Source organism: Streptomyces sp. NPDC054849 (genome assembly GCF_053610945.1).
The window spans coordinates 57,672-113,232 of the sequence record NZ_JBSGZI010000008.1 but is presented as its reverse complement, the minus strand read 5'-3'; the positions used below and the strand labels follow the sequence as shown (position 1 = coordinate 113,232).

Genomic DNA, 55,561 nt, shown 5'->3' with positions numbered 1-55,561 from the left:
TCTTCGAGCGGATCGGCAGCGGGCCGCTGATGCTGGTCGCCCCGTCGGGCGCCGGCAAGTCCTCCCTGCTGAACGCCGGTCTCGTACCGACTCTGCGGCGCGACGGCTTCCCGATGCCGGGCGCCGCCACGTGGCCGGTGGTGCGGTTCACCCCCACCGCTCATCCACTGGAGGAGCTGCTGGACTGCACCGGCAAGGTCCTGGGCGGCGATCTCGGCATCACCACTCGGGAGGTGCGGGACCGGCCGCACGCGCTGCTCGAAGCCGTTCACCGGCTGTCGGACCGTACCCCGGCGGGTGACCGGGACCGGCGGCCGCCGCCGCCCCTGCGTCCGGTGCTGCTCGTCGACCAGTTCGAGGAGTTGTTCACCCTCTGCTCCCACGAGGACGAGCGGCGCGCGTTCGTACGGGTGCTCTGCGCGCTGTCCTCCTCCCGCCCGGCGCCGGCCGGTCACGACCCCGCCGTCGTGGTGCTCGGCGTACGGGCCGACTTCTCCGGGAACTGTCTCGACCTTCCGGACCTGGCGCCGGTCTTCACAGGCGGGCTGTTCGTCCTGCCCCCGATGTCGCCTGCGGAGCTCCGGGAGTCGGTCACCCGCCCGGCGGAGCTCGCCGGCCTCGCCCTCGAACCGGGGCTGGTCCCTCTGCTGCTGCGCGATGTCGGCCTCAGCGACGATCCGCCCGACCGGATCCCCTCCGGTGCGCTGCCCCTGGTCTCCCACGCCCTGATGGCCACCTGGCGGCAGCGCGAGGGCTCCAGCCTGACCGTCGCCGGGTACGAGCGGACCGGCGGCATCCAGGGGGCGATCGCCCGTACGGCCGAGGAGGTGTTCGCACGCCTGTACCCGGCCGAGCAGAACACGCTCCGCCGCGTCCTGGTGCGCCTGGTCCACGTCGCCGACGGTACGGGGGCGACGCGGCGCCGGATGAGCCGGACCGCCCTGATGGAACAACTGGTCGACGCGGGCCCCGCCGCGGCCGCGCTCGACACCTTCGTACGGGCCCGCCTGATCACCATGGACAGCGACACCGTCGAGATCACCCACGAGGCCCTCCTGCACGCCTGGCCCCGGCTGCGCGGCTGGATCCGCGCCGACCGGGCCGGGCTCCTGATCCACCAGCAACTGGCCCACGCGGCCGCCGAATGGGAGCGCGAGGGCCGCGACCCCTCGGCGCTCTACCGCGGGACCCGGCTGGAGACCGCCCGCTCCTGGGCCGACGAACTCGACGGCAGGAGTCGGCTCGGCCCCCGCGAGGCCGCCTTCCTCCGGGAGAGCCAGGCCGCGCAGGACAGCCGGGAGCGGCAGGCCGGGCGCCAGGTGCGGGTGCGGCAGTGGATGCTGGCCACGCTCGTCGTCCTGCTGGTCCTCGCCGTGGGTGCCGGCGGCCTGGCGTACCAGCAGCGCGCGGGCGCCCTCGGCCAGGAGCGCGTCGCCCGTTCGCGGGCGCTCGCCCTGCAGTCCGCCGCGCTGGCCGCGGGCCAGCCGGAGGCGTCGATGCTGCTCGCCGAGGAGGCGTACCGGACCGCGGAGACGAGCGAGGCGCGGGGGGCGTTGCTGAGCACGCAGGCCCAGCCGTTCGTCGCCCGCCTGGGCGGGCACGGCGGGCCGGTCAACGCGGTGGCCTTCGGGCCGGGGAACGGCATGCTGGCCACGGCCAGTTCCGACGGGACGGTGACCCTGCGGCGGGTGGCCGACCGCCGGACGACGGCGACCTTCACCATGCCGGGCCGGGTCCGCGCGGTCGCCGTCAGCCCCGACGGGCGGACCCTTGCGGCCGCCTCCACGGACGGCCCGGCCCGGCTCTGGGACATCGCCGGCCACCGTACGAGAGCGGTCCTCCCGGCGAGTACGGCGGGCGCCCGGGCGGTGGTCTTCGCGCCGGACGGGCGAACGCTGGCGGTCGGTTGCCCCGACGGGACGATCCACCTGTGGGCGGCCGCCGGGGACCGGCGCGCCGTGGGCTCCCTCGCCGGCCACACCGGGCGGGTCAACGCCCTTGCGTACGCCGCGGACGGCCGGACGCTGGTCTCGGCCGGCGCCGACCGGACGGTACGGCTGTGGGATCCGGTGGACGGCCGTCCGCTGGCCACCCTCACCGGACACACGGACGAGGTGCTGGGGGCCGCGTTCGCCCCGGACGGCCGTACGGTCGCCACGGGCGGCGTCGACCGGACCGTCCGGCTGTGGGACGTGGCCGGCCGCCGGACGGCCGCCACGCTGACGGGGCACAGCGACGACGTCAACGGCGTCGCCTACACGCCGGACGGGACGACGGTCGTCAGCGCGGGCGGCGACGGTACGACCCGGCTGTGGGACGTGGCCGGCGGCCGGCTGACGGCGACGCTCGCCGGGCACACCGACTACGTGCTCGGGGTGGCCGTGGACAGCGGTGGCGCGGTGCTGGCCACGGCCGGCTTCGACCAGTCGGTGGTGCTGTGGGACCTCCGGGGGCCGGTGCTGACCTCACGGCCGTTCACGGAGATCTGGCACGCCGCCTACAGCCCGGACGGCACGCTGCTGGCCACCGCGGAGGCGGATCATGCGGTGCGGCTGTGGGACGTGGCGCGGCGCCGGGCCGTGGCCACGTTCCAGGGGCACAGCGAAACGGTGTTCTCGGTGGCCTTCGCCCCCGACGGGCGGACCCTGGCCTCGGCCGGCTCCGACGGCACGATCCGGCTGTGGGACACCTCCGCGCGCGCCGCGGCGGCCACACTGACCGGCCAGGGCGGGACCGTGTTCGCGGTGGCATTCGCCCCGGACGGGCGGACCCTGGCCTCGGCCGGCTCGGACGGCACCGTACGGCTGTGGGACGTGGCCGAGCGCCGTCCGCTCGCCGTGCTCACCGGACACACGGACTTCGCCAACGACGTGGCCTTCAGTCCGGACGGGCGCACCCTGGCGAGCGCCGGCGACGATCTGACGGTCCGTCTCTGGGACGTCGCCGGGCGCCGCTCGCTGGCCGCTCTCACCGGACACACGGGGGCGGTACGCGGGGTGGCCTTCAGCCCGGACGGGCGGACGCTGGCGAGCAGCGGCAACGACGGGACCGTACGGTTGTGGGACACGCACCGCCACCGTTTCGAGGCGGCGCTGGCCGGACACACCGGTTCCGCGCGGGGCATCGCCTTCTCCCCCGACGGCCGCACGCTCGCGAGCAGCGGCAACGACCGTACGGTGCGGCTGTGGGACGTGGCCGCGCGCCGAACGGTGGCGGCGCTGTCCGGGCATGCGAACGCGGTGTGGGGCGTCGCGTTCGCCCCCGACGGGCGGACGGTGGCCAGCAGCAGCACGGACGGCACGGTCCGGCTGTGGAACCTGGACGCCGGAGCACGTCTCGTGGAGATCGGCCGCCTGCGGGAGGGAGCCGGCCCTGAGAATCGGGACTGAACTCGCCGATCACATGGAGCGACTCCAGCAGGACACCGGGGCGCACGAGTTGAGGCAGTGACCGGCAATCCCCGGCCATAGTTTGTCCGAATTCCCTTTGCAGAAAAAGTTGCTGCGAACCCCCTGATCGATAGTACGGTTTACAGCGAACATGTGCCCTTGGCAACCATCGACCCGGACCTCGACCATCCGTTCTCCTGCCAAAGGCGCATGCCGTATCGCCGATTGTTCACCGACACCGCAAGGTGCACGGCCGAGGTCACAAACCTTGACGGGCGGGGGTGGGGCGGACGCGCGGAACATGCGCCTCGCGCCTCCCGTCGGCAACAACCAGGGGAGTGTTTTCCTTGACTCACCAGCGCAAGATCGTCATTGCAGCCATCGCCGTTTCCCTCGCCTGCGCCTCGGTCACGGCCGGCGCGTACGCGGACACCGCCGAGGACGCCGGCGCCCGGCCCTCGGCCGCCGGGGCCGGGATCACTGGAACCTGGTACAACCAGCTCGGCTCGACCTTCATCGTGACCGCGACGCCCGACGGCGGCCTCACGGGCACCTACGAGTCGGCCGTCGGCAACGCCGAGAGCCGCTACGTCCTGACCGGCCGCTACGACAGCGCCGCCGCCACCGACGGCAGCGGCACCGTCCTCGGCTGGACGGTGGCCTGGAAGAACAACCACCGCAATGCCCATTCCGCCACCACGTGGAGCGGCCAGTACACCGGCGGCTCCGACGCGCGGATCAACACCCAGTGGCTGCTGACCTCCGGCACCACCGAGACCAACGCCTGGAAGTCCACCCTCGTCGGCCATGACACCTTCACCAAGGTGAAGCCGTCGGCCGCCGCCGTGGATGCGGCCAGGAAGGCGGGCGTGGGCAGCGGCAGCCCGCTCGACGCCCCGCAGCCGTAGACGCATCCGGCTTCTTCCCCCGGCCGGTGAAATCAGCGTGATCCCGCACGCTCGATACCGCCGGCCGGGGAAGGCATTGCCCTGCGGAGGGCTTGAACAGGCGGAGTTGATTTTCAGTCAAACCCTTCTTGCCGCCCCACCATCTGGCTTGAACTCCACGACCCGTTCGTTATATTCGGACGGTTTGTCAACGCTTGATTCCGGCGGAGTTCTCGCAAGAGGACGAGGCGCCAAGGAGGATTCGAAATCCACGCCTGCCACCGTGCCGGGGCACGGCCCACCCGGGCCACATGACACGGAGAACCACAGCACCATGAACACGAACAGCACCATGAACACGCACAACACCATGCACACGGAGGGCGCAATGCCGCACGGATCATCTCTCATCGACGCACCGGCCCGGCACGCCGGAGACGCACACCCGGTCGGCCGCCGGGCCGTCCGTGCGGTGGGCGCGATCCCGCGGACGGACACCGGATGGACCTTCATCGCCACCTGAGACGGGGCCGCCCCGAAGGTTCGCCATGAGAAGGAGGCCGGCGGTCCGTCAGCTGTCGCGGACCGCGACGATGCCGTTGAAGACGCCGACGTACGCGGTGCCGTCGGGCCCGAGGGTGATCGGGGCCCAGTTGTTGTCGTAGAGCGGGCCGGTGCCGGTCAGCTGCCGCCAGCGGCGCTCACCGGTGTGGAAGTCAACGGCTGTCAGGTACCAGGCGTCGATCCCCCAGGAGTTGGGCTCCTTCTCGTAGAAGTACAGCAGCCCGTTCGCGGTGGAGAGCTTGGGAACAACGGAGGGCGCGCGGATGGCGCTCTCCCACACCGTGTCGCAGCCGCTGCCGTCGGCGCGCACGTCGATGCGGGCGACGCCGCCCACGACGGACCTGCCCAGCAGCAGGGTGGAGGGGTTCTCGTAGCCGTAGTTGTTCTCGACGACGATGCTGTTGCCCCAGGTGATCAGGGAGTTGTCCGTGGTCGAGGCGCCGGAGCCGAACACCGGCACCTTGCACACCAGCCGCTGGTCCGCGCGGACGTCCGGCCCCCGCTGGTAGACGAGGACGTTCATCCGGTCGTCGGCGTTGTCGGTGATGGCGACGTAGCCCTTGCCGAAGAGATCCGGTGTCGTGCCCGAACCCTGGTTGACGGAGCCCGGTTTGGCGGCGCTCCCGCGATCGTACGTCTGGCGCCACTGCACCTCGGGAGTGCCGTCGGCGCCGGCCCGGAAGCTGTACAGCGCGTGGTCGGAAACGATGGAGACGCCGTCCTCGGCGACCGAGAAGGAATTCTGGATCTCCTCGCCGGGCAGCCGGACGGAGCGGATCTGCGAGGTGGCCGGATCCACCGTGCCGACCCGGCCCTGGCGGGTGACCCACCAGATCCGGCCGCTCCAGTCGGGCATCACGGAGGTGACGGGATCACAGGTGCCGCTGGGCCGCAGATTGGTCCAGGTCACGCAGTCGTGGGGAACGTGGCCCGTGAGGTCCCAGTCGTCGTCGACCGTGAACGCCCAGCTGCCGTCCGGCTTCTGGGAGTGGGCGAGCCGCAGGATGTGCTGGCGGGAGTCGGCCAGCACGGCGCGGTCCTGATCGTCCAGGAAGAAGTAGGCGCCGCCCGAGGTGTCCTTGAAGATCTTCGCGAAGTCGAGCGAGGTGATCGCCTCGACGGTCGAAGAGCGCTGCGGGAGCTGGTACTCGGCGAGCGTGGCGAGCGTCCGAGGCTCCAGGAGCTTGACCTTGAAGCCCGAGAAGGTCCCGCACACCGTGACGAGCCGGCCACCCGCGTCGAAGGTGGCGGTGGCGCACTCGCCACCGAGGGCGGCGATCTTCCGGCTGGTCACCTGCGGGTTCTGGCCGAGCGGCCCGGACCAGGGGGAGGTGGCGCTGCCCGCCGCGTCGGAGTGCATGCCGCTGCGGCCGTTGGGCGCGAGCCGGGGGTGCTGGGGCGGCGCCTCACCCGGCAGGGGTGCGGCGGCCGCGGGGCTGCCCTCGTAGTGGCGGATCAGGCGGTGCCCGGGGGTCTTGGGTATCTCCTCGGCCTGGGCGGGCGAGCCGCCGTAGATCACCGTGAAGGCGGCGACGACAGGCATCACAGCGCAGTTCAGCGCTCTTCGGAACATCCGGGCTTCCTCCATGTCTCCTCGCCTCTGTTGACATTGCGTCTGACATCGCGCCGCCGCCGACGCTAGATCGCACCGCATGAGGAGTCCATGGACGGGCCGGATGATTCACGAAGGCGCAACAGTCGATCAAGGGTGGAGGCTGGACACCACGTTCGCGGTGGCCGTCAGGCCGTTGTGGATGGTCGCGGCCATGCTGCTGCTCGCGAGGTAGAAGCCGAGCAGCACGCAGACGACGGCGTGGGAGAACTTGAGTCCGCCGCTGCGCAGGAAGATCCAGGCGAGGATGAGGAGCAGGACGACCACGGAGAGGGAAATCACCATCGAAACCTCCTTACTCGCCGCCATGGTGGCGCAGGAGGCGGTGACTTCGGGCGAAACACGTGTCCGCCGTACGGGTGTTGACCGTCCGTGACGGGCGGTCAGTCCTTGACGACCGCGTTCCAGTGGGGGCCGAACGGTCGCGCCGGCGTCCGAGATCGCCGACCTCGTGGGGCGGGCGGCCCAGCAGGCCGGCGCCGAGCCCGACCCGCTGCGACGAGCCGGGGATGTGATCAGAGGAAGACGAACCGGGTCACCTGGCGGTCCGCCGTCCGCAGGGGTCTTGCCGCGCTCCCGCCTGCCGTGCCATATATGTCTAGACCTTTAGGGAAGCAGCCGAGGAAGGCACCCCCGTGCGACGCAGCGCCCCCACGCTCGCCCTCCGCCCGGCCGTCGCGGGCCTCACCGGCCTCATGCGCCTTGCAGGTCTCACGGGCCTTGCGGGCCTTGCGGGCCTCACGGCGTGCACCGCGCCGGACACCGAGCCCCCGCCCGCCCCGGCCGGACTCACCGCACGGGCCGGCAGCGCCACCACCGTGCACGTCATGTGGGACGCGGCGGCGGACCGGGACGGGGTGAGCGGCTACCAGGTCTTCGAAGCCGACCGCATGGTCCGCGAACTCCCGGCCGGGAAGACCATGGTGGACATCACCGGCCTGGCCCCGCAGACCGGCTACGCCTTCACGGTCCGCGCGAAGGACGCCGCCGGAAACGTCTCCGGCCCCGGCCCGGCCGCCCGGGTGACCACCCCGGCGGCGCGCGCAGAGGACCGGCTGGCCCCCACCGCCCCCGCCTCCACCACGGGTCGCGCGACCGGCCCCCGGGCCGCCTGGGTGTCCTGGACGCCGGCGACGGACGACACGGGCGTGACGGCGTACGACGTCTACCAGGGCGGCGTCCGGATCCACACCGCCGGCCCCGGTGAGAGCGGCACCGCACTGAGCGGATTGCGACCGGACACCGTCTACACCTTCACCGTCCGGGCCCGGGACGGGGCGGACAACTCCTCCTCCGACGGACCGGCGGTGGACGTGACGACCCCGCCCACGTCCGGCGACGGGCCGGGCACCGCCCCCGCCGAGTTCGCCGCGGCCGCCTCCCCGGGTACGGTCACGCTCAGCTGGACCGCTCCGGAAACCGGCCGGGAGACCGCCGAGTACGAGCTGTACGTCAACGGACGGCCCACGACCGTCATCCAGTTCGGCGCGGGTGCCGTGCCGAGCGGCCGGGTGGAGCACCGGCTCACGGTGGCCGAGCCGACCGGTACGGTGTGGGCCCTGAAACTGCGGGCCAGGCTTCCCGACGGCACCTGGGGATCCTTCTCCGCGGAGCGGCGGATCACCCTCGTATCGTGAAATTCAGGCACCGATCCGGCTGGAACGGCACGGCTGGATAAGAAGATCGCGCACAATACATCCGTGTTCGGTGAGTACGCGTTCCATGACAGTGAGGCAGACTCCGCGGACGGCGACCCGCCGCCGGGCTCCGGCCCCGCGCCGGGAAACCTGCCGGCCGAGCCGGCGAGCTTCGTCGGCCGCGAGCGGGAACTCCGGCTGCTCGGCGACCTGTTGCTCGATCGAAGGCTGATCACCCTCACCGGGGTGGGCGGCGTCGGCAAGTCGCGGCTCGCCCTGCGGGCCGTGGCAGACGCCCGCCAGGCACGTCCCGACGGCGTCTGGTGGGTGGAGCTGTCGCCGCTGCGCGATCCCGGCCTGCTCACCGCGACCGTGGCGCACGCCGTCGGCCTCGCCGACCACTCCCCGCGCCCCCTCGACGAGGAGTTGTGCGCGTGGATGGCCGACAAGGACCTCCTCCTGGTCCTGGACACCTGCGAGCACCTGGTGGCCGACTGCCGCCATCTGGTCGGTGAACTCCTTCAGTCCGCCCCCGGCTTGACCGTCCTGGTCACCTCGCGGGAGCCGCTCGGCTGCGCGGTCGAGCAGGTCGTCGACGTCCGTCCGCTGCCCTGTGAAGGACCCGACAGCGACGCCCTCGCCCTCTTCCGCGCCCGCGCCCTCGCCGCGACCCCGCAGGCGGCGGCCGTCTTCGCCGACCCCGGACGCACGGCGGTGGCGGCCGAGGTCTGCAGGCGCCTGGACGGCATCCCGCTCGCCCTCGAACTCGCGGCCGCCCGGCTGCGGTTGTGGACGCTTGAACAGATGGCCGAGCGGATGGGCGAGCGCTTCGCCCTGCTGTCGGACTCCCGGGCCGCCCTGCCGCGCCGGCACCAGACCATGCGGACCACGATCGGCTGGAGTCACGAGCTGTGCGAGCCGCTGGAGCGGCTGCTGTGGGCCCGGCTCTCGGTCTTCACGGGCGACTTCGACGTCGCGGCGGCCCGCGCCGTGTGCGCGGGCGGCCCCCTGTCCGCCGCGCGGGTGGAGCGGGTGCTCACGGGCCTGGCCGCCAAGTCGGTGGTGCTGCGCACCGAGGAACGCGGGACCGGCACCCGCTACCGCATGCTGGACACGATCCGCGAGTACGGACACGACTGGCTGGGCGAGCTCGGCGAGGTGCAGCTCGTCACCGACCGGCACGCCCACTGGTACGCGGCGCTCTCCGCGGCCGCCGACCGTGGCTGGCTGGGGCCGGGGCAGGTGGACTGGTACCGCAGGATCACCGCCGAGCACGCGCAGCTGCGTACCGCGCTGGAGCACCTGCTCGCCGCCGACCCGACGGCGGCGATGGAGATGGCCGGGGCGCTGTGGTTCTACTGGTTCGCCTGCGGGCACGGGCACGAGGGCCGGGCCTTCCTGGAACGGGCGCTGCGGGCCGCTCCGCGGACGGGGGCCGCGCACAACCAGGCGTTGTGGGCCCTCGGGCTCACGGCCCTGCTCCAGGGCGACATGGACGTGGCCCACCGGTACGCCGAGGAGTGCACGCGGGACGCGGCCCGGCTCGCGGACCCCGAACGGGAGTTGCGCGCGGCCTATCTGGAGGCGTCGTCGGTCCTGATGCCCGGCGACCCCCTGCGGGCCCTGACGCTGGCCGGTCCACGGGCCCGGGCCGGCCGCGGCGGGCGCACGAGCGGCCCCGGCTGGCTCCTGTGCAAGCTGGCCACCGCCTACGCCCTGTGCGACCTGCGACGTTTCGAGGAGGCGTCCGAGGAGGCGCGGTCCCTGCGGGAGGCCTGCGCGGAGCTGGGCGAGCGCTGGCTCCGGGCGTACGCGGACTACGTCCTGGCGGTGACCGCACTGGGCCTGGGCGACCACGGGGAGGCGGCCCGGCACGTACGGGCCATGCTCTCCGGGAAGCGGCTGCTCGGGGACCGCTTCGGCATCGCGCTGGGCCTCGACCTGCTGGCCGCCGCGGTGGCCGCACTGGGCGACGGGGAACTGGCGGCGCGGCTGCTGGGCACCGGGCACGCGTGGTGGCGCACGGTGGGGCGGCCGCAGATGGGCTCGCCGTCGCTGACGGCCCTGCGGGACCAGGGCGAGCGGCAGGCCCGGGCGGCGATCGGCGACGCCGCGTACGAGGCGGCGTTCCTGGGTGGCGCGGCTGCGTCCACCGGCTGAGTTCCAGCCGGTGGACCCGGTAACTCCTGGGCTCCCGTCAGTACGGGAGGGGTCTGCCCGACGGTGTGCGCAGATCCAGGTCTCGGGGGGCGGGCTTGGGGACGGGCTTGCGGATCAGCTGCTGGCGCATGCTGCCTCCTCGCTCAGACCAGGGCCGGGCGGCGGGGTTCCACCGTGCGGCTGTCGGGGAGCAGTTCACCGGTGTCGTCGAAGATCACCACGCCGTTGCAGAGCAGGCTCCAGCCCTGTTCGGGGTGGGAGGCCACAATCCGGGCGGCGTCGTGATCGGCGCTGTCGGCGGTAGGGCAGGGGGGCTGGTGGGAGCACATGGCGCACCTCCTCGCGATGTGGGGCGGGAAGGCCGGTGGTCACCCGGTCGAATCCGCGATCCACGGTGGCGGTGAGTATTACTGATCGCCGCCCCCGGACGGAACCCATATCCGCCGTCCAGTTCACGGTGTGTATGCCCGATTACGATGCGCTCATGCCCGCTATCCGGATCGTTCACCGTACGTCTCTGCCGGCGTCCGAGACGTGGCTTCGGCTCACGGACTGGGAGCGCCAGGGCGCACAGGTCCCCTTCACGCGGACGGTGATCGACACCGCGCCCCCGACACGTGTCGGAACGACCTTCACGGCGCGCACGGGCGTGAGCAGGATCACGTTCGACGACCCCATGGAGGTCGTGGTCTGGCGGCCCCCCTCGGAGGGGTGCTCGGCCGGGCTGGTCCGGCTGGAGAAGCGCGGCCGGTCGGTGAGGGGCTGGGCGGAGATCGAGGTCCGCCCCCTCGCCGGGGGCGGAGCGGAGGTCCACTGGCGTGAGGACCTGCGCCTGCGCGGCCTCCCCCGCGCCTTGGACCCCGTGGTCGCGGCGGCGGGCCGCTTGCTCTTCGGGCGGGCCGTCGCCCGGCTGCTGGCCCGCTGAGGACGCGGGCTAGGGTGCCGTGATCACCGCGCCGGTGATCACGATGCGACCGAGGAGATTCCCGTGGCCACTCCGCCACCGCCGCAGCAGGGCGCCGGCCCGTACGGCCCGGCCGTCCCCTGCGGACCGCAGCAGGCCGACGCGTCCGGCGGTCCTGTGTTCACCGGGCCGCAGCAGCCGTACGGCGCGTACGGCGCACACCCGCGCCCGGGCCCGTTCGCCTGCCGCCTGTGCGGAGCCTGGCCCGCCACGCCCGCGATCGTGCGCGGCCACCAGGGCCTGGTCGTGATGATGCGGTCCCTGAGCCGGACCGGACCGTTCTGCCGCGACTGCGGGCTCGCCACCTACCGTCGCATGTCGTCGGACACCCTGTGGCAGGGCTGGTGGGGTCCGCTGTCCCTGTTCATCACGCCTGTGACCCTGCTGACGAACCTCGGCCCGCGCGCGGCGTTCCGCAGGCTCGCTCCCCCGGCGGGCGGCTTCCGGCCGGCCCTCGACCCGGGCAAGCCGCTGTGGCGCCGGACCCCGGCCCTCCTCCTACTCACGCCTCTCGTGCTCCTGGCCCTCGCGGTCCCCATGATCTTCACGCTGGGCCTGCTGGCCGGTGGTGACGAGCCGACGAGACTGACCGTCGGCCAGTGCGTGCGCGACGTGGGCGACGGCGCCGGCCAGACGCTGCTCGTGGAGCCCTGCAATGCGCCGAGCGCGCAGTACCGGGTCACCCGGCAGCTCGAGCCCGGCACCACCTGCGCGGACGGCGAGCTGTACGCCTACCCCGAATACGGCCCGGGCGGAACGACCACGAGCTGTCTCGCCCCACTGCGCTGAGGTGTGGGGGTGCGGGACCCCTGCCCCGCACCCCCACAGTCCGCCCCGGCACCCCGCGCCCCTGCCGAGGCTCAGCGCTCAGCGCCCAGCGCCGAGCGCTCAGCGGATCGGCATACCGGAGATCGTGCGGGCGATCACCAGCCGCTGGATCTCGCTGGTCCCCTCGAAGATGGTGTAGATGGCACTGTCCCGGTGCATGCGCTCCACCGGGTACTCCCGGGTGAAGCCGTTGCCTCCGAGGATCTGGATCGCCTGGGCGGTGACCTTCTTGGCGACCTCACTCGCGAAGAGCTTCGACATCGAGCCCTCCGCCGACTCGAACGGCCGGTTGGCGACGGCCATCCAGGAGGCCCGCCAGACCAGCAGCCGGGCCGCGTCGATCTGCGTCCGCATGTCGGCGAGCTGGAAGGCCACGCCCTGGTTGTCGATGATCGGCCGGCCGAACTGAATACGGGTCTTGGCGTAGTCGAGGGCGACCTCGTATGCGGCGCGCGCGGTGCCCACCGCCATCGCGCCGACCGCCGGCCGGGAGGCCTCGAAGGTGGCCATGGCCGCGTTCTTCACGCGCTCGCCCCCGCCGCTGCGGGCCCGCTCACGGGCCCGCGCGAGGCGCTCGTCGAGCTTCTCCTTGCCGCCGAGCAGGCAGGAGCCCGGGATCCGTACGTCCTCCAGGACCACCTCGGCGGTGTGCGAGGCGCGGATGCCGTGCTTCTTGAACTTCTGGCCCTGCGACAGTCCGGGGGTGCCGGGCGGCACGATGAAGGACGCGTGCCCCTTCGTGCTCAGGTCCGGGTCGACGACGGCCACGACGATGTGCACGTTGGCGATGCCGCCGTTGGTCGCCCACGTCTTGGTGCCGTTGAGCACCCACTCGTCCTTGGCCTGGTCGTAGACCGCACGGGTGCGCATCGAGCCGACGTCCGAGCCGGCGTCCGGCTCGGAGGAGCAGAAGGCGGCGACCTTCACGTCGTCCGGGGTGCCGTACATCTGCGGGATCCAGGTGCCGATCTGCTCCTCGGTGCCGTTCGCGACGACGCCGATGGCCGCGAGTCCGGTGCCGACGATCGACAGGGCGATGCCGGCGTCGCCCCAGAAGAGCTCCTCCATCGCCATCGGGATGCCGAGGCCCGTAGGGTCGAAGAACTGCTGGGCGTAGAAGTCCAGCGAGTAGATGCCGACCTTGGCGGCCTCCTGGATGACGGGCCAGGGAGTCTCTTCGCGCTCGTCCCATTCCGCGGCGGCGGGGCGCATCACATCGGCGGCGAAGCCGTGGATCCAGTCCCGCACCTGCTTCTGGTCGTCGTTGAGCTCCATGGTGAACTCCGCCATGTCCCCTCCACCTGTTCTGTACGTGTTCCTGCAGAGGTTACTAGCGGTAACCTACGTCGGGGCCTCAGTCTGTTACCGGCGAGTAAGTACTGTCAAGCACCGGCGATACCGCGTGGGCACCCGGCCCGGTACCCGCCGAATCGATCGCGGGGGTGCGCCGGGTGTTACGTTGCGTGGGCGTCACGCACATCGCAAGGGCGGGGAGAGAAACACGTCATGGAGACCACTCAGCAGGCCGGCGAACCGGGAGCGGCCGAGCGCCGGCGGCGGGAGCTGCTCGAAGCCGCCGACCGGGTCGTGCTCAGGGACGGCCCGAAGGCCTCCATGAACGCCATCGCGGCGGAGGCCGGCATCACCAAGCCCATCCTCTACCGGCACTTCGGGGACAAGGCGGGCCTCTACCAGGCACTCGCCGTCCGGCACACCGACGCCCTGCTCGACTCGCTGCGCGCCGCGCTCGACGCCCCCGCCGAGCGCCGCCGACGCGTGGAGGCGACCCTCGACACCTATCTCGCCGCCATCGAAGCCCGCCCGCAGGTCTACCGCTTCCTCATGCACCCGGCCGAGGACTCCCCCAGTGTCGAGCGCGGCTTCGACGTGGGGCTGCACTCGGCCCCGCTGCTGCGCCGGCTCGGCGAGGAACTGGCCGAGGTGATCGGCGAGCGGGTGGACCTCGGGCCCGGCGGCGAGCGCCTCGCCCGGGTCTGGGGCCATGGCATCGTCGGCATGATGCACGCGGCCGGGGACTGGTGGCTGGGTGAGCGCCCGTGTGAACGCGCGGAACTGGTGGCCGCCCTCACGGACCTTCTCTGGGGCCGCCTCTCCACAGCAGGCAACCGCCTCAACGGCCCCGGCTTCTGACTGCCTTCGACGGCCTTGCCCCCCATGCCGGCGTGGACAACTCCACCCCACGCGGCCAACCCGGCCCCGCCAGGGCCAACCCCGGCCCCGCCGGCGGTTGAGGCGCGGGTCCGGGCAGAGCCCGGTGCCCGGCGGAGCCGGGTTTCCCGGGACACCGCCCCAGACCCCGGCGAGGCTTGAACGGCCCGGCCCCAGGGGATGTGCGGGCGAGGCTGCACCGGGCCGGCCAGGCAGAGGCCGGGGTGCCGGCGCGACCCGGGCGGCTACTCGGGCAGCGGCCTCGTGCCCCACGGGGCCTTGCGGATCGCCCGCCGCAGGCGCCGCGCCCGCAGCCCGGTCACGCGGTCCGCGTAAACGGTGCCGGCCAGGTGATCGCACTCGTGCTGCAGGCAACGCGCGAAGAACCCGGTACCGGAGATCCGCACAGCCGCACCGTCGGACGTGACGCCCTCGACCACCGCATGGTCGTGGCGGACCGTTCCCGCCTCCAGCCCGGGCAGCGAGAGACAGCCCTCCGGCCCGAGGAACTCGTCCCCGTCGGCCGTCACCAGGCGCGGGTTGACGATGTGCCCGACGTGACGGACGTCCTCGTCGTCGGGGCAGTCGTAGACGAACACCCGCTGTCCGACGCCGATCTGGTTCGCGGCGAGGCCGACGCCCTCCGCGGCGTACATCGTCGCGAACATGTCCTCGATGAGCCGGTCGAGGGCCGGCCCGAATTCGGTGACCTCCGCGCACGCCGAGTGGAGCACCGGATCACCGAGCAGGCTCATGGTGCGGACGAGGCCGGTGGTACCGGGAATGAGGCGCTGTCGCATGGCCGTAAGCCTACGACGGGCGACTATATGAGGAGATCCGCGGCGGCGCGGGGGGCGCCGCGGTCAAGGCTCCGGCCGGTACTGGATAGGCTGGGGCCGACCGACGCAAGGAGGACAAGGGACGATGGCAGGCAACACGGAGCCGCTTTCGCCGCGGGCCAAGCTGGCCGTGACGGCGGGCAAGGCCGCGGCGGCGGTGTCGCGGGCCGCGGGACGCGGAAGCGGATCGGTGATCGGTGGCAAGGTCGCACTCAGGCTCGACCCCGATCTTCTCGGCGCGCTGGCGCAACATCTCGACGTCGTCCTCGTCTCCGCGACGAACGGCAAGACCACGACGACCCGGCTGATCGCGGAGGCCCTGCGGGCCAGCGGTCCGGTCGTCTCCAACGCCCTCGGCGCCAACATGCCGGCCGGCATCACCTCGGCGCTGGCGGGCGGCTCGGACGCCAAGTACGGCGTCATCGAGGTCGACGAGAAGTACCTGGCCGGAGTGGCCCGGGACGTCACCCCCAAGGTGATCGCCCTGCTCAACCTCTCCCGCGACCAGCTGGACCGCGCCGCCGAGACCCGCATGCTCGCGGAGAAGTGGCGCGAGGGCCTCTCGGGCTCCAAGGCGGTCATCGTCGCCAACTGCGACGACCCGCTGATCGTGTGGTCCGCCTCCTCCTCGCAGAACGTGGTGTGGGTCGCGGCCGGCCAGGAGTGGAAGGACGACGCCTGGTCGTGCCCCTCCTGCGGCGGTGTCATGCAGCGCCCGGGCGACGACTGGTTCTGCGGCGAGTGCGGATTCCGGCGCCCCACCCCGACCTGGGTGCTCTCCGGCGACCACGTCCTGGACCCGCACGGCTCGGCCTGGCCGATCCACCTCCAGCTGCCCGGCCGCGCCAACAAGGCCAATGCCGCCACCTCGGCCGCCGTGGCTGCCGTCTTCGGCGTCCCGCCGCAGGTCGCGCTGGAGCGGATGTACCAGGTGCAGGCCGTCGCCGGCCGCTACGACGTGGTGAACTTCCAGGGCCGTGAGCTGCGGCTGCTGCTCGCGAAGAACCCGGCGGGCTGGCTCGAAACGTTTTCCCTGATCGACCCGCCGCCCACCCCGGTGATCCTCTCGGTGAACGCGCGCGGCGCCGACGGCACCGACACCTCCTGGCTGTGGGACGTGGACTACCCGCGTCTGGCGGGACACCCGATCTTCGTGATCGGTGACCGCAAGCTGGACCTCGCGGTCCGCCTGGAGGTCGCGGGCCTGGACTTCCGGGTGTGCGAGACCCTCGACGAGGCCGTGCAGCTGGCGCCGCCGGGACAGATCGAGCTGATCGCCAACTACACCGCCTTCCAGGACGTGCGCCGCCGCGTCGGCAACTAGTACCCATAGAGGACAAGAGCATGAGCGACAACAGCCTGCGTCTGGTGTGGGTCTACCCCGACCTGCTGAGCACGTACGGAGACCAGGGCAACGCCCTCGTGGTGGAGCGCCGGGCGCGTCAGCGCGGCCTGGACGTGCAGCGCGTGGACGTGCGCAGCGACCAGCCGATCCCGACCTCGGGCGACATCTACCTGATCGGCGGCGGTGAGGATCGGCCGCAGCGCCTGGCCGCGGAGCGCCTGCTGCGCGACGGCGGTCTGGAGCGCGCCGTCTCGAACGGGGCGATCGTCTTCTCCGTCTGCGCCGGGTACCAGATCCTCGGCAAGGAGTTCGTCAACGACCAGGGGCAGCGCCAGGAGGGCCTCGGCCTCCTGGACGTGGTCACCCTGCGCGGTGAGGGCGAGCGGTGCGTCGGCGACGTCCTGGCCGACATCGACCCGCGCCTGGGCCTGCCGCAGCTGACGGGCTTCGAGAACCACCAGGGCGTCACGCACCTCGGCCCGACGGCCAAGCCGTTCGCCCGGGTGACCATGGGCCGCGGCAACGGCACCGGCGACGGCACCGAAGGCGCCTACAACGACACGGTGTTCGGCACCTACATGCACGGTCCCGTGATGGCCCGCAACCCGCAGATCGCGGACCTGCTGCTGAAGCTGGCCCTCGACGTGAACGCGCTGCCGGCCATAGACGACCGGTGGTACGAGGCGCTGCGCGCGGAGCGCATCGCCGCCGCGACGCAGCCCGCGTAACACCTGACGGACCGCTCATCGGGGCGGCCCCGTCATCATGTGTTCGGCCCGGTTTTCCCTAGGGGGAACCGGGCCGACGTGCGTTCGCACCACCGGGTCGACCAGCATCTGGAGGATGGTTCAGCCCACCCTCGTTCCGCTTGTAGGGTGACGGGTAGTTCCCACCGGACGACGTGGTCCGGTCGCCGGCCCACGTTGCAAAGGTCTCTTCCTGCCATGCGCATAGGTGTGCTCACTTCCGGTGGCGACTGCCCCGGCCTCAATGCCGTCATCCGCTCCGTCGTGCACCGCGCCGTCGTCGACCACGGTGACGAGGTGATCGGCTTCCACGACGGCTGGAAGGGCCTCCTGGAGGCGGACTACCGCAAGCTCGACCTGGACGCCGTCGGCGGCATCCTCGCCCGCGGCGGCACGATCCTCGGCTCTTCCCGGGTCCAGCCCGCGCATCTGCGGGACGGGGTGGAGCGCGCCCGCGGCCACGTCGCGGACCTGGGCCTCGACGCGATCATCCCGATCGGCGGCGAGGGCACGCTGAAGGCGGCGAACCTGCTCTCGCAGGCCGGTCTGCCCATCGTCGGCGTCCCGAAGACCATCGACAACGACATCGCCTCCACCGACGTCACCTTCGGTTTCGACACGGCCGTCGGCGTGGCCACCGAGGCGCTGGACCGCCTGAAGACCACCGCGGAGTCCCACCAGCGCGTGATGGTCGTGGAGGTCATGGGCCGCCACACCGGCTGGATCGCCCTGCACTCGGGTATGGCGGCCGGCGCGCACGCGATCGTCGTCCCGGAGCGCCCCTTCGACATCGAGGAGCTGACGGCGATCGTCGGCGAGCGCTTCTCCGCGGGCAAGCGGTTCGCGATCGTCGTGGTCGCCGAGGGCGCCAAGCCGCGCCCGGGGTCGATGGACCTCGAGGAGGGCGGCGTCGACATGTACGGTCACGAGCGGTTCGCCGGCATCGGCAACCGGCTCGCCGTGGAGCTGGAGCACCGCTTGGGCAAGGAGGCCCGTCCGGTGATCCTGGGCCACGTCCAGCGCGGCGGCACTCCCACCGCGTACGACCGGGTCCTGGCCACCCGCTTCGGCTGGCACGCCGTGGAGGCGGCGCACCGCGGCGAGTTCGGCATGCTGACGGCGTTGCGCGGCACGGACATCGAGATGGTGCCGCTCGCCGAGGCGACCTCGACCCTCAAGACGGTTCCGGCCGCGCGGTACGACGAGGCCCAGACCGTTCTCTGACGCCCCTTCCGTACGCCCCTTTTGTCATGGGCCGCCCCCGCGCGCACGAGCGTGCGGGGGCGGCACTACTGTGGTGGGGCACCACGGTCAAGGGAGTGAACAGATGGATCACAGCGGGCACGGCATGGACATGAACATGGACCTGCCGCCGTTCACTCTCGGGCGCGGGCTGGAGTTCTCCTTCGACGGCTTCTTCCTGACCGCCTCGCTGGTGGGGCTCGCGCTGTACGGGTGGGGCGTGCTGCGGCTGCGCCGGCGCGGGGACTCCTGGTCGCCGGGCCGGACCATCGCGTTCACCGCGGGCGTGCTGACGGTGATCCTGGTGATGTGCACCAAGCTGAACGACTACGGCATGGTCATGTTCAGCGTGCACATGGTCCAGCACATGGTGATCAGCATGGTCACCCCGATCCTGGTGCTGCTGGGCGCTCCGGTGACGCTGGCGCTGCGCGCGCTGCCGCCCGCCGCCCGTGGCCACAAGGGGCCGCGCGAGCTGCTGCTGATGCTGCTGCACAGCCGGTACATGAAGGTGGTCACCCACCCCGCCTTCACCATCCCGATGTTCATCGCGAGCCTCTACGCGCTGTACTTCACGCCGCTCTTCGACTTCCTGATGGAGAGCCGGACGGGGCACGTCGCGATGATGGTCCACTTCCTCGCCGTCGGCCTGATCTTCTTCTGGCCGATCATGGGCATCGACCCGGGGCCGCACCGTCCGGGCTACGTGATGCGGATGCTGGAGCTCTTCGCGGGCATGCCCTTCCACGCGTTCTTCGGCATCGCCCTGATGATGGCGAGCGAACCGATGATCAAGACGTACGCGAACCCGCCGACCTCCCTGGGCGTCGACGCGCTGCTCGACCAGCAGTGGGGCGGCGGCATCGCCTGGGCCTTCAGCGAGATCCCCTCGGTGCTGGTCCTGATCGCCCTGGTCTACCAGTGGTACCACTCCGACCGGCGGGCCGCGAAGCGGTCCGACCGGGCCGAGGACCGCAACGGTGACCGGGAGCTGGAGGCGTACAACGCGTATCTCGCCTCGCTCCAAGCGCGTGGCCAGTAGCGGAACACCGCCTTCGCGCGTCACCATGGGGCATGACCGGATCCGTTAAGGCGATGGCTGTCATGACCTTCGCCGCCCTGGTGGCCGTCGCCGCGTATTCCGTGGCCCTCGGCAGCAACGGCTGGCTGTGGTTCGGCTGGGTGGTGCTGGGGCTGCTGACCGCCGGGATGGCCGCTTCGCGCAGCGTGTGAGGAAGGTTCCCGCCGCCCCCTGCCGGCCCGGGACTCACCGTCCGTAAAATGTCGGTGACAACGGGATATCGACAGGAGCGGCCTGGTGTTCTACCACTTGCTCAAGCACGTGTTGCTCGGACCCCTGCTACGGCTGCTCTTCAGGCCTCGTATCGAGGGACTGGAGAACATCCCGGCAGAGGGTGCCGCGATCGTCGCGGGCAATCACCTGTCGTTCTCCGACCACTTCCTGATGCCGGCGATCCTCAAGCGGCGGATCACCTTCCTCGCGAAGGCCGAGTACTTCACCGGCCCGGGGATCAAGGGCCGGCTCACCGCCGCCTTCTTCCGCAGCGCCGGTCAGATCCCCGTGGACCGCTCCGGCAAGAAGGCCGGGCAGGCGGCGCTGCGCGAGGGACTGGCGGTGCTGGCCAAGGACGAGCTGCTGGGCATCTACCCGGAGGGGACGCGCTCCCACGACGGCCGGCTCTACAAGGGCAAGGTGGGCGTGGCCGCGATGGCCCTGGGCGCCGGGGTGCCCGTCGTGCCGTGCGCGATGGTCGGCACCTTCGAGATCCAGCCGCCCGGACAGAAGATCCCGAACATCCGGCGGGTGACCATCCGCTTCGGCCGGCCGCTGGACTTCTCCCGTTACGCCGGGATGGAGGGCGAGCGGGCCGTCCTGCGGGCGGTCACCGACGAGATCATGTACGCGATCCTCGAACTGTCCGGCCAGGAGTACGTCGACCGGTACGCGTCCGAGGTCAAGGCCGAGGAAGAGGAGGAACGGAAGAAGGCCCGGCGCAGGTCGCGCTGAGCCTCCTCCCGTGCCGGCGGTCCGGATCCGGGTCGTGCCTTTCGTATCGCGCGGGCTCGACCGACAAGATCCGAAAGACGCCCTAGCGGACGGCCGGCAGCTCCTCATGTGCCGGCCAGCCGGCGCCGGAGCCGTGGTCGAGCGAGAGCGCGGCGACCGGGGCCGGGGCGACGGGGGCGGCGTGCGGGGCGCACGTCACGTCCTGGGCGTCGACCCTGCCGGTCAGCAGGTAGGTGTCCACCCGCGTGTTGATGCAGGGGTTGACCAGGCCGGTGACACCGTGCGAGCCGGCGTTCTGCTCGGTGATCAGGCGTGAGCCGGCCAGGCGACGGTGCAGCTCGACCGCGCCCTTGTACGGCGTGGCCGCGTCCCGCTCGGACTGGACGATCAGGACCGGCGGCAGCCCGTGCTTGGCACGGACGTCGATCGGAGTGTGCTGCTTCGACCTCCAGGTCGCGCAGGGCAGGTTCATCCACGCGTTCGACCAGGTCAGGAACGGATACTTCTCGTGGAGGCGGGTGTTGTCCCGGTCCCACGTGGACCAGCTGGTGGGCCACTTGGCATCCGCGCACTCGACGGCGGTGTAGACGGCGTTGCCGTTCTCCGAGGCCGCGTTGCCCTTCACGTCGGTCATGTCCGGGGCGATGGCGTCGACGAGCGCCTGCTCGTCACCCGCGGCGTAGGCGGCCCAGGTCCGGGCGACGGGCACCCAGGAGGAGTCGTAGTACGGGGCTCCCTGGAAGAAGCCGATGAGCTCGGCCGGGCCGACGACCCCGCCGATCGGGTGGGCCTTGGCCTTGCCGCGCAGCTCCTGCCACTTGGCCTCGACCTTGGCGCGGGTGTCGCCGAGGTGGAAGACCCCGTCGTTCTCGGCGACCCAGTCCTGCCAGTCGTTCCACCGCATCTGGAAGGCGACGTCCTGGCCGAGGTTGGCCTCGTACCAGATGTTGTCCTGCGACGGGTCCACCACGCTGTCGACGACCATGCGGCGCACATGGGTCGGGAAGAGGGTCGCGTAGACCCCGCCGAGGTAGGTGCCGTAGGAGACGCCGAGGAAGTTCAGCCTCGCCTCGCCGAGGGCGGCGCGGATCACGTCGAGGTCGCGCGCGGAGTTCGGCGTGGTCATGTGCGGCAGCATTTCGCCGCTGCGCTCCTTGCACCCGTCCGCGTACTCGGCGGCGAGCTTGCGCTGGGCGCGCTTGTCGGCCTCGTCGTCGGGGACCGGGTCGGCCTTGGGAGCCTTGACGAACTCCTGCGGGTCGATGCAGGAGATGGGCGCGGAATGGCCGACACCGCGGGGGTCGAAGCCCACGAAGTCGTAGGCCTTGGAGGCGTTGACCCACAGCGGGCTCTTGGTGGTGACCCGGCGCGGGAAGCGCATGCCGGAACCGCCGGGGCCGCCCGGGTTGTAGACGAGCGCGCCCTGGCGCTCCTGCGGGGTCCCCGTGTTGCCGATCCGGTCGACGGCGATGTCGATGGTCTTGCCGTACGGCTTCGCGTAGTCGAGCGGGACCTTCACCCAGCCGCACTGGATGGGCTTCTCCAGGCCCCAGTCCTCGGGGCAGTCCTTCCAGGCGATGCCGGTACGGGCGGCGCGGGCGGCGGCGAGCTGCACGCCCAGCACCTCCGGCATCCTGAAGCCGGGGTCGGACGGGGCCGCCGCGGCCGGCGGGGCCAGCAGCAGGCTCGCCGCCAGCGTGCCGGTGATGAGTGTGGCGGCGCTCCCCAGCGCCGCGTTGCGTATCACGTGGTTGTTCCCCCTGCGTCAGATGCCGCCGTGGGCGGCCGGGTTGGTCGGGTTCGGTCGTCGGCGTGCAGGGGGATCTTGTCGTCTGAGCCGGACCCGGCGACAGAGCGGGAGCGACTTCTTTGCCAACCCGATAACCGGAAAGCCGTGTACCGCTGAGCGGTGTCCTGCGCTCTCTCCCTTTCCCCGGTTCATCGGTGGTAGGTACGGCGGGCCGCATCGAGCAGCTCGCGCAGCCGCAGGGCGTCCGGGGCCAGGACCGTCACGAGGACGGCCGGACCGGCCAGCGGCGTCACCGCTGCGAACTCCCCCAGCACCGCCGCCGGGGGCGGGTGCTCGGCGAAGACGGGGTCCACGACGAGCAGCTGGCCGAGCGCCCGGTGGCCGGCCAGGCCCGCCGGGCCGTCCCAGCCGCCGGGCGCACCGGGTCCGCAGGCGAGCTCCTGATCCAGGAGGGGACGGCCGCCACAGGTGACGGTGAGGCGGCTGCGCAGCAGGCCCGGGTCCTCTCCCCAACGTCCCAGCACCTGTTCCTCGCGCAGCAATAGGCGCGCCGTGGGAGCCGCGTGGACGCGTGTGCGCACCCGAAGATCGCTGCCGCGCACCGAGACCAGGGGCTCGGGAAGCCACCGCACCGAGGCCGCGTCCTCCAGGGTCAGGTCCACGTCGTACCGCGCGGGTGCCCCTCCCCGGCCGGGCAGCGCCAGGGTGGCCGCCGCCGAGGCCACGGCGAGGCTCGCCCCGGGCCCGGCGGTGGCCTCGACGGTGAGGTGGTCCCCGCCCAGCGGGGCGCTCATCGCACCGACCAGCATGACCCCGGCCTCGGCCGCCGGCCCGCGGGTGCGGCGCAGCGCGAGCGGCCCCTCCCCGGCGAGCAGCGGCAGGGCGGTCCCGCCCCGGCCGTCGGCCACGGCCCGGATGCGGGCGGTGGCCCGCAGGCCAGCCGGGGGCGCCGGGGGCGCCGCCGCGGCTTCGGTCGTGGCCGCGCCGGTCACCGTACGGACCAGGCGGTGATCCGTTCGCGCACCCAGGCGGCCACGGGGGCCACCCCGTCGGGGCCGCGCAGCGACTGGAAGGCGACGGGGAGTTCGCCGCGCTGCTCGGCGGCGTCGCGGGCCATCCGGTCGAGGTCGGAGCCGACGTGAGGGGCGAGGTCGGTCTTGTTGACGACGAGGAGGTCGGCGGTGGTGACGCCGGGGCCGCCCTTGCGGGGGATGTCGTCCCCGCCGGCCACGTCGATGACGAAGATCTGCGCGTCGACGAGTCCGCGGGAGAAGGTCGCGGTGAGGTTGTCCCCGCCGGACTCGACGAGGATCAGGTCGAGCGGGCCGCTCTCCCGGAAGGCCTCCTCCAGTTCCTCGACGGCCTCCAGGTTGGCGGAGATGTCGTCGCGGATGGCGGTGTGCGGGCAGGCGCCGGTTTCGACGGCGGTGATCCGCTCGGGCGGCAGGACGGCCTCGCGGAGCAGGAACTCGGCGTCCTCGCGCGTGTAGATGTCGTTGGTGACGACGGCCATGGAGAGCTCGGCGCGCAGGGCCCGGCACAGGGCGGCGACGGTGGCGGTCTTGCCCGAGCCGACGGGACCGCCGAGTCCGATGCGCAGGGCGCGCCGGGTGCCGTCGGGGCGTACGGGCGCGGCGCTGTGGGTGTGCCGGTGGGGGTAGGTCACGGCGTGGTCGAGGTGCATACGAGGTCTCCCTTGGGGGCGTTCAGGAGCGGAGGTTCGGGAAGCAGGGGCGGGAAGGAGGTTCGGGAGGGTTCAGGGGTGAGCGGGAGAGGGTCAGGGCCGAGCGGGAGAGGGTCAGGGCCGAGCGGGAGAGGGTCAGGAGGCGAACAGGCGTACCGGCCAGTCGGCATGCACCTGGGCCGAGATGTCCAGCAGCGGCGAGGAGGCCGCGGGAAGCGCCTGCGTGCCCTCGGATCGGGCGCGCCGTGCGGCCCGCTCCGCCTCGGCGGCGACGGCGTCGAGCTCGGGTGCGAGCCGGGCCAGGACCCCGCTCGCCTGGAAGGGGTCCAGGCCGAGCAGCCGCACGGTCGCGGTGGCGGGCCCGCCGACGCTCTCGTACGCCGCCACGTGGGCGGCGTCGAGCGGCCCGAGCCCGGCCGCCCGGGCGGTGATGCCGAGCACCACGGGCTGGTGGGCCCCGCGCGGGAACGCCGAGGCCAGCGCCTCCAGTTCCGCGTCGGGCCAGGTGGCCCGGGCGGCGCGCAGCAGCTGCCGTCCCAGTCGCCGGGCCGCGGTGCGCAGCGCCGGCGACGGGGTGCGGGCGTCGGCGGCCGCGTCGAGCTCGTCCGGGTCGAGCCCGAGGGCGGCGGCCGCGGCGAGCGCGGCGGCGGTGAGGCCGGACGTGTGCAGCCGGCCCCGGCAGAAGTCCTCCAGGGTGGCGGCGTCGTGGATCCGGCCCGCCTTGCAGGCGGCCTCGGCCCCGCCCGAGTGGGCGTGGCCCCCGGCGGGGAAGCGGCCGTCGGCGAGGACGAGCAGCGCGGCGCGGCTCATCGGGAGTCCCCTCTCGTCGCGATGCGCGCCATCAGAAGAGGAAGTACCGCTGGGCCATGGGCAGTTCCGTCGCGGGGGCCGGTTCCACGACCTCCCCGTCGATGCTGACCGTGAAGGTGTCGGCGTCGACCTCGACCCTCGGCATGGCGTCGTTGTTGCGCATGTCCGCCTTGGTCACCTTGCGGGTGCTCTCGATGGCCACGAACTTCTTGCCCAGTCCGAGCCGTTCGGGCAGTCCGTCGTCGAGCGCGGCCTGTGCGGTGAAGTTCAGCGAGTTGAGGCCGGGCGCGCGGCCGTGGCTGCCGAACATCGGCCGTGGCAGGACCGGCTGCGGGGTGGGGATGGAGGCGTTGGCGTCGCCCATCTGCGCGTAGGCGATCTGGCCGCCCTTGATGACGAGCTCGGGCTTGACCCCGAAGAAGGCGGGCTTCCACAGCACCAGGTCGGCGAGTTTGCCGGTCTCGACCGAGCCGATCTCGCGGGCGAGCCCCTGCGCCACCGCGGGGTTGATCGTGTACTTGGCGACGTAGCGGCGGGCCCGGTGGTTGTCGGCGGGTCCGTCGCCGGGCAGGGGGCCGCGCCGCTTCTTCATCACGTGGGCGGTCTGCCAGGTGCGCAGCACGACCTCGCCGACCCGGCCCATGGCCTGGGAGTCGGAGGAGATGATGGAGATGGCCCCGAGGTCGTGCAGGACGTCCTCGGCGGCGATGGTCGAGGGCCTGATCCGGGATTCGGCGAAGGCGAGGTCCTCGGGGACGGCCGGGTTGAGGTGGTGGCAGACCATCAGCATGTCGAGGTGCTCCTCGACGGTGTTGACGGTGTGCGGCCGGGTCGGGTTGGTGGAGCTGGGCAGGATGTTGGGCTCGGAGACGACGGTGATGATGTCGGGCGCGTGCCCGCCGCCGGCGCCTTCGGTGTGGTACGAGTGGATGGTCCGCCCGCCGATGGCGGCGAGGGTGTCGGCGACGAAGCCGGCCTCGTTGAGGGTGTCGGTGTGGATGGCGACCTGGGCGCCGGTCTCCTCGCAGACGCTCAGGCAGGCGTCGATGACGGCAGGGGTGGAGCCCCAGTCCTCGTGGATCTTGAACCCGAGGGCTCCGCCGCGCAGTTGGGAGTGCATGCCCTCGCGGGACATGGTGTTGCCCTTGCCGAGCAGGCCGATGTTGACCGGGGAGGCCTCCAGCGCCGCGAACATCCGGGCCAGGTGCCAGGGCCCGGGCGTGACGGTGGTGGCCTTGGTGCCTTCGGCCGGTCCGGTGCCGCCGCCGACCAGGGTGGTGATCCCGGAGGCGAGCGCCTCCTCGATGATCGTCGGGGAGATGAAGTGCACGTGGGCGTCGATGGCGCCGGCGGTGACGATCTTCCCGTTGCCCGCGATGATCTCGGTTTCGGGGCCGATGACCAGCGCGGGGTCGACCCCGTCCATGGTGTCGGGGTTGCCGGCCTTGCCGATGCCGCAGATCCGGCCGTCGCGGATGCCGAGGTCGGCCTTGACGATGCCCCAGTGGTCGAGGACGACGACCCCGGTGATCACGGTGTCCGGAGCGCCTTCGGCCCGGGTGGTGCGGGCCTGCCCCATGGACTCGCGGATCACCTTGCCGCCGCCGAAGACGGCCTCGTCGCCGGCCCGGCCGGGGCCGCCGCTGAGGTCCTGCTCGATCTCGACGAAGAGGTCGGTGTCGGCGAGCCGGATCCGGTCGCCGGCCGTCGGCCCGAAGAGGTCGGCGTACACCGGGCGGGAGATCTCAGCCATCGAGCGGCCCTCCGGTCTCCCCGCGCAGCCCGGGTACGGTGCGCAGTCCCCCCAGCGGCACGAGTTCCACCGCGACCGGGATGCCCGGCTCGAAGCGGACGGCCGTGCCGGCGGCGATGTTGAGGCGGAGCCCGCGGGCGGCGCAACGGTCGAAGTCGAGGCCGGGGTTGGCCTCGGCGAAGTGGTAGTGGGAGCCGACCTGGACGGGACGGTCGGCGGCGTTGAGCACGGTGAGGCGGGTGACGGGACGGCCCTCGTTGAGGAGTACCGGGCCGTCCCCGTAGGCGATCTCGCCGGGGATCATGGGAGTGGCACGCCCTTTCGGATTCAGACGATCGGGTCGTGGACGGTGACGAGTTTGGTGCCGTCGGGGAAGGTCGCCTCGACCTGGACGTCGTGGATCATCTCGGGGATCCCCTCCATGACCTCGTCGCGACCGAGGACGGTGCGGCCGGAGGCCATCAGCTCGGCCACGGTCCGGCCGTCGCGGGCGCCTTCGAGGATGTGCGACGTGATCAGCGCGACCGCTTCCGGATGGTTGAGGCGGACCCCGCGCGCCCTTCGCCTCCCGGCCACGTCCGCGGCCACGTGGATGAGCAGTCGCTCCTGCTCGTGCGGTGTCAGTTGCACTCGTATCACCAAGCTTCCGGGACAAGATCAACAACGTGCGGGGTGACCCTACCGTCCGTCAGCACTCCGTTGACCTGCACACATCCGAACCAAGCATGTCTTGCCCCACACAGGGAAAGGCTTTCCGTCCCGACCACCGCCGCTTTACCGGATCATGGGTGATCATTGGCGGTCGCACGTGGCCGCCACGCTAGGCGTCGTGGTTTTCCATCGCGTTAACCCAGGTTTCCGGCGGGTACCCGGTTCAACTCCGCCGGCTCCTGGGCGCGATGCCGTATACGGATCCGCACACGGATCCCCCACCGAGGAGAGTCATGTTCGTCAACCCCGTCCGGCACATCACCTTCGACGCCCTCGACCCCTACAGGATCGCCGAGTTCTGGTCCGCGGTGACCGGCTTCCCGATCCACCCCGACGACGTGGAGGGGGACGACGAGATCCTTCTGGAGCCGGGCCGGCCCGGTGTGCCCGGCCTCCTGTTCATCCGGGTTCCGGACGCCAAGTCCGTGAAGAACCGCGTCCACTTGGACATCCAGCCGCCCGCCGGCACCCGGGACGAGACCGTCGAGCGCCTGATCGGGCTCGGCGCGAAGATCGTGGACGACCGCCGCGCGGAGGACGGCGTCATGGGCTGGGTCGTGCTCGCCGACCCGGAGGGCAACGAGCTGTGCATCGAGCGCAGCGCCGTGGAACGCGGCCTGGTCTGAGTCCCGGGGTCAGCAGCCGGTGACGCTCCCGGCCGGAGCCCCCACCGCACAGGGCAGCGCGATCCACACCGTCTTGCCGCCGTCCTCGGTCGGGGTGACCGAGAGCCGGCCGCCCGCCTCCGCGGTGAGCCAGCGGATGATGACCATGCCCCGGCCGTTGTCCTGCTGGACGGCGGCCGGGAGGCGCCTGGGCCAGCGCGGGTAGCTGTCGGTCACCCCGACGCGCAGCCACTCCTGGCGCTCCAGCCGGATGTCGACGGTGAAGGTGGGCGACTGGCCGAAAGTGTGCTGTACGGCGTTGGTGGCGAGCTCCGAGACGATCAGCCGGACGCTGTCGGCGGTCTCGGCGTCATCGGGGAGTCCCCATTCGCCCAGCACCTCCGCCACGTAGCGTCGGGCGGCGACGACCGAGGCGGGATCGCTCGGCAGAGTGACGGATGCTTCCTGGTGGTCTGCCATGGCGACGGTCCCTTTCCCACCGGGGCGAAACGTCCCGGATCTGTGCTGGACGCCAGAGTGCCACCCATCGTGCCGCCGCATCTGCCGTTCCCCCAAGATATGCATATATCTGTCGCTCGATGCGGTGAACTCTGCTACGGAAGAGCGTATTTGGACGGCAGACTGGTGCGAGCTGTGCCGGTGGAAGGAGGCGGGTGTGCAGCACGGTCCCGCGGTGCGTCGGCGCAAGCTCGGCGAGGAACTGCGTGCCCTGCGTGACCGGTCCGGACTCACCAGTGGTGAGGCGGCCCGGATCATGGGATGGCACCAGTCGAAAATCAGCCGCATCGAGACAGGCCGCAGTGGCGTGAAACCGGAGGACATCCGGCTGCTCCTCGACGTCTACGGGGAGATCGTCAGCCCGGAGCAGCGCGCGCTGCTGGAGGCGCTGTCGGCCTCGGCGGCCGGCCCCGGAGCGGGCGGCGACACCGGGCGGGGCCGCCAGTGGTGGCACGACTACCGGGGGCTGCTGCCGCAGGAGTACCGGGACTTCATCAGTCTGGAGGCGGGCGCCCGGTCGGCCCGCACCGTGGAGCTGTCCGTGGTGCCGGGGCTGCTGCAGACCTCCGAGTACGCGCGGGCCGTGACCCGGGCCGCACTGGGCGGGCTGCCCGAGCCGAAGGTGGACGCGCTGGTCGAGGTACGGCTGGCACGGCAGTCGGTGCTGCGGGCCGATCCGCCGCTGGAGCTCAGCGCGGTCCTGGACGAGGCGGTGCTGCGCCGGCAGATCGGCGGGCCCGGGGTGATGGCGGAGCAGTTGCGGCACCTCGCGCAGGTGGCGCGGCTGCCCCAAGTGCGCCTGCAGGTCCTTCCGTTCAGTGTGGGGGGACATCTCGGCCTCACGGGGCCGTTCGTCATTTTCTCATTTCCGAACATCGCCGATCTGGATGTGGTGGTCCTCGACCATTTGACGAGTAGCCTCTATCTGGAGCGGAAGGAAGACCTTGAGGCGTACGGCGCCGCGTTCCGCACCATCCAGGCGCACGCCCTCCCGCCCCAGGACTCGTCGGATCTCATCAGCTCACTCGCTGACGACGCGTAAGGAGGCACCCCCGTGTCCGCAACCCCCTTATCCACCGGCGAACTTCTGACCAGCGCGCGGTGGCGGCGGAGCAGCCGCAGCACCGGAATGAACAACTGCGTGGAAGCCGCCGTCCTCGGCGGCGGCCTGCTGGCCGTCCGCGACTCCAAACGGACGGACGGCCCGGCCGTGCTCTTCACCGGGTCCGCCTGGGACGGCTTCCTCGCCTCGGTACGGGCGGACGCGCGCGCGTGACCCCGCCTACCGGTCCGTGGCTCCCGCGGGCGCGGTGGCAAGGATCGTCCCGACCGCCCGATCGATCTCCTCCCCCGTGAGATCGGCCCGGGCGGTCAGCCGCAGCCGGGAGATGCCGTCCGGCACCGACGGCGGACGGAAGCACCCCACGGACAGACCTGCCTCGCGGCAGTCGGCGGCCCAGCGCAGTGCCGCCGAAGCCGACGGGGCCCGCACCGACACCACGGCCGCGTCCGGCCGGGCCGCGGTCAGGCCGGACGCGGTGAGCCGCCCGTACAGCTGGGCGGCCACCTCGCGGGCGCGGTCCGCGCGCTCCGGTTCCCGCCGGAGCAGGCGCAGGCTCGCCAGCGCCGCGCCCGCGGCGGCCGGGGCCAGCCCTGTGTCGAAGATGAAGGTGCGCGCCGTGTTGACCAGGTGTCTGATCACCTTGGCCGGGCCGAGCACGGCTCCGCCCTGACTTCCCAGGGACTTCGAGAGGGTCAGCGTGGCGACCACGTACGGCGCGCCCGCCAGCCCGGCCGCGGCCGTCGCCCCGCGGCCGCCCTCGCCCAGGACGCCCAGCCCGTGGGCGTCGTCCACGAGCAGGACCGCGCCTTCGTCCCGGCAGACCGCGGCGTAGCCGGCGAGGGGGGCGGCATCCCCGTCCACCGAGAACACCGAGTCGCTGACCAGCAGCGCCCGGCCCTCGTGCGCGGCCAGCGCCTTGCGCGCGGCCTCCGGGTCGGAGTGCGGGACCACGGCGGTCTCGGCGCGCGAGAGCCGGCAGCCGTCGACGATCGAGGCGTGGTTCCCCGCGTCGGAGACGACCAGCGTGCCCCAGTCGCCGAGCGCCGTGACGGCGGCGAGGTTGGCCGCGTACCCGGAGGACAGGACGAGCGCGGCCTCGAAACCGCAGAAGGCGGCGAGCTCTCGTTCGAGCTCGGCGTGCAGCTCGGTCGTGCCCGTGACGAGACGGGAACCGGTGGCTCCGGCGCCCCAGCACTCGGCCGCCTCCCGTGCCCCGCGGATGGTCTCGGGGTGCCGGGACAGACCGAGGTAGTCGTTGCTCGCCAGGTCCAGCAGCGGCGACACCGGCGGGCGCGGGCGCAGCGTACGGACCAGTCCCGCCTGCTCCCGTGCGCGCTCCGCGGCATCGATCCAGGCGAAGACATCCACGGGGGCGGGGGTGTGCTGGGGCATGGGCGTGTCCTCGTGTTTTGTCGGCAGTCCACAGACCTGCCCGACCCTAGCCGCCGTGACTTGTGCGCCAGGTGTGGTGATACACACACACCCATCCGGCCATGTTGTGCGATCTCTCCTTGGCCGGGAGTGGTCGTGTGGGACAGGATCGGGTCCATGGACCTGCTGAACACCCTGGTGGACAAGGGGCTGCGGCGCGAGCTGCCGACCCGCGAAGAGGCGCTCGCCGTACTGGCGACTTCTGACGACGAACTGCTCGACGTGGTGGCCGCGGCCGGCAAGGTGCGCCGCCAGTGGTTCGGGCGTCGCGTCAAGCTGAACTACCTGGTCAACCTGAAGTCGGGGCTGTGCCCCGAGGACTGCTCGTACTGCTCCCAGCGCCTGGGGTCGAAGGCCGAGATCCTCAAGTACACCTGGCTGAAGCCGGAGGAGGCCTCCCAGGCCGCCGCCGCCGGTGTCGCGGGCGGCGCGAAGCGGGTCTGCCTGGTCGCGAGCGGCCGCGGGCCGACGGACCGGGACGTGGACCGGGTCGGCAAGACGATCGCGGCGATCAAGGAGCAGAACGAGGGCATCGAGGTCTGCGCGTGCCTCGGCCTGCTCTCCGACGGCCAGGCGGAGCGGCTGCGGGACGCGGGCGCGGACGCCTACAACCACAACCTCAACACCTCCGAGGCGACGTACGGGCAGATCACCAAGACCCACACCTACGCGGACCGCGTCGACACGGTGGAGAAGGCGCACGCCGCCGGCCTGTCCGCGTGTTCCGGTCTGATCGCCGGCATGGGCGAGAGCGACGAGGACCTCGTCGACGTCGTCTTCTCCCTGCGCGAGCTGGACGCGGACTCGGTCCCGGTCAACTTCCTGATCCCCTTCGAGGGCACCCCGCTGGCCAAGGAGTGGAACCTCACCCCGCAGCGCTGCCTGCGGATCCTGGCGATGGCACGCTTCGTCTGCCCCGACGTCGAGGTCCGGCTCGCGGGCGGGCGCGAGGTGCACCTGCGCTCGCTGCAGCCGCTGGCCCTGCACGTGGTCAACTCGATCTTCCTGGGCGACTACCTCACCAGTGAGGGCCAGGCCGGACAGGCGGACCTCGACATGATCGCGGACGCCGGATTCGAGGTGGAGGGCGCCGGCACGACGACCCTTCCCGCGCACCGCTCCGACGTGGCGGCCGCAGCTCCCTCCGGAGGCTGCGGTTCGAACGGCGGCGCTTCCCTCTGCGGTTCGGGCCCCTCCGCCGCCGACGACGCCCCGGCCGCCGCAGGCTGCGGCTCGGCGTGCGGCGGCTGCTCCGGGCACGGGCACGCGGAAGCAGCGACCGTCGCGGCCCAGGCCGTGCCCGGCGAGGTCCGGTCGGACCTGGTGGCGGTACGCCGTCGCGGCGCGGGAACGGACATCGCGCCCAATGCCTGACCGGCGACCGCCCCTGTCGTCCGGCGCCGAACTGCTCGCGCTGGACCGGCAGCACGTCTGGCACCCGTACGGTCCGATGCCCGGGCGGCAGGAGCCGCTGGTCATCTCCTCCGCCTCGGGGGTGCGGCTGCGGCTCGCCGACCCGTCCCAGGGCGAGGGCGGCCACGAGGAGCTGGTCGACGGCATGTCCTCCTGGTGGTCGGCGATCCACGGGTACAACCACCCGGTGCTCAACGAGGCCGCGACCGCCCAGTTGGGCCTGATGTCGCACGTGATGTTCGGCGGGCTCACCCATGAGCCCGCCGTCCGGCTCGCCGCGAAACTCGTCGAGATCACCCCGCCGGGGCTGGAACACGTCTTCCTCTGCGACTCGGGCTCGGTGTCCGTCGAGGTCGCCGTCAAGATGTGCCTGCAGTACTGGCGTTCGGTGGGACGGACCGGCAAGACCCGGCTGCTGACCTGGCGCGGCGGCTACCACGGGGACACCTGGCAGCCGATGGCCGTCTGCGACCCCGAGGGCGGCATGCACGAGCTGTGGCAGGGTCACCTGCCGCGGCAGGTCTTCGCGGACGCGCCGCCCGGTGGTTTCGACGCGCCCGTGGACCCGGCGTACGCCGACCACCTGCGGTCTCTGATCGCCGCGCACGCGGACGAGCTGGCCGCCGTCATCGTGGAGCCGGTGGTACAGGGTGCGGGCGGCATGCGCTTCCACAACCCGGCTTATCTCCGGGTCCTGCGCGACCTGTGCGACGAGTACGGCGTCCTTCTCATCCTGGACGAGATCGCCACGGGCTTCGGCCGTACGGGTGCGCTCTTCGCGGCCGGCCACGCGGGGATCACCCCGGACGTGATGTGCCTGGGCAAGTCGCTGACCGGCGGTTACCTCACGCTGGCGGCGACGCTGTGCACGGAGCGGGTGGCGGACGGGATCTCCCGGGGCGAGGTCCCGGTGCTCGCCCACGGGCCGACCTTCATGGGCAACCCACTGGCCACGGCCGTGGCGCTGGCCTCCGTCGAGCTGCTGCTCGGCCAGGACTGGGCGGCCGAGGTCAAACGGATCGAGGCGGGGCTGCGCGAAGGCCTGGCGGCCGCGGCCGCGATCCCGGGCGTGCGGGACGTACGCGTGCTCGGCGCGATCGGCGTGGTCCAGCTGGACCACGACGTCGACGTGGTGGCCGCCACCCGTGCGGCGGTGCGCGAGGGCGTGTGGCTGCGCCCGTTCCGCGACCTGATCTATGTGATGCCGCCGTTCGTCACCGGCGATGCAGACGTGACCCGTATCTGCCGTGCGGTGTGTGCGGCGGCGCAGGAAGGCTGACATGTCCGTGTTGATGGTGTCCGGGACGGGCACGGAGATCGGCAAGACGGTCGTCACGTCGGCGATCGCGGCCGCCGCGGTGACGGCCGGCCGCTCGGTGGCGGTACTCAAGCCCGCCCAGACGGGTGTCGGCCCGCAGGAGCGGGGGGACGCCGCGGAAGCGGTCCGCCTGGCCGGATCCTCCGTCACGGCGGTGGAACTGGCCCGCTATCCGGAGCCCTTGGCCCCGGACACGGCGGCCCGCCGCGCGGGGCTGCCCACGCTCGCCCCGGCGGACATCGCGGAGGCCGCCCGGCGGTTGTCCGAGGACCACGACCTGGTACTGGTGGAGGGCGCGGGCGGCCTGCTCGTCCGCTTCGACGAGGCGGGCCACACCCTGGCCGACGCGGCCCGCCTCCTGAACGCCCCGACCCTGGTCGTCGCCCCGGCGGGCCTCGGCACCCTCAACTCCACCACCCTCACGGCGGAGGCCCTGCGGGCACGGGACCTGACGTCGCTGGGCGTGGTGATCGGCAGCTGGCCGGGGACCCCGGACCTGGCGGCCCGCTGCAACCTGGCGGACCTCACGAAGTCCTCGGGCCTCCCCCTCGTGGGCGCGGTCCCCGAAGGCTCCGGCGCCCTCCCCCCGGACCTGTTCCGCACCGCCGCCCCCTCCTGGCTGGCCCCGTCCCTGTCGGGCACCTGGTCGGTGGACTCCTTCCAAGCCACCTGGGCCCCACCGGCCTTCGCCCTGCAGAGCTGAGCTCGGCCACCGTGAACCGAAGACGGCGGAAGAAGCTGTCGAGGCAACGGGTCGACGCCGCGGTGTTCGGACGTACCGCCCGTGTCAGGGCGCTGCTGCGCGCCGGCGCCCACCCCGATGGGGCCGACTCCGAAGGCACCACTCCTCTGTACGCGGCATCCGTCCAGGGGTCCCTGGGCGCCGTCCGCTGCCTCCTGGCGGCCGGCGCCTCCCCAGACAGGGAAAGCGGACACGGCGCTGAGGGCACGCCGCTGTGCGCGGCGGCCGACTGGGGCACATCGAAACGGTGCGCGCGCTCCTCGCCCACGGCGCGGACCCGAATCTGCCCGAGGATCGGGGCACGGGCCTCACCCCCCTCGCCTGGGCGTTGAGAGGCCCCCACCCGGAGACGGCCGAAGCCCTCCTGACCGCAGGAGCCCTCCCCCACCTCTGCTGCCCCGCCGGCGCTTGAGACGCGGGGCCCGGCCCGGAGCCCCCGACCTCCCTTCGGTGCCGCCCCGTCCGGGCTGCAGGCCTGTCCGGCCCCCGCACCCGCTCAGCCTCGCCGCACCCGCTCAACCCCATCGCACCCACCCGCCCTCCGCGGCCCCGCCGGCGCTTGAGGCGCGGGGCCCGGTGCGAAGCCCCGGTATTGCACCCCCGCCGCGGGCCGCGCGGCCCTGCCACAGGGATGACACGCCAGGCACAGGGCACGCTGAGGTACGGGAACGTCCGCCCCCCGGGAGGTCCGTCATGCCACTGCGCCGCCGCCCCACCGCCCCGCCCCGCGACGCCGTCCACCACCCCGTCTTCGCCCGCTTCTACGCCCGCGCAGGCACCGCCGCCGAGACCCGCGCCGGCATCGCCCCCCTCCGCCGCGAGCTGCTGCACGGCATCTCCGGCCGCGTCATCGAGATCGGCGCCGGCAACGGCCTGAACTTCCCGCACTACCCCCGCGCCGTCTCCGAAGTGGTCGCCGTCGAACCGGAGCGCACCCTCCGCCGCCTCGCGGCCTCCGCAGCCCTCCGCTGCGACGTCCCCGTCGACGTCGTACCCGGCGCCGCCGAGGCCCTGCCCGTCAAGAGCGAGGCCTTCGACGCGGCCGTCGCCTCGCTGGTGCTGTGCACCGTACGGGACCTGCCCCGCTCCCTCGCCGAACTGCACCGCGTGCTCCGGCCCGACGCCGAGCTGCGCTTCTTCGAACACGGCCGCGCGCCAGGCCCCCGTATGGCCGCCGTCCAGCGCACCCTGGACCGGACCGTCTGGCCGCACCTCTTCGGCGGCTGTCACACCGCCCGCGACCCGCTCGCCGCCATCGAGGCCGCCGGTTTCCGGATCGTCTCGCAGCGCCGCCTGCGGATTCCGGAGCGCGGCCCGGCCCTCCCCACTTCCTACTGCGTCATCGGGTCGGCCCGCCGCGTGGCGTGACCCGGCGCATCCCCTGCTGCTGGGGCCGTCACCCACCGCATCCCACACCTGATGCGCCCGTTGGTTGCGGTCCAGCACCCCCGCGTCCCCGCGTCCCCGCGCCGCCCGCCGAGCGCCGAGCGCCGAGCGCCGAGCGCCACGCAACCGCCCTCGGCGGCGGCCGGCGGCGTGGCACCCATCCCCTTACGCCAAAGGAATGATCCGCTCTCTTTGCCCGTCCTTTACCCTGGGTGCACAGTGCCCTCTCGAGTGAAAGGTGTGAGCCTCCGCCCATGGGCGAGCCCCCCGGTCGACGACATACCCGTGCGCGACATCGCGCGGTCACCCTCCTCCTGGCCGATCATGGGACGGAGGTGATCGACCGATGACCGAAGTGCTCCTCCTCGTCGTGGCACTGCTGCTCTGCGTTGCCTGCGGGGCCTTCGTCGCGGCCGAGTTCTCACTGACGACCGTCGAGCGCAGCGAACTCGAGCGAGCCGTCGAGCGGGGCGAGCGCGGCGCCGACAGCGCCCTGGCCGCCGTCCGCACCCTGACGTTCCAGCTCTCCGGCGCCCAGCTCGGCATCACCGTGACCGGCCTGGTCATCGGCATGATCTCCAAGCCGTCGATCGCCGCCCTGCTCCAGGGACCGTTCCAGGCCATGGGTCTGTCCGCCGAGACCGCCTCCTCCGCCGCCCTGGTGCTCGGCACCGCGGTGTCGACCGTCGTCCTGATGGTCGTCGGCGAGCTGGTGCCCAAGAACTGGGCCATCTCCTCCCCGCTGCCGATCGCCAAGCGGGTGGCGACCATGCAGCGGGTCTTCAGCCGGGCCTTCAAGCCCCTGATCAGCCACCTCAACACCACCGCGAACCACCTGGTGCGCCGCTTCGGCATGGAGCCGACCGAGGAGCTGGCCTCGGCGCGCACCCCGCAGGAGCTGGTCGCCCTGGCGCGGCACTCCGCGAAGGCCGGCGCCCTGGAGAAGGACACCGCCGAGCTGTTCGTGCGGACCCTGAACCTGGCCGACCTGACCGCGGAGAACGTCATGACCCCGCGTGTCCAGGTCACCGCCCTCGACGTGCAGACCACCGCCGAGGACGTGGCGAACGCGACGCTGGCCACCGGCCTGTCCCGTTTCCCCGTCTACCGGGGGAGCCTCGACACCATCGTCGGCACCGTCCACATCAAGGACGTGCTGGCGCTGCCCGCCGAGGAGCGCCGCCGCCGGCCCGTGTCGCAGCTGCTGCGCGAGCCGCTCCTCGTACCGGAGTCGCTGACCGTGGACCGGCTGCTGGACCGGCTGTCCGGTAAGCAGACGATGGCCGTGATCATCGACGAGTACGGCGGCACGGCCGGTGTGGCCACGCTGGAGGACATCGTCGAGGAGGTCGTCGGCGAGGTCCGCGACGAGCACGACCCACACGAGACCCCGGACCTGGCCCCGGCCGGTACGGACGCCTCTGGACGGCTGCTCTACTCCGCCGACGGCGCGGCGCGCACCGACCAGCTGCGGCGGATCGGCCTGCGGGTGCCGGACGGGCCGTACGAGACCCTGGCCGGCCTGATAGCGACCGAGCTGGGCCGCATCCCGTCCGTGGGCGACAGCATGGAGCTGGACGGCTGGAGGCTGGACGTGATGGACGCCGTCGGGCGACGGGCCGCGCGGGTGCTGCTGCACGCCCCGGCCGAGCCCGCCGACGGAACGGAGAGGGCCCGATGACCGCGATCCAGCTGCTGATCGGCCTGTTGACCCTGATCGTCAACGCCTTCTTCGTCGGCGCGGAGTTCGCGCTGATCTCGGTCCGGCGCAGCCAGATCGAGCCGTACGCCGAGCAGGGCGACCGGCGGGCCCGCGCCGTCCTGTGGGGGCTTGAGCACGTGTCGGCGCTGATGGCGGCGGCCCAGCTGGGCATCACGCTGTGCACCCTGGTGCTGGGCATCGTGGCCGAGCCGGCCATCGCCCATCTGCTGACCCCGCTGCTCGACCTGGTCGGGGTACCGCACGGGGTGACGCACGCGATCTCCTTCGTGGTGGCGCTGGCGCTGGCGACCTACCTGCACATGCTCTTCGGCGAAATGCTGCCGAAGAACGTGGCGCTGTCCGAGCCGGTGAGCACCGCGCTGCTGCTGGGGCCTCCGCTGGTGACCCTCACGCGGGCCCTCCGCCCGGTGATCTTCGCGATCAACGCGTTCGCCAACGCCCTGCTGCGCCTGCTGCGTGTGGAGGTGAAGGACGAGGTCTCGGCGACCTTCTCGGACGACGAGCTGGCGCGCATGGTCAAGGACTCCAGTGACGCGGGGCTGCTCGACGACCGGGCGAGCGAGCGCCTGCACGACGCCCTGGAACTCGGCCGACGGCCCGTGACCGATGTGGTGCTGCCGGCAGACCGGGTGGTCCCCGCCCGCGAGGGCATCACCCCGGCCGGGCTGGAGCGGCTGTCGGCGGAGTCCGGGTACTCACGCTTCCCGATGGTCGACGCGCAGCACAGGATCCTCGGCTACCTGCACGTGAAGGACGCCCTGGACGCGGCCGGGGAGGCCCGTGACGAGCCGTTCCCGCCGACGTCGCTGCGGCCGATCGCGCAGGTGCGGGCGGAGACCCCGCTGGACGACGTGCTGACCGCCATGCGGCGCAGCCGTACGCACCTGGCGGCGGTCCTCGGCAAGGACGGCGCCATGACGGGGCTGGTGACGATGGAGGACGTACTGCGGGAGCTGTTCGGCCGGCCGACCTCCGCGTGATCCGTCCGACGTGGGGTCCCCGGCCCCGGTCCTGCGGCGCCGGGGTACCGCGCGGTAACATCACTCCGCCATGGAGATGAATGCCTCTTACACCAGTTTCGTCGCGGTCGGCGACTCCTTCACCGAGGGCATGTCCGACCTGCTCCCCGACGGCTCCTACCGCGGCTGGGCCGATCTGCTCGCCGCCCGCCTCGCGGCGCGCGAGCCGGGCTTCCGCTACGCGAACCTCGCGGTCCGCGGGAAGCTGATCCGGCAGATCGCCGAGGACCAGGCGCCTGTGGCGGCGGCGATGGGCGCCGACGTGGTGACCCTGGTGGGCGGGCTGAACGACACCCTGCGCCCCAAGGTGGACATGGGCCGGGTCCGGGACCATCTGGAGTCGGCGGTGGAACTCCTCGCACCCTCCTGCAAGCGCCTCGTCCTGATGCGCTCCCCCGGACGCAACGGGCCGGTCATGGAACGCTTCCGGCCTCGCATGGAGGAGCTCTTCCTCACCATCGGGGAGCTCGCCGCCCGGCACGGCGCTGTGGTGGTGGACCTGTACGGCGCCCCCGCCCTCGCGGACCCGCGGATGTGGGACGTGGACCGGCTCCACCTGACGGCCGAGGGCCACCGCCGGGTGGCGGAGGCCGTCTGGCAGGCCCTCGGGCTGCCCGCCGAGCAGGACTGGCGCACGGCACTGCCCGACGCCGCGCCCCCCGGCTGGACCGTGCGCCGCGCCCAGGACCTGAGCTTCGCCCGGCAGCACCTGATCCCCTGGATCGGCCGCCGCCTGACGGGCCGCTCCTCCGGAGACGGCCGCCCGGCCAAGCGCCCGGAGCTGCTGCCCTACGGGGACGCGCCGGTCTCGTAGCAAGCCACAATCCCGAGTGGTGGCCCTACCTGCGTAAACACACAGCGGCGGCCCAAGTAGAATCCCTCTACGTGACTGCCAAGCCCCGCATCCCCAATGTCCTGGCCGGCCGCTACGCCTCTGCGGAGCTCGCCGTCCTGTGGTCCCCCGAGTACAAGGTGACGCTGGAGCGGCGGCTGTGGCTCGCCGTGCTGCGCGCCCAGAAGGACCTCGGTATCGAGGTCCCGGACGCGGCCCTCGCCGACTACGAGCGCGTCCTGGAGACCGTCGACCTCGCCTCCATCGCCGAGCGCGAGAAGGTCACCCGGCACGACGTGAAGGCCCGCATCGAGGAGTTCAACGCCCTCGCCGGTCACGAGCACGTCCACAAGGGCATGACCTCCCGTGACCTCACCGAGAACGTCGAGCAGCTGCAGATCCGGCTTTCGCTGGAGCTGGCCCGGGACCGCACGGTCGCCGTCCTCGCCCGCCTCGGCAAGCTGGCCGGCGAGCACGCCGAGCTGGTCATGGCCGGCCGCTCCCACAACGTCGCCGCGCAGGCGACCACCCTGGGCAAGCGGTTCGCGACGGCAGCCGACGAACTGCTGGTGGCCTTCGACCGCCTGGAGGACCTGCTCGGCCGCTACCCGCTGCGCGGGATCAAGGGCCCGGTCGGCACCGCTCAGGACATGCTCGACCTGCTCGGCGGCGACGCCGCCAAGCTCGCCGACCTGGAGCAGCGGATCGCCGCGCACCTCGGCTTCGCCCAGGCCTTCACCTCGGTCGGCCAGGTCTATCCGCGCTCGCTCGACTACGACGTGGTCACCGCGCTGGTGCAGCTGGCCGCCGCCCCCTCGTCGATCGCGAAGACGATCCGCCTGATGGCCGGCCACGAGCTGGTCACCGAGGGCTTCAAGCCCGGCCAGGTCGGCTCCTCCGCGATGCCGCACAAGATGAACACCCGCTCCTGCGAGCGCGTGAACGGCCTGATGGTCATCCTGCGCGGCTACGCCTCGATGACCGGTGAGCTGGCCGGGGACCAGTGGAACGAGGGCGACGTCTCCTGCTCCGTGGTCCGTCGCGTGGCCCTGCCGGACGCGTTCTTCGCCTTCGACGGCCTGCTGGAGACCTTCCTGACGGTCCTCGACGAGTTCGGCGCCTTCCCGGCCGTCGTCGCCCGCGAGCTGGACCGCTACCTTCCCTTCCTCGCCACCACCAAGGTCCTGATGGGCGCGGTGCGGGCCGGAGTCGGCCGCGAGGCCGCCCACGAGGTCATCAAGGAGCACGCGGTGGCCGCCGCCCTGGCCATGCGCGAGCAGGGCGCCGAGCGCAACGAACTGCTGGACAAGCTGGCCGCCGACGAGCGGATGCCGCTGGACCGGGCCCGGCTCGACGCCCTGATGGCCGACAAGCTGTCCTTCACCGGCGCCGCGGGTGACCAGGTCGCGGCGGTGGTCTCGCGCATCGAGGCGATCGCCAAGCAGCACCCGGAGGCCGCCGGGTACGCGCCGGGGTCGATCCTCTGACCCCCGACGAGCTGAACGCCGCCCGCGACCGCGTCCTCCCGGACGTGGTCGCGGGCGGTCTGCGTGTGCTCTTCTGCGGCATCAATCCCGGTCTCCTCTCCGCGGCGACCGGCCACCACTTCGCCCGCCCCGGCAACCGGTTCTGGCCCGTCCTGCATCTGTCGGGCTTCACCCCGCGCCGACTGGCCCCCGCGGAGCAGGAGGAGCTGCTGACGTACCGTCTCGGCATCACCAACGTCGTGCCCCGCGCCACGGCCCGCGCCGACGAGCTGAGCGCCGAGGAGTTCCGCGAGGGCGGCCGCCTCCTGACGGCCAAGGTGGAACTTCTGCGCCCCCAGTGGCTGGCGGTGGTCGGAGTCACGGCGTACCGCACCGCCTTCGGTGAACGCAGAGCCCAGATCGGCCCCCAGGAGCGCACCATCGGCTCCACCCGCATCTGGGCCCTCCCCAACCCCAGCGGCCTCAACGCCCACTGGACCGCCGAATCCATGGCCCAGGAATACGCCCGCCTCCGCACGGCCGCCGAGTCCCCCGAGCCCGGGGCCCCTGGAGACGGAATCCCGCACAGCTGGGGAAGCGGGCCAAGGCGGCCGGGGCTTTGATCCGCACGGGGCGGCCGGGGCGCTTCTCAGGTCCGGGGGACGACCCAGGCGTCCTGTCGGCAAGCATGTCGTGCGTTGTGGGTGATCCGCCGGAGCGGCGACAGCGCGCACCCGGCCATCACGTACCCCGCGACGATCGACAGGAATCCGAGGGCCACCACGGCGAGCAGGGTGGACGGCATCAGCGAGTCCTGGGGCTGCTGCCGCTGGCCGGTTACGCAGGAGCTCGGCCCGCGCTCGGCCGACCGCGGCTCGAGACCGGGCCCCGGCTCCGCACAGCCGGCGGGCGTCAGCCCAGCCGAGGCTTCCGGCCTCAGTTCGACGACCGGCTCGTTGCCCCTGCTCACGGCCTGCACCGCGAGCAAGGAGACAACGGCGAGCAGCGCCGTCCCGGCCAGCATGAACACCCCGCCGTAGAGGCAGGTGAGCCGCAACCGCGTCACGGAACGCCGCCGCGGCGAAGGCCGCTCGTGGAGGAGCAACCCGACGGCCGCCCCCGCACCACGGCCGGATTGCGCGGCCGCCGACGTGACGCGCTTCGCGCGCTCACCGTCGTCGCCGCCTGGGACGCGGATCGGCACCAACACTTCCTCCCTCGAGACGACAGCCCCCCACTCTCCCCCGACCACCCCTAAGCGGCGCGTCAACACAGATCACCGACCCCGTGCAGGGGGCCGCCGCCGGCCTCGTGTGCGGCTGGATTCTCGAGCCTCCGGCCTCCGGCCTCCTGCTCGGCTTCGTGCCGACCGTGCTGCCCCTCCTCGCGCGGCCCCAGACCCCCAGGTGCGCCCAGAATCTGATCCGAGAGCGCTCGGCGTGATCCGAAGGACGGGCTCAGGGCGGGTCGATGACCGTGACCCCTGCCATCAGCAGGTAGGGGTCCCCCTCGTCGTTCCACTGCGCCACATAGGCCACCAGCCAGTGGTCGCCGGCCCGCCACAGGTGCACGTGGTCGGTGCTGCCGCTCAGCTCGTCCCACGGTGCTGGTATGTCCTCCCCGGCGATTCCGCGGACCCGCAGCGTTCCCAGGCTGAAGATCTGCGGGTCCCCCCACCGGTCGGTCACGGCCTGGGTGAACGCCCCGTACTCGGCGCTGATCTGGTCGGCCGCATCGATGCGGCCCGAACCGTCGTCATCCCAGAAGTCCCGCGTCCGGGCCAGCCGGACCAGATGAAAACCCGGACCGCTGCTGCTGCCGACGGTCCGGACCGGCTCGGACGGGAATTCCTTCGTCCGGAGCCGGTCGATCGTGTCGAGGTGCTCTGCCGTGGTCATACCGTCAGTATCCCGAGGAGCACTGACAACTGGCCTGCCGTCATGCGTCCCGGCGGCGCACCGTCAGCCAGCCGCCGAACACTGCGGCCCCCGCCCACAGCGCCATCACTCCCAGGCCGGTCCACGGACCGAGACCGCCCTGCGTCTGCGCGTGCAGCACCACCTGCCCGGCGCGGTCCGGAAGGTACTGGGCCACTCCTCCGGCAGCCTCGCCGACGATGAAGGAGACCATCAGGACGAAGGGTATGAGCAGACTGAGCACGGCCGTTCCGCTCCGCAGCACGGCGCACAGTCCAGCCGCGAACAGGGCCATCAGCGTGAGGTAGAGCCCGCTGCCGACGATGGCCCGGTAAGTGCCCGGGTCACCGAGCTCAAGGGCGAACGGGCCCATGAACGCCTGTCCCGCGAAGAAGGTGACCAGGCCGGTGATCTGCCCCATCAGCAGGGCGAGTCCGCCCACCGTCGCGATCTTCGACAGGTAGAACCGGGTGCGGTTCGGCACCGCGGCCAGCGAGGTCCGCAGAGCGCCGTTGTGGAATTCGGAGGACAGCGCACCGGCACCGAAGACCATGGCGGCGATCTGACCGAAGTTGAGTCCGTAGTAGGCCGCGAAGAGCGGATCGTCACCCATGCTGCCGGCCTCGGCCTGGCCTATCGCCGCAGCCGTCAGCGCCTGGATGCCCGCGGTGGCGACAAGGATGGCTATGAGCGCCCCGAAGGTGCCCCGCAGGGAACGGATCTTGATCCACTCCGAATGCAGGACGGGGACGGTGGGCAGAGCGGCGTGCATGGCGGCCTCCTGTAGGTCGAAGAAGTCAGTGGGTTGCGGTGAACTGCGCGTGTTCGGCGGTGAGATCGAGGTAGGCCTTTTCCAGGGAGGCGCGTTCGTCGGAGAGTTCCAGCAGGGGGACGCCCTCATGGGCGGCCAGGCCGCCGAGCCGCTCGGCCCGTATGCCCTCGACGGTCCACCGCCCGTCGTCGGCGCTCACCAACTCGAAGCCTTCCCGGGCCAGGGCGGCCCTCAGCCGGACGGGGTCGGAGGTGCGCAGGCTCACCCTCCGGGCGCTGCGGGCGTCGATGAACTCCTCCATCGACGTGTCGGCCAGCAGCCTGCCGTTGCCGAGCACGACGAGGTGGTCGGCGAGCGCCGAGGTCTCCGTCATCAGGTGGCTGGAGACCAGCACCGTGCGGCCCTCGGCGGCGAGTCCGCGCATCAGCTCGCGGATCCAGATGATGCCCTCGGGGTCGAGGCCGTTGGTCGGCTCGTCCAGCAGGAGCACGCCGGGATCGCCCAGCAGTGCGGCGGCTATGCCGAGACGCTGGCGCATGCCGAGCGAGAAGGACTTGATGCGCCGCCTGGCCACGGAGGCTATGCCGGCCTGCTCCAGGACCTCGTCGACCCGGCGCACCGGAATGCGGCCCGAGGCGGCGAGGAGGCAGAGGTGGTCCCGGGCGGTGCGCCCGCCGTGAGCCGACTGGGCGTCCAGCAGGGCGCCGACCCGGTGCAGTGGGTCCCGGAGGTCCAGATAGCGCACGCCGCCGATGGTGGCCGTGCCGGAGGTGGGCCGGTCCAGGCCGAGCAGGAGGCGCATGGTGGTGGATTTCCCGGCGCCGTTGGGGCCCAGGAATCCGGTGACCCGCCCGGGTAGGACATCGAAGGTGAGGCCGTCCACCGCACGGTGGGTGCCGTACTGCTTGGTGAGTTCTCGGATCTCGATGCTGTTCATGGCTCAAGACTCGCCGCCGGCCCCACCCCTCTCCCTCCCCCATGCGAGGGTGCCGTCTCCCCCACGTGGGGGAGACGGCCCCGAGCCGCCTGATGCCACGATGAGTGCATGTACCGACTGCTCCGCGCCCCGCTCCAACCAGTGACCTATTCACGCTGGTTGCACCTCTGTGTGCCCATCCTGCTGCTGGCGCTCTGGATGTTCATAGAGCCCGAGGCGATGTGGGTTCCGCTGCTCATCGTCATACCGGTGGGCCTGGTGCCCTGGGTGCGGCTGGCCGAGGGGCTGCAGGCGCGGTTCCTGCTCACCCCGCACGACTGGGACCGCGCGGAGAGCACCATCAGCGCGGTCCCCTCCGCAGGATGGAGCGACCGGTGGCGGACCCTGCTGTGGCTCGAGGTGCGGCTCGTCTTCACCGGGGCCGCCTGGGTCCCGACCGTGTGGCTCCCGACCATGACGGTCGAACTGGTCGCGATCGCGCTCGGGCATCCGCTGGAAGGCGATCCCATGCTGCCCTTCGTGCCCCCGCGATGGGCCGCCACGCTGCTCGTGCCGGTGCCACCGATCCTGCTCATCGCCATAGTGATCGTGCTCGGGCAGCTGATCACCGCGATCGCCCAGCGGTTGCTGGGGCCTTCGGCGGCCGAGCGGCTCACCGCGCTGGAGGCGCGGACCGAACAGCTGCTGGAGCGGACCCGGATCGCGCGGGAGTTGCACGATTCCATCGGGCACGCGCTGACGGTGGCGGTGGTGCAGGCCGGGGCCGCCCGGGCCGCCGGCGATCCGGAGTTCACCGACCGGGCGCTGTGCGCGATCGAGGAGACGGGGCGGGCCGCGCTGGAGGATCTGGAACGGGTACTGGGCGTGCTGCGGGAGTCCAAACAGCCGCCGTCGCAGCGGCCGACGCTGGTGGAGGCGGACCGGCTCCTGGAGTCCGCCCGCGCCTCCGGCTCCGCCGTGGACGCACAACTGACCGGCGCTCTGGAGACGTTGCCGGGTGCGGTGACCCGGGAGGGGTACCGGATCCTGCAGGAGGCGCTGACCAATGTGCTGCGCCACTGCGGCCCCGTACCGGTCCGGGTGCGGGTGGAGATGACCGCGGGCCGGCTGGATCTGGAGGTGACGAACCCGCTGCCGGAGCGTCCTGGCGTCACACTCGGGGGCGGCAGCGGGCTGCGCGGGATACGGGAGCGGGCCGCGCTGCTCGGCGGGGACGCGGAGACCGGACCGTACGAGGGCGGCTGGAGAGTGCACGCACGGCTTCCGCTGGAGCGAATACGCTGACCGGATGCCCGTTACCGTACTGCTCGTCGACGATGAACCCCTGGTGCGCGCGGGGTTGCGCGCCGTCCTGGATGCCCAGCCCGACATCGAAGTGGTGGGCGAGGCAGCCGACGGTGCCTCCGTGATCCCGCTCGTAAGGCAGTTGCGGCCGGACGTGGTGGCGATGGACGTGCGGATGCCGCTCCTCGACGGGATCGAGGCGACCCGCGCGGTCCTGCGGACCGTGGACTCCCCGCCGAAGATCCTCGTCGTGACCACCTTCGAGAACGACGAGTACGTCTACCAGGCGCTGCGGGCCGGGGCGGACGGGTTCCTGCTGAAGCGGGCCCGGCCCTCGGAGATCGTGCACGCGGTACGGCTCGTGGCGGAGGGCGACACGTTGCTCTTCCCGGCGGCCGTGCGGGCCCTGGCCGCGGAGTACGGGAACCGGCAGGCCCGGACGGTCCTGGAACAGGCCGCCCTGACCGAGCGGGAGGAGGCGGTCCTGCGGCTCATGGCGCGGGGGCTCACCAACGTGGAGATCGCGGCCGAGCTGATCATCGGCACCGAGACGGTCAAGTCCCACGTCAGTGCGATCCTCGCCAAGCTGGGGGCGCGGGACCGCACCCAGGCGGTGATCATGGCGTACGAGTCGGGCTTCGTCTCCCCGGCCTGAGGGGTGTCGGGGCGGATCCAAGCCCGTTCGCCGGAGGCCCCTCAGGGAAGGGGTGATTGCGGACGTTGGGGGGCTGCTTCTCGCCGCGGCACCGGGCGGGCAGTACGATCCGGCTGACAGGCTCGCTAGCTGGGAGGACACACGTTGGGGCAGCTGACCGGCGGGGACCCCTCCCTGCTCCGGCGGATCAACTCCGCCGTGGTGCTCCGGGCCCTGCGCTCGGCCGGATCGCCGACCCTCACCGATCTCACGCGGCTGACCGGGCTCTCCCGGCCGACCGTCGAAGGGGTCGTGGAGGGGCTGATGGCGACCGGGCTCGTGGTCGAGGCCGATGCCGAGGAAGGCGCTCGGCGCCAGGGTCGTCCGGCCAGGCGGTTCCGATTCCGGGCCGAAGCCGGACATCTGCTCGGCATCGAGATCGGTTCGCACCGGATCGCGGTGCTGCTGTCCGGACTGGACGGCCGCGTCATCGGCGCCGGCACCAAGGAGGTCGCGGAGGCCGCGCCCGCCGACGAGCGGCTGGAGCGGGTGAGGGCGGCCGTCGCCGACCTGCTGCGCCGCGCCGGCGTGCCTCGGGACTCCCTGCGGGCGGTCGGGGTCGCCAGCCCCGGGATCGTGGAGGCGGACGGCACGGTCCGCCTCGGCACCGCACTGCCCGGCTGGACCGGGCTGCCGCTCGGGGAACGGCTGCAGCGCTCGTTCCGCTGCCCGGTGCAGGTGGAGAACGACGCCAATGCGGCGGCGGTCGCCGAGCACTGGAAGGGTGCCGCGCGGGACACCGGCGACATGGTGTTCGTGATGGCGGGGCTCAGTCCCGGCGCCGGTTCGCTGATCGGCGGCCGGCTGCACCGGGGCTTCGGCGGGGCGGCCGGTGAGATCGGCGCCCTGCACCTGCTGGGGCGGGAGGTCACGCCCGAGCGGCTGCTGTCGACCACCGGTGAGCCTCTGCACCCGCTGGACGAGGCTGCCGTCGCCGAGGTCTTCGCGATGGCCAAACGGGGCGACGAGCGGGCGGTGGCCGCCGTGGAACGGTTCCTGCAACGGCTGGTGCACGACGTGGCGGCGCTGGTCCTGGCGATGGACCCGGAGCTCGTGGTCGTCGGCGGCTGGGCGGCCGGCCTGGACGGGGTCCTGGAACCCCTCCGCCGGGAGTTGGAGCGCTATTGCCTGCGCCCGCCGCGGGTGACCCTGTCCCTGCTCGGCGAGGCCGCGGTGGCCACCGGCGCCCTGCGGCTGGCGCTCGACCACGTGGAGGAGGAACTGTTCGCGGTGGAGAAGACGGTCACGGCCCGCCCCCGCTGATCCCGCCGCTGCGCGTCCCCGCACGCGGCCGTACGGGACGAGCGGGCCCGGCGGGATCCGAAAGACACCTTGGACGCGAGACGGCCCGGGCTCAGCGGCTGCTGGGCCCGGGCCGTACCCGAACGTTCGGAGGGAGGAGCCCCCTCGGGCGGTGTCAGGAGGCGACGCGGGGTTCGTGGGTGATCTCGACATTGCCCGAGTCGCCGAAGGTAAGGCGGCAGGTGTCGGCGCGGTAGGTGGCCACCGAGACCGCGGCGGTGCCGGCGGCGGTGAAGTAGCGCGTGGTGACCACGAGTACCGGGGCGCCGGGCAGGCGGTCCAGCTCCTTGGCGTCGTCGGCGCGGGCGGAGCCGAGTTCCACCGAGCGGTCCTGGCCGTCGAGGACCAGCCGCTGCAGTTCGCGCAGGACGGCGCGGGCACGCGCGGGGCCGGACGGGGCCTCGATGGCGGGGAGTCCGGGCACCGAGGCGACCGGGACGTAGAGCAGTTCGGCGGCGACGGCCTGGCCGTGCGTGGACCGGGTCCGGCGCACCGTGTGGACCGGCTGGTCGGCGGCGAACGCCCCACCGGTACCGAGGAGCTTCAGGACGGCGACGGGCGGCAGGCTCTCGGCCGCGTCCAGCGGCTCCCAGCCGTCGGCGCCCTCGCCGGGCCAGCTGTGCTGCGCGCTGCCGACGGCGACACCGACGCGCGGCGGGGCGACGGTGGTGCCGACGCCGCGGCGACGCTGCAGGCGGCCTTCGAGTTCCAGCTGCTCCAGCGCCTGGCGCAGGGTCGCGCGGGCGACACCGAAACGGGCGGCGAGTTCACGCTCGTTGGGCAGCACCTCGCCCACGGCGAAGTCCTGGTCGAGCGCCTCGCTGAGGACGGTCTTCAGGTGCCAGTACTTCGGCTCCGGCGCCGTTTCGAGCTGCGTGGTCCCCACCCTGACTCCTCCTGCCATCGCTGCACTCGCCGTGTGTTCCAGCGGCAGTTACGCGCCCTTGTTTATTAAAGGTTCCTGCACTATCCCTGCGACGATAGGACGGCGCACCCCCTTGGTCAAGACCAATGCTCGTCCCTTTGCCGGGCAGATCGGGCATACGTATCAAGCCGTTCACGGGATGTTCTCGTGGCCTCCGAAGGCTTGTAGTCAAGGGCTACCGGACGGTAATCATGGCGGTAGGACTACTGACAACCTGTCTCGCACGCGTCCAACCGACGAGGAGCAGCATGACCGCCACGGTCTCCTTCACGATCGATTCGCCGCTCGGCCCCCGCACCGCCACCGTCGCCTACGAGCGCAAGGGCGCCGGCGAACCGCTGCTCCTGCTCCACGGCATAGGCCACCACCTCCAGGCCTGGCACCCGGTGACCGACATCCTGGCCGCCGAGCACGACGTGATCGCCATCGATCTGCCCGGCTTCGGCACCTCGGCGCCACTGCCCGACGGAGTCCCGTACGACCTGGCCACCGTCGCACCGGCACTCGGAGCACTCTGCGCGGCCCTCGGCGTCGAGCGCCCACACGTCGCAGGCAACTCCCTCGGCGGTCTGCTCGCTCTCGAAATGGGCCGGACCAACCTCGTCCGCTCCGTCACCGCCCTCTCCCCCGCCGGGTTCTGGACCGAGGCGGAGCGCCGCTACGCCTTCGCCGCCCTCCTCACGATGCGCGCCGGCGCCAGGGCGCTGCCGGTCCCCGCAGTGCAGCGGCTCTCGCGCAACGCCGCCGGCCGCGCCGCACTGACGGGCACCATCTACGCCCGCCCGTCCCGCCGTTCTCCCGAGGCCGTCGTCGCCGAGACCCTCGCGCTGCGCCACGCCACCGGCTTCGAGAACACCTTGGCCGCGGGTGGTTCCGTACGCTTCACCGACGACGTACCCGGCCTCCCCGTCACCATCGCATGGGGGACCCGCGACCGGCTGTTGCTGCGCCGCCAGGGCATCCGCGCCAAGCACACCGTCCCCGGCGCCCGGCTGGTCCGGCTCCCGGGCTGCGGCCACGTCCCGATGAGCGACGACCCGGCACTCGTCTCCCGGGTGGTCCTGGACACGGCCCGCAGCGCGACCCGGCAGGCCGCCTGACCTGACGGGTACCGAGACGAACTGGCACCGACGGAGGCGGGCACGGACGGAGGCGGGCACCGACACGCTTGCGCGCGGATCGACACGCGCGCCCGAACGGATGAGCGGCTGGCGGCTGTTCATCCGCGGTTCGCGTGGGCGACGCGGTCGGGCCGGTGTGCGACGGCACGCTGGTCCGGACCTTGCTCGCCGCCCCCTGGAGACGCACCGATGGCATCGATGCCGCACACCCGACGGTCCCTCATCGGCGGTTCCCTCGCCCTGTCCTCCGCGCTGCTCGCCGCTCCGGCCCTCACCGCCCCCGCCTTCGCCCGCTCCGGCCGGCCGAACGCCGCCTGGGGCGTCCAGTCCGGCGAGATCACCGCGCACGCTGCCACCGTCTGGACCCGTTCCGACCGCGTGGCGCGCATGTACGTGGAGACCTCCCCAAGCGAGGCGTTCCGCTACGCCGTACGCCGCCACCGCGGCCCGCTCCTCGGCCCGTCGAGCGATTTCACCGGAACGACCGTCCTGCGCGATCTCCCGCCCGGACAGCAGATCCACTACCGCGTCGTCCTGGCCGATCCCGAAGACCCCCGCCGCACCGGCGCGCCGGTCCACGGCACCCTCCGCACCAGCCCCGTCTCCCGCCGCCACGACGTGCGCTTCCTGTGGTCCGGGGACCTGGCGGGCCAGGGCTGGGGCATCAACCCCGGCCTCGGCGGCTACCGCGTCTTCGAGGAGATGCGGCTGCGCAACCCCGACTTCTTCCTCTTCAGCGGGGACACGATCTACGCCGACGGGCCGATCGAATCCTCCGTGCCCCTGCGCGACGGCAGCCTCTGGCGCAACGTCACCACCGAGGAGAAGGCGAAGGTCGCCGAGACCCTCGCCGAGTTCCGGGGAAACTTCCGCTACAACCTGCTCGATCGCAACCTGCTCGGTTTCAACGCCCAGGTCCCCCTCCTGGCCCAGTGGGACGACCACGAGGTGCGCAACAACTGGTACCCGGGTCAGCTGATCGACGACGCCCGCTACACCGTCAAGGAGGCCGACGTCCTCGCGGCACGCGCCCGCCGGGCCTTCGGCGAGTACTTCCCCGTCACCGACCTGCGCGGCGGGCGCACCGAGGGCCGGATGTACCGCGTCATGCGGTACGGCCCGCTGCTCGACGTCTTCGTGCTCGACATGCGCACCTACCGGAGTGCCAACTCCCCGGGCACCCAGGCCGAGGACCCCATCGGCATCCTCGGCCCCGAGCAGCTGGCCTGGATCAAGCGCGAGCTCTCCCGCTCCCGCGCCACCTGGAAGATCATCGCTGCGGACATGCCGCTGGGTATCGTCGTCCCCGACGGGAACGTCAACTTCGAGGCCGTGGCTCAGGGCGACCCCGGCGCCCCGCTGGGCCGCGAGCTCCAGATCGCCGAACTCCTGCGACACATCAAGCACCGGCGCATCACCGGCACCGTCTGGCTCACCGCCGACGTGCACTACACCGCCGCGAACCACTACGCGCCCGAGCGGGCGGCCTTCGCCGACTTCGCACCTTTCTGGGAGTTCGTGTCCGGCCCGATCGGCGCCGGCGGCTTCCCGGCCGGGCGGCTCGACGCCACCTTCGGCCCGGAGACGGCGTACGTCCAGTCGGCTCCCTTCGCCAACATGTCGCCGTCGGAGCACCCTCCGTACTACGGCGAGATCGACATCGACGGCGGCAGCGGGGAACTCACCGTCCGGCTGCGCCGCCAGGGGGGCGGCGTCCTGTTCACCAAGACCCTCCAGCCAGGGCGCGTGGGCCAGTAGGAGCGAATCGCGCCGCAGTATGGGGACAACAGGGTGAAACCGGCCAGATGGATACTTAACCAGTCGGTCACAGACCGTTCGTGATCACGCAACACCCCTGCGCCACAGTGGTGTGCATGACTGACCGTAACCCCACCTCCGCCCAGCGTCCCCACCGCCACCACTGGCGCCGCGACGTCGTCGAACTCGCCGCCCTGTTCTGCGCCGTCGCGGTCGCCGACGCCATCGCCAATCTCGTCGTGCACGGACCGAGGGGCCCGGTCCTGCTGGTCGCCTCGGCCGTCGCACTCCTCGTCACCGCGGCCTTCCACACCTGGTGGGCACGGCGCCACAGCCATGCGCCGCCCCCGGACAGCACAGCGCCCGGTGATACGACGCCGGCGCCTCTCCCGCAGACCGCGACCGGCGCGACCGAGAACACCACCGAGACGACCACCGCGACCACCACCCTGTGGCGGATGCGCACGACCGTACGGGACGAACCCGGCTCCCTGGCCGCCCTCTGCACCGCCCTCGCACGCAGCGGCGTCGACATCCTGACCCTCCAGACCCACCCCCTCCCCGAGGGCGGCACCGTCGACGAGTTCCTGCTGCGCGCCCCGCAGCAGCTGCCCTCCGCCGACCTCATCCGGGCCATCACCCGGTCCGGCGGCCACAGCACCTGGATCGAGCGCGCCGACGCCCACGACCTGGTCGACACCCCCACCCGGGTCCTCGGCCTTGCCACCCGCACCGCTCTGGACGCCGCCGAACTCCCCCTCGCACTGCGCCAGCTGCTCGGCCGCTGCACGATCCACTCGATCCCGGCGACCACCCTCTCCGGCCGCCCCAACGCCGGCGCGGACGCCCCGGTCGAGGGCGTCCTGGAGGCCACGGTCATGCGGCTGCGCGATCCCTCCGGCGGTGCGATCACCGTGGAGCGGCCCTACCTGCCCTTCACCCCCACCGAGTTCGCCCGGGCCCGCGCCCTCGTGGAACTCGACGCCCGGCTCGGCCCGCGCGTCCCACGCAGCCAGGACGTGCTGACCCTGCCCGAGGGCAACGAGATCACCGTGCGCCGCGCCGACAACTCCGACCAGGCGGCGGCCCGCGCCATGCACGACCGCTGCTCCGAGCGCACCCTGTCCCTGCGCTACCACGGGCCCGTCTCCGACGCCGACCGCTACCTCGGCCACCTGCTGAGCCCCCGCTTCGGCCGCACCCTCGCCGCCACCACCGCCTCCGGGAAGCTCGTCGCCCTCGGCCACCTCCTGTGGGACGGCGACGAGACCGAGATCGCGCTGCTCATCGAGGACGACTGGCAGCGCCGCGGCATCGGCTCCGAGCTGCTGCGCCGGCTCGTCGCGATGGCCGTCGAGGCCGGGTGCGACAGCGTGTACGCCGTCACGCGGGCCGCCAACACAGGCATGGTCGCGGCCATGCGCGGCCTCGGCCTCCCCCTCGACTACCAGATCGAGGAGGGCACCCTGGTGATCACGGCCCGGCTCGACGCGACCCCGGTCACCTCGCGGCTGCCCTACGGACTTCCCCGCGAGCTCCCGCACGAGCAGCAGGCTCCCCGTCTCGGGCACTGAGCACCCGGACCGGTGACCGGGCCTGTTCCCTCAGCGGGAACCGGTCCGGGCCGGTTCCGGCCAAACTCCCGGCGCCCGGCTGCACGGACCTCTCACGCGGCAAGCTAAGTCCCTTGCACACATGGTGAGTTGGACCTGACCGAAGGCGAGGGCGCATGCGGCCCCGGTCCTCGTCAGGAGACCGGTGCCGATCGGTGATGACGGAAGCCCGTCCCACCGACGAAGATGGCCGCATGTCAGAGATCCTCCACAACGGCAGCGCCTCCCGGCTGCCCCGCCAGGTGGCCGACGCGTACGTCGACGACCTCATCGCCCTCGACCCGATCACGGGCACCTACCTCGGCGTCGCGGCAAGCTCCGGCGCACTTCCGGACTTCTCCCCCGCCGGCCGGGCGGCCCTCGCCCGGCTCTCCCGCGAGACCCTCGCACGCCTCGACGCCGCCGAGTCGCTGCCCGGCGCCGACAGCGACGCCGAGCGCCGCTGCGCCCGTCTGCTGCGCGAGCGCCTCACCGCCGAGCTCGCGGTCCACGAGGCCGGCGAGGACCTGTGCGCGGTCAGCAACATCCACAGCCCCGCGCACTCCGTCCGCGACGTCTTCAGCCTGACCCCGGCCGACACCGACGAGGACTGGGCGGCGATCGCCGAGCGGCTGCGCGCCGTACCGGCCGCCTTCGAGGGCTACCGCGAGAGCCTGCGGCTCGGCCTGGAGCGGGGCCTGTACGGCGGCCCGCGCGCCACCACCACCATGATCGGCCAGCTCACCACCTGGGCCGGCCAGGACGACGCCGCCCTCGCCTTCTTCGAGGACTTCGCCGCGGCCGGCCCGGACGCCCTGCGCTCCGAGCTGGACGCGGCGGCCGCGGGCGCGACCGCCGCCGTGGTAGCACTGCGCGACTGGATGCGTGACGTGTACGCCCCGGCCGTCGAGGGCGGGCCGGACACCGTGGGCCGCGAGCGGTACGCCCGCTGGTCCCGGTACTTCAACGGCACGGACCTGGACCTGGACGAGGCGTACGCCTACGGCTGGTCGGAGTACCACCGGCTGCTCGCCGAGATGAAGACCGAGGCGGGCAAGATCCTCCCGGGCGCCGGTCCGTGGGAGGCGCTGGCGCACCTGGACGAGCACGGCACCCACATCGAGGGGGTGGACGAGGTCCAGGCCTGGCTGCAGGGACTGATGGACGAGGCCATCGAGAACCTCGACGGCACCCACTTCGAACTCGCCGAGCGGGTCCGCAGGGTGGAGTCCCGGATCGCCCCGCCGGGCGGCCCCGCGGCTCCGTACTACACCTCCCCGTCGGAGGACTTCTCCCGCCCGGGGCGCACCTGGCTGCCCACCATGGGCGAGACCCGCTTCCCCGTGTACGACCTGGTGTCCACCTGGTACCACGAGGGCGTACCGGGCCACCACCTGCAGCTCGCGCAGTGGACGCACGTGGCGGACCGGCTCTCGCGCTACCAGGCCACCGTCGGCACGGTCAGCGCCAACTGCGAGGGCTGGGCTCTGTACGCGGAGCGACTGATGGACGAGCTGGGCTACCTCAAGGACGCCGAGCAGCGGCTGGGTTACCTGGACTGCCAGATGATGCGCGCGGCGCGGGTCATCGTGGACATCGGCATGCACCTGGGTCTGGAGATCCCCGCGGACTCGCCGTTCCACCCGGGAGAGACCTGGACCGTGGACCTGGCGCAGGAGTTCTTCGGCCTGCACAGCGGCCGCCCGGCGGACTTCGTCGAGAGCGAGGTGACCCGATACCTGTCGATGCCGGGGCAGGCGATCGGATACAAGCTGGGCGAGCGCGCCTGGCTGCTGGGGCGTGACAACGCACGGGCCGCGCACGGCGATTCCTTCGACCTGAAGGCCTGGCACATGGCGGCGCTGTCACAGGGTTCGCTGGGGCTGGACGACCTGGTGGACGAGCTGTCGAAGCTCTGACGGCACGGCTGCCACACCGCGATCGACGGCCGGGCCGCTCATCTCCCGTGGGGTGAGGGGCCCGCCCGCCGGGGGGTACGCAGCCCGTCCGCGCCGGCCGGGAATCCCCGGTGGGGGCAAGGCGCACCCATCAGCAGCCGCAGTCGTCCGAGTCGGTCGGCGCCGTCAGCGGGTCGGCCTCGGCGCGCTGCCGGCTGCCCTGCCAGGTCTCGACCTCGAAGCCTTCGCGGATCCAGTACTCGATGCCGCCGAGCATCTCCTTGACCTGGAAGCCGAGTTCGGCCAGGGCGAGGGCGGAACGGGCACCGCCGTTGCAGCCGGGGCCCCAGCAGTACGTCACCACGGGGACGTTCTTGTCCAGGAGCCGCTCGGCCTGCTCCGGGACGAGGGCGGTGGGCAGGTGGACGGCGCCGGGCACGTGGGCCTGGTCCCACGACGGGGTGGAGCGGGAGTCGACGAGCTGGAAGCCCAGTTCGGCGCCCTGCTCGCGGTGGGCCTTGAAGGCGCTCGCGACGTCCGACACGTCGGCGTGGAAGGCCAGGGCGGCGGCGAAGTACGCGGCGGCCGCGGCCGGGGAGGCCGGCGGCACCCGAAGCACGGGGTTGGCCGTGACGGGGGCGGTCGAGGTGCTCTGCGTCGTCGTCATGGCGAGAAATCTACGATCTGTTGATCACCCACGGAAGCAGAAATCCCCGGCCTTTCCCT

Annotated in this window: 53 protein-coding genes and 1 pseudogene (1 of these 54 running past the window's edge); 34 read left to right on the top strand and 20 right to left on the bottom strand. The window is 72.4% G+C overall.

The window, feature by feature from the left end; translation table 11 throughout:
- The 3 genes from ACWGIF_RS06180 to ACWGIF_RS06170 all read left to right on the top strand — a co-directional run.
- A protein-coding gene (locus ACWGIF_RS06180) for an nSTAND1 domain-containing NTPase (protein ID WP_453491727.1) crosses the window boundary here: on the top strand, positions 1-3,389 show its 3' portion. The gene continues 433 nt to the left of window position 1, outside the view; the window shows 3,389 of its 3,822 coding nt (coding positions 434-3,822); the start codon falls outside the window, past its left edge; its stop codon occupies positions 3,387-3,389.
- A gap of 347 nt (positions 3,390-3,736) precedes the next feature.
- On the top strand, positions 3,737-4,297 hold the full coding sequence (locus ACWGIF_RS06175; RefSeq protein WP_453491724.1) for a streptavidin: 561 nt from the start codon (positions 3,737-3,739) through the stop codon (positions 4,295-4,297).
- A gap of 313 nt (positions 4,298-4,610) precedes the next feature.
- Complete coding sequence (locus ACWGIF_RS06170) at positions 4,611-4,799, top strand: hypothetical protein (RefSeq protein ID WP_453491722.1); 189 nt, start codon at positions 4,611-4,613, stop codon at positions 4,797-4,799.
- A gap of 48 nt (positions 4,800-4,847) precedes the next feature.
- Here the strand turns inward: ACWGIF_RS06170 and ACWGIF_RS06165 are convergent, their stop codons facing one another.
- Positions 4,848-6,413, bottom strand: coding sequence for a hypothetical protein (locus ACWGIF_RS06165; RefSeq protein ID WP_453491719.1), 1,566 nt, complete (start codon positions 6,411-6,413; stop codon positions 4,848-4,850).
- 129 nt (positions 6,414-6,542) lie between these two features.
- The gene (locus ACWGIF_RS06160) at positions 6,543-6,737 is read right to left on the bottom strand and encodes a hypothetical protein (protein ID WP_453491716.1); all 195 of its coding nucleotides are present in this window, start codon (positions 6,735-6,737) and stop codon (positions 6,543-6,545) included.
- Positions 6,738-7,087: 350 nt separating this feature from the next.
- On the opposite strand from ACWGIF_RS06160, the gene ACWGIF_RS06155 reads away from it, so the two are divergent.
- Positions 7,088-8,089, top strand: a complete 1,002-nt coding sequence (locus ACWGIF_RS06155; RefSeq protein WP_453491713.1) for a fibronectin type III domain-containing protein — start codon at positions 7,088-7,090, stop codon at positions 8,087-8,089.
- A gap of 63 nt (positions 8,090-8,152) precedes the next feature.
- Positions 8,153-10,249 (top strand): ATP-binding protein, encoded by a 2,097-nt coding sequence (locus tag ACWGIF_RS06150; protein ID WP_453491711.1) that lies wholly within the window; start codon positions 8,153-8,155, stop codon positions 10,247-10,249.
- Positions 10,250-10,392: 143 nt separating this feature from the next.
- Here the strand turns inward: ACWGIF_RS06150 and ACWGIF_RS06145 are convergent, their stop codons facing one another.
- Entirely contained in the window at positions 10,393-10,578 is a 186-nt protein-coding gene (locus tag ACWGIF_RS06145) for a DUF5999 family protein (RefSeq protein WP_326592559.1), read from the bottom strand.
- Between the two features lie 155 nt (positions 10,579-10,733).
- Between ACWGIF_RS06145 and ACWGIF_RS06140 the strand changes: the two genes are divergently transcribed.
- Together ACWGIF_RS06140 and ACWGIF_RS06135 are read left to right on the top strand one after the other, a co-directional pair.
- On the top strand, positions 10,734-11,174 hold the full coding sequence (locus tag ACWGIF_RS06140) for an SRPBCC family protein (protein ID WP_453491708.1): 441 nt from the start codon (positions 10,734-10,736) through the stop codon (positions 11,172-11,174).
- A gap of 63 nt (positions 11,175-11,237) precedes the next feature.
- Entirely contained in the window at positions 11,238-12,002 is a 765-nt protein-coding gene (locus ACWGIF_RS06135; protein ID WP_453491705.1) for an LppU/SCO3897 family protein, read from the top strand.
- A gap of 99 nt (positions 12,003-12,101) precedes the next feature.
- On the opposite strand, the gene ACWGIF_RS06130 is transcribed toward ACWGIF_RS06135, so the two are convergent.
- Positions 12,102-13,331, bottom strand: a complete 1,230-nt coding sequence (locus ACWGIF_RS06130) for an acyl-CoA dehydrogenase family protein (protein WP_453491702.1) — start codon at positions 13,329-13,331, stop codon at positions 12,102-12,104.
- A gap of 216 nt (positions 13,332-13,547) precedes the next feature.
- Here ACWGIF_RS06130 and ACWGIF_RS06125 point away from each other — a divergent pair, with 216 nt between their 5' ends.
- A complete protein-coding gene (locus ACWGIF_RS06125; RefSeq protein WP_453491699.1) occupies positions 13,548-14,192 on the top strand; it encodes a TetR family transcriptional regulator in 645 nt (214 codons plus the stop codon).
- A gap of 263 nt (positions 14,193-14,455) precedes the next feature.
- Here the strand turns inward: ACWGIF_RS06125 and def are convergent, their stop codons facing one another.
- The gene (gene def / locus ACWGIF_RS06120) at positions 14,456-15,010 is read right to left on the bottom strand and encodes a peptide deformylase (RefSeq protein WP_453491696.1); all 555 of its coding nucleotides are present in this window, start codon (positions 15,008-15,010) and stop codon (positions 14,456-14,458) included.
- A 124-nt stretch (positions 15,011-15,134) separates the two neighbouring features.
- On the opposite strand from def, the gene ACWGIF_RS06115 reads away from it, so the two are divergent.
- The 6 genes from ACWGIF_RS06115 (at position 15,135) to ACWGIF_RS06090 (ending at position 20,411) form a co-directional block, all read left to right on the top strand.
- Entirely contained in the window at positions 15,135-16,373 is a 1,239-nt protein-coding gene (locus tag ACWGIF_RS06115; RefSeq protein WP_326592547.1) for a MurT ligase domain-containing protein, read from the top strand.
- A gap of 20 nt (positions 16,374-16,393) precedes the next feature.
- Positions 16,394-17,122, top strand: coding sequence for a type 1 glutamine amidotransferase (locus ACWGIF_RS06110; protein ID WP_030841891.1), 729 nt, complete (start codon positions 16,394-16,396; stop codon positions 17,120-17,122).
- Between the two features lie 216 nt (positions 17,123-17,338).
- Positions 17,339-18,364, top strand: a complete 1,026-nt coding sequence (locus ACWGIF_RS06105; RefSeq protein ID WP_453491693.1) for a 6-phosphofructokinase — start codon at positions 17,339-17,341, stop codon at positions 18,362-18,364.
- A gap of 103 nt (positions 18,365-18,467) precedes the next feature.
- Positions 18,468-19,424 (top strand): cytochrome c oxidase assembly protein, encoded by a 957-nt coding sequence (locus ACWGIF_RS06100; RefSeq protein ID WP_453491690.1) that lies wholly within the window; start codon positions 18,468-18,470, stop codon positions 19,422-19,424.
- 32 nt (positions 19,425-19,456) lie between these two features.
- Positions 19,457-19,615, top strand: a complete 159-nt coding sequence (locus tag ACWGIF_RS06095; protein WP_453491687.1) for a hypothetical protein — start codon at positions 19,457-19,459, stop codon at positions 19,613-19,615.
- Positions 19,616-19,700: 85 nt separating this feature from the next.
- The gene (locus tag ACWGIF_RS06090; RefSeq protein WP_453491684.1) at positions 19,701-20,411 is read left to right on the top strand and encodes a lysophospholipid acyltransferase family protein; all 711 of its coding nucleotides are present in this window, start codon (positions 19,701-19,703) and stop codon (positions 20,409-20,411) included.
- A gap of 82 nt (positions 20,412-20,493) precedes the next feature.
- Here ACWGIF_RS06090 and ACWGIF_RS06085 read toward each other — a convergent pair whose 3' ends face one another.
- The 7 genes from ACWGIF_RS06085 to ACWGIF_RS06055 all read right to left on the bottom strand — a co-directional run bounded on the left by ACWGIF_RS06085 (position 20,494) and on the right by ACWGIF_RS06055 (position 27,038).
- Positions 20,494-22,158 carry an alpha/beta hydrolase gene (locus ACWGIF_RS06085; RefSeq protein WP_453491681.1) on the bottom strand — a complete coding sequence of 555 codons (1,665 nt, stop codon included), beginning with the start codon at positions 22,156-22,158 and terminating at the stop codon, positions 20,494-20,496.
- Between the two features lie 191 nt (positions 22,159-22,349).
- On the bottom strand, positions 22,350-23,153 hold the full coding sequence (locus ACWGIF_RS06080; protein WP_453491678.1) for an urease accessory protein UreD: 804 nt from the start codon (positions 23,151-23,153) through the stop codon (positions 22,350-22,352).
- On the bottom strand, positions 23,150-23,845 hold the full coding sequence (gene ureG / locus ACWGIF_RS06075; RefSeq protein WP_453491675.1) for an urease accessory protein UreG: 696 nt from the start codon (positions 23,843-23,845) through the stop codon (positions 23,150-23,152). The genes ACWGIF_RS06080 and ureG overlap by 4 nt, the downstream gene beginning before the upstream one ends.
- A 135-nt stretch (positions 23,846-23,980) precedes the next feature.
- Positions 23,981-24,655: an urease accessory protein UreF gene (locus ACWGIF_RS06070; protein ID WP_453491672.1), complete on the bottom strand. Its 675-nt coding sequence runs from the start codon at positions 24,653-24,655 to the stop codon at positions 23,981-23,983.
- Between the two features lie 31 nt (positions 24,656-24,686).
- A complete protein-coding gene (locus ACWGIF_RS06065; protein ID WP_453491669.1) occupies positions 24,687-26,408 on the bottom strand; it encodes an urease subunit alpha in 1,722 nt (573 codons plus the stop codon).
- Positions 26,401-26,712 (bottom strand): urease subunit beta, encoded by a 312-nt coding sequence (locus tag ACWGIF_RS06060; protein WP_453491666.1) that lies wholly within the window; start codon positions 26,710-26,712, stop codon positions 26,401-26,403. Before ACWGIF_RS06060 ends, ACWGIF_RS06065 begins: the two co-directional genes overlap by 8 nt.
- 23 nt (positions 26,713-26,735) lie before the next feature.
- Complete coding sequence (locus ACWGIF_RS06055; protein WP_453491663.1) at positions 26,736-27,038, bottom strand: urease subunit gamma; 303 nt, start codon at positions 27,036-27,038, stop codon at positions 26,736-26,738.
- A gap of 314 nt (positions 27,039-27,352) precedes the next feature.
- Here ACWGIF_RS06055 and ACWGIF_RS06050 point away from each other — a divergent pair, with 314 nt between their 5' ends.
- Positions 27,353-27,745, top strand: a complete 393-nt coding sequence (locus ACWGIF_RS06050) for a VOC family protein (protein WP_453491660.1) — start codon at positions 27,353-27,355, stop codon at positions 27,743-27,745.
- Between the two features lie 9 nt (positions 27,746-27,754).
- On the opposite strand, the gene ACWGIF_RS06045 is transcribed toward ACWGIF_RS06050, so the two are convergent.
- Positions 27,755-28,204 (bottom strand): ATP-binding protein, encoded by a 450-nt coding sequence (locus ACWGIF_RS06045; RefSeq protein WP_453491657.1) that lies wholly within the window; start codon positions 28,202-28,204, stop codon positions 27,755-27,757.
- A gap of 196 nt (positions 28,205-28,400) precedes the next feature.
- Between ACWGIF_RS06045 and ACWGIF_RS06040 the strand changes: the two genes are divergently transcribed.
- Both ACWGIF_RS06040 and ACWGIF_RS06035 read left to right on the top strand, forming a co-directional pair.
- On the top strand, positions 28,401-29,285 hold the full coding sequence (locus tag ACWGIF_RS06040; protein WP_453491655.1) for a helix-turn-helix domain-containing protein: 885 nt from the start codon (positions 28,401-28,403) through the stop codon (positions 29,283-29,285).
- Between the two features lie 12 nt (positions 29,286-29,297).
- Entirely contained in the window at positions 29,298-29,519 is a 222-nt protein-coding gene (locus ACWGIF_RS06035; protein ID WP_453491652.1) for a DUF397 domain-containing protein, read from the top strand.
- Positions 29,520-29,525: 6 nt separating this feature from the next.
- Here ACWGIF_RS06035 and ACWGIF_RS06030 read toward each other — a convergent pair whose 3' ends face one another.
- Positions 29,526-30,698, bottom strand: a complete 1,173-nt coding sequence (locus ACWGIF_RS06030) for an 8-amino-7-oxononanoate synthase (RefSeq protein ID WP_453491649.1) — start codon at positions 30,696-30,698, stop codon at positions 29,526-29,528.
- Between the two features lie 156 nt (positions 30,699-30,854).
- Here ACWGIF_RS06030 and bioB point away from each other — a divergent pair, with 156 nt between their 5' ends.
- The 10 genes and pseudogenes from bioB (at position 30,855) to mug (ending at position 41,259) form a co-directional block, all read left to right on the top strand.
- Entirely contained in the window at positions 30,855-32,111 is a 1,257-nt protein-coding gene (bioB, locus tag ACWGIF_RS06025; RefSeq protein WP_453491646.1) for a biotin synthase BioB, read from the top strand.
- Positions 32,104-33,429 carry an adenosylmethionine--8-amino-7-oxononanoate transaminase gene (locus tag ACWGIF_RS06020; RefSeq protein WP_453491643.1) on the top strand — a complete coding sequence of 442 codons (1,326 nt, stop codon included), beginning with the start codon at positions 32,104-32,106 and terminating at the stop codon, positions 33,427-33,429. Before bioB ends, ACWGIF_RS06020 begins: the two co-directional genes overlap by 8 nt.
- Before the next feature lies 1 nt (position 33,430).
- Positions 33,431-34,171 carry a dethiobiotin synthase gene (gene bioD, locus ACWGIF_RS06015; protein WP_453491640.1) on the top strand — a complete coding sequence of 247 codons (741 nt, stop codon included), beginning with the start codon at positions 33,431-33,433 and terminating at the stop codon, positions 34,169-34,171.
- A gap of 11 nt (positions 34,172-34,182) precedes the next feature.
- Positions 34,183-34,622: pseudogene (locus tag ACWGIF_RS06010) on the top strand (ankyrin repeat domain-containing protein).
- A gap of 281 nt (positions 34,623-34,903) precedes the next feature.
- Positions 34,904-35,578, top strand: coding sequence for a class I SAM-dependent methyltransferase (locus ACWGIF_RS06005; RefSeq protein WP_453491637.1), 675 nt, complete (start codon positions 34,904-34,906; stop codon positions 35,576-35,578).
- Between the two features lie 364 nt (positions 35,579-35,942).
- Positions 35,943-37,277, top strand: a complete 1,335-nt coding sequence (locus tag ACWGIF_RS06000; RefSeq protein WP_453491634.1) for a hemolysin family protein — start codon at positions 35,943-35,945, stop codon at positions 37,275-37,277.
- A complete protein-coding gene (locus ACWGIF_RS05995; RefSeq protein WP_453491631.1) occupies positions 37,274-38,299 on the top strand; it encodes a hemolysin family protein in 1,026 nt (341 codons plus the stop codon). The genes ACWGIF_RS06000 and ACWGIF_RS05995 overlap by 4 nt, the downstream gene beginning before the upstream one ends.
- Positions 38,300-38,369: 70 nt before the next feature.
- The gene (locus ACWGIF_RS05990) at positions 38,370-39,152 is read left to right on the top strand and encodes an SGNH/GDSL hydrolase family protein (protein WP_453491628.1); all 783 of its coding nucleotides are present in this window, start codon (positions 38,370-38,372) and stop codon (positions 39,150-39,152) included.
- A gap of 71 nt (positions 39,153-39,223) precedes the next feature.
- Positions 39,224-40,657 carry an adenylosuccinate lyase gene (gene purB / locus ACWGIF_RS05985; RefSeq protein ID WP_453491625.1) on the top strand — a complete coding sequence of 478 codons (1,434 nt, stop codon included), beginning with the start codon at positions 39,224-39,226 and terminating at the stop codon, positions 40,655-40,657.
- Complete coding sequence (mug, locus tag ACWGIF_RS05980; RefSeq protein WP_453491773.1) at positions 40,654-41,259, top strand: G/U mismatch-specific DNA glycosylase; 606 nt, start codon at positions 40,654-40,656, stop codon at positions 41,257-41,259. Before purB ends, mug begins: the two co-directional genes overlap by 4 nt.
- 26 nt (positions 41,260-41,285) lie before the next feature.
- Here the strand turns inward: mug and ACWGIF_RS05975 are convergent, their stop codons facing one another.
- The 4 genes from ACWGIF_RS05975 to ACWGIF_RS05960 form a co-directional block, all read right to left on the bottom strand.
- The gene (locus tag ACWGIF_RS05975; RefSeq protein ID WP_453491622.1) at positions 41,286-41,840 is read right to left on the bottom strand and encodes a hypothetical protein; all 555 of its coding nucleotides are present in this window, start codon (positions 41,838-41,840) and stop codon (positions 41,286-41,288) included.
- Positions 41,841-42,093: 253 nt separating this feature from the next.
- On the bottom strand, positions 42,094-42,534 hold the full coding sequence (locus ACWGIF_RS05970) for a hypothetical protein (RefSeq protein ID WP_453491619.1): 441 nt from the start codon (positions 42,532-42,534) through the stop codon (positions 42,094-42,096).
- Between the two features lie 40 nt (positions 42,535-42,574).
- Positions 42,575-43,324, bottom strand: coding sequence for an ABC transporter permease subunit (locus ACWGIF_RS05965; RefSeq protein ID WP_453491616.1), 750 nt, complete (start codon positions 43,322-43,324; stop codon positions 42,575-42,577).
- 25 nt (positions 43,325-43,349) lie between these two features.
- Complete coding sequence (locus ACWGIF_RS05960; RefSeq protein ID WP_453491613.1) at positions 43,350-44,261, bottom strand: ABC transporter ATP-binding protein; 912 nt, start codon at positions 44,259-44,261, stop codon at positions 43,350-43,352.
- A gap of 108 nt (positions 44,262-44,369) precedes the next feature.
- Between ACWGIF_RS05960 and ACWGIF_RS05955 the strand changes: the two genes are divergently transcribed.
- The 3 genes from ACWGIF_RS05955 to ACWGIF_RS05945 all read left to right on the top strand — a co-directional run bounded on the left by ACWGIF_RS05955 (position 44,370) and on the right by ACWGIF_RS05945 (position 47,502).
- Positions 44,370-45,545: a sensor histidine kinase gene (locus ACWGIF_RS05955; RefSeq protein ID WP_453491610.1), complete on the top strand. Its 1,176-nt coding sequence runs from the start codon at positions 44,370-44,372 to the stop codon at positions 45,543-45,545.
- A 4-nt stretch (positions 45,546-45,549) separates the two neighbouring features.
- Entirely contained in the window at positions 45,550-46,200 is a 651-nt protein-coding gene (locus ACWGIF_RS05950; RefSeq protein ID WP_453491608.1) for a response regulator, read from the top strand.
- Positions 46,201-46,344: 144 nt separating this feature from the next.
- Positions 46,345-47,502 (top strand): ROK family transcriptional regulator, encoded by a 1,158-nt coding sequence (locus ACWGIF_RS05945; RefSeq protein WP_453491605.1) that lies wholly within the window; start codon positions 46,345-46,347, stop codon positions 47,500-47,502.
- Between the two features lie 154 nt (positions 47,503-47,656).
- Here ACWGIF_RS05945 and ACWGIF_RS05940 read toward each other — a convergent pair whose 3' ends face one another.
- Positions 47,657-48,427 carry a GntR family transcriptional regulator gene (locus ACWGIF_RS05940; RefSeq protein ID WP_453491602.1) on the bottom strand — a complete coding sequence of 257 codons (771 nt, stop codon included), beginning with the start codon at positions 48,425-48,427 and terminating at the stop codon, positions 47,657-47,659.
- 287 nt (positions 48,428-48,714) lie between these two features.
- Here ACWGIF_RS05940 and ACWGIF_RS05935 point away from each other — a divergent pair, with 287 nt between their 5' ends.
- From ACWGIF_RS05935 to ACWGIF_RS05920, 4 genes are all read left to right on the top strand, one after another.
- Positions 48,715-49,566 (top strand): alpha/beta fold hydrolase, encoded by an 852-nt coding sequence (locus tag ACWGIF_RS05935; RefSeq protein ID WP_453491599.1) that lies wholly within the window; start codon positions 48,715-48,717, stop codon positions 49,564-49,566.
- A gap of 219 nt (positions 49,567-49,785) precedes the next feature.
- Positions 49,786-51,345 (top strand): alkaline phosphatase D family protein, encoded by a 1,560-nt coding sequence (locus tag ACWGIF_RS05930; protein ID WP_453491770.1) that lies wholly within the window; start codon positions 49,786-49,788, stop codon positions 51,343-51,345.
- A 116-nt stretch (positions 51,346-51,461) separates the two neighbouring features.
- Positions 51,462-52,919, top strand: coding sequence for a GNAT family N-acetyltransferase (locus tag ACWGIF_RS05925; protein ID WP_453491596.1), 1,458 nt, complete (start codon positions 51,462-51,464; stop codon positions 52,917-52,919).
- Between the two features lie 233 nt (positions 52,920-53,152).
- Complete coding sequence (locus ACWGIF_RS05920; protein ID WP_453491593.1) at positions 53,153-54,856, top strand: DUF885 domain-containing protein; 1,704 nt, start codon at positions 53,153-53,155, stop codon at positions 54,854-54,856.
- 130 nt (positions 54,857-54,986) lie between these two features.
- Here ACWGIF_RS05920 and ACWGIF_RS05915 read toward each other — a convergent pair whose 3' ends face one another.
- Entirely contained in the window at positions 54,987-55,502 is a 516-nt protein-coding gene (locus ACWGIF_RS05915; RefSeq protein ID WP_453491590.1) for a rhodanese-like domain-containing protein, read from the bottom strand.
- Positions 55,503-55,561 lie beyond the last annotated feature (59 nt).

Excerpts from the sequence above, each read along its gene's own strand:
- ACWGIF_RS06165 (WP_453491719.1), bottom strand. The coding sequence starts at position 6,413 with ATGTTCCGAAGAGCGCTGAACTGCGCTGTGATGCCTGTCGTCGCCGCC.
- ACWGIF_RS05925 (WP_453491596.1), top strand. The coding sequence starts at position 51,462 with ATGACTGACCGTAACCCCACCTCCGCCCAGCGTCCCCACCGCCACCAC.
- ACWGIF_RS06045 (WP_453491657.1), bottom strand. The coding sequence starts at position 28,204 with ATGGCAGACCACCAGGAAGCATCCGTCACTCTGCCGAGCGATCCCGCC.
- ACWGIF_RS06130 (WP_453491702.1), bottom strand. The coding sequence starts at position 13,331 with ATGGCGGAGTTCACCATGGAGCTCAACGACGACCAGAAGCAGGTGCGG.
- ureG (WP_453491675.1), bottom strand. The coding sequence starts at position 23,845 with ATGCACCTCGACCACGCCGTGACCTACCCCCACCGGCACACCCACAGC.
- ACWGIF_RS06020 (WP_453491643.1), top strand. The coding sequence starts at position 32,104 with ATGCCTGACCGGCGACCGCCCCTGTCGTCCGGCGCCGAACTGCTCGCG.
- ACWGIF_RS06095 (WP_453491687.1), top strand. The coding sequence starts at position 19,457 with ATGACCGGATCCGTTAAGGCGATGGCTGTCATGACCTTCGCCGCCCTG.
- ACWGIF_RS06005 (WP_453491637.1), top strand. The coding sequence starts at position 34,904 with ATGCCACTGCGCCGCCGCCCCACCGCCCCGCCCCGCGACGCCGTCCAC.
- ACWGIF_RS05935 (WP_453491599.1), top strand. The coding sequence starts at position 48,715 with ATGACCGCCACGGTCTCCTTCACGATCGATTCGCCGCTCGGCCCCCGC.
- ACWGIF_RS06060 (WP_453491666.1), bottom strand. The coding sequence starts at position 26,712 with ATGATCCCCGGCGAGATCGCCTACGGGGACGGCCCGGTACTCCTCAAC.
- ACWGIF_RS06070 (WP_453491672.1), bottom strand. The coding sequence starts at position 24,655 with ATGAGCCGCGCCGCGCTGCTCGTCCTCGCCGACGGCCGCTTCCCCGCC.
- ACWGIF_RS06105 (WP_453491693.1), top strand. The coding sequence starts at position 17,339 with ATGCGCATAGGTGTGCTCACTTCCGGTGGCGACTGCCCCGGCCTCAAT.
- ACWGIF_RS06065 (WP_453491669.1), bottom strand. The coding sequence starts at position 26,408 with ATGGCTGAGATCTCCCGCCCGGTGTACGCCGACCTCTTCGGGCCGACG.
- bioB (WP_453491646.1), top strand. The coding sequence starts at position 30,855 with ATGGACCTGCTGAACACCCTGGTGGACAAGGGGCTGCGGCGCGAGCTG.
- ACWGIF_RS05950 (WP_453491608.1), top strand. The coding sequence starts at position 45,550 with ATGCCCGTTACCGTACTGCTCGTCGACGATGAACCCCTGGTGCGCGCG.
- ACWGIF_RS05915 (WP_453491590.1), bottom strand. The coding sequence starts at position 55,502 with ATGACGACGACGCAGAGCACCTCGACCGCCCCCGTCACGGCCAACCCC.
- ACWGIF_RS06140 (WP_453491708.1), top strand. The coding sequence starts at position 10,734 with ATGCCCGCTATCCGGATCGTTCACCGTACGTCTCTGCCGGCGTCCGAG.
- ACWGIF_RS05990 (WP_453491628.1), top strand. The coding sequence starts at position 38,370 with ATGGAGATGAATGCCTCTTACACCAGTTTCGTCGCGGTCGGCGACTCC.
- def (WP_453491696.1), bottom strand. The coding sequence starts at position 15,010 with ATGCGACAGCGCCTCATTCCCGGTACCACCGGCCTCGTCCGCACCATG.
- ACWGIF_RS05965 (WP_453491616.1), bottom strand. The coding sequence starts at position 43,324 with ATGCACGCCGCTCTGCCCACCGTCCCCGTCCTGCATTCGGAGTGGATC.
- ACWGIF_RS06000 (WP_453491634.1), top strand. The coding sequence starts at position 35,943 with ATGACCGAAGTGCTCCTCCTCGTCGTGGCACTGCTGCTCTGCGTTGCC.
- ACWGIF_RS06115 (WP_326592547.1), top strand. The coding sequence starts at position 15,135 with ATGGCAGGCAACACGGAGCCGCTTTCGCCGCGGGCCAAGCTGGCCGTG.
- ACWGIF_RS06100 (WP_453491690.1), top strand. The coding sequence starts at position 18,468 with ATGGATCACAGCGGGCACGGCATGGACATGAACATGGACCTGCCGCCG.
- ACWGIF_RS05955 (WP_453491610.1), top strand. The coding sequence starts at position 44,370 with ATGTACCGACTGCTCCGCGCCCCGCTCCAACCAGTGACCTATTCACGC.
- ACWGIF_RS05970 (WP_453491619.1), bottom strand. The coding sequence starts at position 42,534 with ATGACCACGGCAGAGCACCTCGACACGATCGACCGGCTCCGGACGAAG.
- ACWGIF_RS06160 (WP_453491716.1), bottom strand. The coding sequence starts at position 6,737 with ATGGTGATTTCCCTCTCCGTGGTCGTCCTGCTCCTCATCCTCGCCTGG.
- ACWGIF_RS06125 (WP_453491699.1), top strand. The coding sequence starts at position 13,548 with ATGGAGACCACTCAGCAGGCCGGCGAACCGGGAGCGGCCGAGCGCCGG.
- ACWGIF_RS06050 (WP_453491660.1), top strand. The coding sequence starts at position 27,353 with ATGTTCGTCAACCCCGTCCGGCACATCACCTTCGACGCCCTCGACCCC.
- ACWGIF_RS05920 (WP_453491593.1), top strand. The coding sequence starts at position 53,153 with ATGTCAGAGATCCTCCACAACGGCAGCGCCTCCCGGCTGCCCCGCCAG.
- ACWGIF_RS05960 (WP_453491613.1), bottom strand. The coding sequence starts at position 44,261 with ATGAACAGCATCGAGATCCGAGAACTCACCAAGCAGTACGGCACCCAC.
- bioD (WP_453491640.1), top strand. The coding sequence starts at position 33,431 with ATGTCCGTGTTGATGGTGTCCGGGACGGGCACGGAGATCGGCAAGACG.
- ACWGIF_RS06110 (WP_030841891.1), top strand. The coding sequence starts at position 16,394 with ATGAGCGACAACAGCCTGCGTCTGGTGTGGGTCTACCCCGACCTGCTG.
- ACWGIF_RS05930 (WP_453491770.1), top strand. The coding sequence starts at position 49,786 with ATGCCGCACACCCGACGGTCCCTCATCGGCGGTTCCCTCGCCCTGTCC.
- ACWGIF_RS06170 (WP_453491722.1), top strand. The coding sequence starts at position 4,611 with ATGAACACGAACAGCACCATGAACACGCACAACACCATGCACACGGAG.
- ACWGIF_RS06145 (WP_326592559.1), bottom strand. The coding sequence starts at position 10,578 with ATGTGCTCCCACCAGCCCCCCTGCCCTACCGCCGACAGCGCCGATCAC.
- ACWGIF_RS05995 (WP_453491631.1), top strand. The coding sequence starts at position 37,274 with ATGACCGCGATCCAGCTGCTGATCGGCCTGTTGACCCTGATCGTCAAC.
- ACWGIF_RS06030 (WP_453491649.1), bottom strand. The coding sequence starts at position 30,698 with ATGCCCCAGCACACCCCCGCCCCCGTGGATGTCTTCGCCTGGATCGAT.